We start from the raw sequence: 44,279 nt of genomic DNA, 5'->3' as shown, positions 1-44,279 counted from the left end.
GGGCTACCTCCACTGGCAGTGGTCAGAGATCGAACCCCACATCACCTCCGGCACCATCACCGCACCCATCGGCGGCAGCTACCCCCTCGACGACGCCATCAGCGCACTCAAAGCAATCGACAACCGGCAAGCGACCGGCAAGCTCGTGCTGAAGATCCGCTGACCGACAACCGCAGGCGAAGCCTTGGCCGACATCGGCTGCCAGCACCGCGGGCGACAACAGCCCGTTACCGGATGACTGCAAAGGAGCCGTCATGCCAACCGAGGTCGGCTTAGGAGCGCCCTCCACCCACGCCCACCGGCGGAAGGCGAAGAAGGCGACAGGCGTCGCCGTTTTCGGCACGTTCATCGAGTACTACGACTTCAGCGTCTACGGGTACGTGGCGGCGACGCTGTCGGTGGTGTTCTTCCCGAGTGACGACCCGACCACCGGGTTGCTGAACACGCTGCTGGTCTTCGGCTCGGCCTTCTTCGTCCGTCCGCTCGGCGCGTTGTTCTTCGGGTGGCTCGGTGACCGGAAAGGCCGCCGGTTCGGCCTCATCGCGAGCGTCACCGTCATGGGAGTGGCGGCCACGCTGACCGGCCTCTTGCCCGGCTATGCCCAGCTCGGTGCTTGGGCTCCCGTTCTGCTCGTCGTTTTCCGCATGCTGCAGGGCTTTTCGGCCGGTGGCGAGGTCGGAGGCGCCTCCAGCTACATCCGGGAATGGGCCGAGCCCAGGCGGCGTTCGGTCTACCTCTCGTTCATCCCGGCGACCGCCCAACTCGGCAAGGGCGCGGCAGCCGGGATGGCCGCGATCGTCGCCGGGGCGCTACCCGCGCCCGCGATGGAATCCTGGGGATGGCGGATCCCGTTCCTGCTCGCCTTGCCGCTGGGCGCGCTCTGCCTCTACCTGCGTCTGCGCGTGGAAGACAGCCCGGAATTCGTCGAGAACAGCAGGCGGCGAGGCGCCACCGCCCAGCCGGTCCGCGAGCTGTTCCGCGAGCACCGAAAGCCCCTGGCCAAGGTGTTCGCCATCGCCTTGGTGCAGAACACCGGAACCTACCTCGGCACCGTCTTCGTCGCTGTCTACTTCAGCAACATCCTCGGTTTCTCCAAGGGCGCCGCGTCGACCATCGTCCTGGTCGCCGTCCTGCTCGCCGGAGCGCTCATCCCGGTCGCCGGGCAACTCGCTGCCCGATCCGGCGCCAAACGAATGCTGCGCTGGTCGTACTGCGCCTACATCGTGCTCACCGTTCCTTCGTTCTTCCTGATGAACCAGGGTTCGGTCGCACTCGCGATGGCCGGGCTGGCGCTGGTCATGGTGCCGTACGCGCTCTGCCAGGCCGGCACCTCCGCCAGCATTCCCGAGTTCTTCCCGGTCCAGGTCCGCAACACCGGCGTGGCGTTCGGTCACAGCCTGGGCGCGGCCTTCGGCGGCGGCGGTGCGCCATACCTGGCCGCCTGGCTCATCGGGATCAGCGGAAACACGTTCGTTCCCGCCTTCATCCTGATCCTGGCCGGCGCGCTGGGCTTGGCCGTACTCGCGCTGACCGTCCGCGAAACCTCCGGTAGTTCCGCCCATCTCTACCGGTGACGAAAATCGTTCCCGCCATCCGCGTCCGCAACCCGGTGCACGATCGCGACGGTCTGCCCCAGCCGGGGGGCAACGCCGATCTCGCGAGCATGCCCACAAGGGGCCATTGGGTTCAGACGCGCATCTCCAGAAGGGGGTGGCCGCTTCCCGTGGTGACGAGGAGGTGCGACACCTGGTCCCGGGGAATCGCGGACGCACCGGACAGCCGTGCTTCACCGGTCGGGGTCCGCGACCACGTGGCGGCCTGCTCGGCGCGGCCGTCGCGGGCCACCACCCAGGCCACGAAGTGATCGTCCGGCGGCAGGTTCTCCACGTGCAGCGACACCGCCGTCCCCCACGGACGGCTCTCCAGCTTGCCGTGCCCGTGCGACGTCACGCCCGCCGCAGCCACCAGATCGGCACCCTCCGGCTCCCACGAAACCGCGGCCATACCTCCGAGGGATCCCACACCGAGCAGCACCACGGCCGCGACAGCCAGCAGCCACCTCCGCTTCGGCGGTGGCGCCGCTCGTTCGGTGCGGGCCTTCTCGATCAGCTTCGCCCACTCCGGCTCCGCTGGTTCGGTCGGCTCCGGCGGTGGACCGGCGCGGTGCAACAATCCGGGCAGCCCCGCGTAACCGGACAGCTCTTCCCTGCACTCGGCGCAGCGACCGAGGTGCTCCTCGAAGCGCCGCCGATCTTCCGGGTCCAGACCGCCGAGCACGTATGCACCCAGCAGCTCGCGAACCGCCTCGTGCTCCTCGTTCACCGGACCACCCCCATTTCCTCCAAGATCGTTCGCAACGTTCGCACCGCGTAGTAGGCGCGGGACTTCACCGTGCCCTGCGGAATCCCGAGCTGTTCCGCGGATTCGGCCACGCTGCGCCCCTGGAAGTACAACGCCACGACGACCGCGCGATGCTCGGGCGACAGCCGCTGGAGCGCCTCCCCGACGAGCCAGCCGTCCAGCAGCCGGTCCAGGTCGTCGGCCACCGGCAACGATTCGACGACACCGTCGTCGCGGACCAGGCGCGGGCGGCGCTGATCCGCGCGCCAGCCGTCGATCAGGATGTTCCGCGCGATCGAGAACAGGTACGACCGGGGGTCACCGCGGCCGGGATCGATCGAATCGAGGTTGCGCCACGCCCGCAGCAGCGTCTCCTGCACGACGTCCTCGGCCCGCTGCCGGTCGTCCGTGTACCGCAGGACGAATCCGGTCAGCATGCCTCCGTACTCCTCGTACATCGCACGAAGCAGTCGCTCGTCCGCCGTCATCGCACCCCGTCCTGCCTCGGCCTCATTCTCCCTTACCCGGGTGTACGTCACGAACACCGGCGCAGTTCAACAATCCGGCGAACGGATTTCAGTTGAACCGGCAGGCGGCAGCGGACGTACAGGGGGACAACGCAATCGAACGGAAGGGAACATCATGCCGTTGCGCAGAATCGCGGTCCTCGCCACCGCCGCCTGCACGATGACGATCGCAGCTTGCGGATCGGGCGAGCAGCCCGAATCCCAGCCCCAGGCGCCCAGCGCGCCCGCCGCCGTGGTGGGCATCCGCACCGCACCCACCGGCGACTACCTCGTCGACGCCTCGGGCCGAACCCTGTACCTGTTCACGAAGGACGAGCCCGGCACCTCGCAGTGCGTGGACCAGTGCGTGGCGCAGTGGCCGCCGCTGACCGGAGCTCCGCAGGCCGGACCGGGCGTGGATGCGGCAAAACTCGGCACCGTGAACCGACCCGACGGCGGTCAGCAGATCACCTTCTCCGGGAAGCCGCTGTACTACTTCGCCCAGGACAAGGCGGCCGGGGACATCAAGGGCCAGGACAAGATGCACGTCTGGTACGTCGTCAGCCCCGCCGGTGAAGCGATCAAGACGGCAGCGCCCACGGGCTGACCTGCAGACTCGTCGTCCCCGGCTGCCCGGGGACGACGAGTTCTCCCGCATCAGCGCAGCAGCTGGGAGGCCATCCGCACGTCGTGCTCGGCGACTTCGCGACCGAGCAAGGCCCCGGCCTCGTCGGCGGTCCGCGTGTGCAAGCCGGACCAGACCCGGGCGTCGACGACCTCGGCGGTCAGTTCCGACCACTTCGCATAGGTGCGGAACTCACCCGGAGCCGTCGAACTGCCGATGGTGACCGGCTCGGCCGGCCGCACCCCGGTCAGCGCCGTCAGCACCGCTTCCGCCGCCCCGGCGTAGGTGTTGTGCCCGCTGGGGTAGTCGGGGTGCAGCGGTGTCGTGGCCTCCGGCGTCCAGTTCGGGTCCGGCGTGGTGTTCGGATCGCCGTCACCGTCGTCGGCCGCCCGGATGGCCGTGACCGGACGCCAGCGGGTGTAGGTGTACTTGCTGTCGGAGGTGGCGATCTGCGTGTCCACGAGCGCGACGTTGAAGATCGCCACCATGGCCGCGCGCTTGAACAACGGCTGCCTGGACTGTTCGAGCGCTGCGCGCAGAACCCCGGTGTAGGCGACCTGCGTGGACTGCTCCCAGAACTTCGCCGTCCTGGTCTGCTCTTCGGTGCGCACCGAGCTGCCCGCGACGCCCAGCGCGCGAACTTCGGCCAGGTCGATCCGGTAGCGCTCGGAGCCGAGTTCGGGCGGCGGCCCCAGCCGGAACTGCGCCGGGTCATCGAGCAGGAACGGCTTCGCGTACCGCGCCCCGGCCTGGATCGCGGCCCCGTACGCCGGCGGCGTGGGCTGCCACACGCCCGGGGCCGGTTGCGGGGGCTGGTACGGCATGTTGACCGACGCCGGGTCCAACCCGTCGTTCTCGCGACCGGCGAGCACCAAGTGCGCCTGCTCGCGGCCGACGCGCACGCCCCGATCTTCGGCCGGACCGTCGGGGATTCGCTCCAGGCTTCGGTCCAGAGCGGCGTCCAACTCTGCCTTGCGGCTTGGCACCAAGTCCGACAGCGCAGCGTGCACCGCCGATGCGAGCGCCGCCTGCTCGTACTCGCGTGACTGCCCTGCTCCGAGCTCCGGGCGCACGGCGCGGGCCGCCGCGAGCCAGGAAATCGCCCACATGCGGTTCTTCGTGACCTGCGCCGACGCCGGGATGCCCGCGGCGTTCACGGTGTCGGCGGTCGTGTCATACCACTCCAGCGCCACGTCCGAGGCCGTCTGCCCGGGGGCGAGGGGCGCCGCGGCGGTCGTGCCGACCGCGACCGACATGACGACCACTGCGGCATTGACGCTCTTTCGCGAACCAGGTCCTCGTTTGAACAAACCCTTGCGCATGCACTGCTCCCTGGTCGGTGTTGTGTCCCGATGCCAGGTACGACGGCAGCAGCGCGCAGGTTCACAACCAACCGAAATCGACCGGCCGGCAAACATCGAGGCGGGTGCCGATGAGATTTCGCCCGGACGGCGGCGGCCGCCTCGGCATCCGGCCGAGCCTCGTTGCGCGACTCGCCGCGTTCTTCCCGGTATGAGTTGGTCGTCGTGCAGGAGAAGCTTCGCCGGTTGTTCCGCTTCTGGACTAGTTGCACCTACATCCTTCCTGCACGGCATGCAGCCGACCATCGACGAGCTCGCGAAGTACGACGTGCGGATGGCCGCCGCGGGTCACAACCAGCAGGCGGAGTACCGCCGTGGCGCCTTCAACCGCTCGGTCGAGATCAACAACCAGGGCACCTACGGCATCGACGGCGCCCATCCGGACTACAAGATCCTCGACTTCAAGCCCATCACCGACGACCCGCGCACCCCTCGCAACGAAGACGTCGGCTACGTCATGGGGACGCACCGCCAGTTCGACATCAATGATGATGCCGCGCTCGTCAGCCCCGGACAGGGCAGCGTCCACACCGTCGGCGGGAAGATCCCTGTCGAGCTCTACGCCGAGGACAACGGCCGCACTCCGGCCGCAGCCACCCTCACCATCCGCGACGACCGCGGCAAAACGGTGCGGCAGCAAACCGGGCTGAAGTTCGGCCTCGGCAACAAACGGCCAGGCATCCAGAACTGCTACACGCCGCCCGGTGGCAAGCCGGAGCCTTGTCCGGGCGCGCGGATCTCCTGGACCCGGGTCAGCGACCACGTCGACGATCTGCGGCCGGGAACTTACACGGCGGAGATGACCGCAGTGGACACCAAGGGCCAGGCCTGGCCCACCATCAAGAACACCTTCACGGTGGTGCCGGAAGACGAGCTGGCGAAGCCGAAGAGCGGTCAGGACTGGACCCGTCAGGGGCGCGACGAGGAGGGGCGCTCGGCGAGCGCGGACGATCCGGGCGCCGAGCTCGACCTGCGCTGGGCCGCCAACACCGGTGAGCAGTTCAACCTCGACGGATCGGTGATCGCCGACGGCAGAGTGATCGTCTCCTCCCGGGCGTTCGACTCCCCGTACAGCATGATGCTCGCCTACGACCTCGCGTCCGGCCGCGAAATCTGGCGCACCTACCTGGACGGCGACGCCGAGTCGGCGCCCACCCTGCACGACGGCAAGGTCTACCTGACCACCGCCGTCGGCCGGATCTACGCCCTCGACACCAAGGACGGCCACGTCGTCTGGCAGACGATCGAGAAGGAGGAGCGGCACGGCGACACCGTGCGCCGCTACGGCCGCGCAGGTGGCCCGGTCAGCGTTTTCGACCTGCAGGGCGAGAACCGCACCGTCGCCGTCTACCAGAACTGGAACAAGATCCAGTGCCGCGACGCTCGCAGCGGTGACCTGCTGGGCGGCTTCAACGGAGCGACCAGCTGGGGCCAGTTCCACAGCACGGCGGTCCGCCAGCCCGGTTCCAACACCGCCTACCTGCACACCGACTCCAGCAGCACGCTGGTCGCCATGGACCTCGCCAGCTGCAGCCAGCTCTGGGTCCAGAACACCCAGGGCGGCATCGACAGCCACTCCTCCCCCGCCCTCACCGATCCGGCCGCAGGAGACCCGAAGCTGGTGACGATGACCGCGAGCGGTGCCCGCGGGCACGACCTCAAGACCGGTGCTGTCCTGTGGCAGTCCCCGGTGGGCGGCGCCAGCACCTGCGAACCCGGCCCCGCTCCGCTGACCAGTCCCGCCGTCTGGGGCGACATCGCCTACATCGCGAGCCGCGACGGTGTCATCCGCGCCTACGACACCAGCGCAGCCGAACCCGGCAAGCCGCTGTGGGAAACCCCCGTCGGCTACCTGCCCGGAGAAAGCCCACTCGACGACAAATGGCGAGTCGCAAAGGGGTGCACCGAAGGGCCCGGTTCCCCTGCGATGCACGCCGTGGTGACCGAGGACCGGCTGTACGCGGGCACCTGGGACGGACGTCTGGTCGTCCTGGACCGCACCACCGGCAAGCGGCTGACCGAGTACAACCTCGGCGGCGGCGTGGCTTCGGCGTTGTCCATCAGCGGTGACTGGGTGTTCGCCCTCACCGACGACGGGACGATCCACGCCCTGGCCGCCCGGCGCCCGGCCGGGGACGGCCCCCGCCGCTGACAGGTCAACAGGTACACCCGCCCTGCGGGCTGCCTCCCCGGCCAGGGGAGCAGCCCGCAGGGCACTCCTGATCGGAACATCGCTGTGCACATCCTCGGCCGCGCCTGCTCCAAGGCCGCTCGCATCCTCCTCGCCGGCGCACTCATGACGCCGGCGCTGCTCGGTCTCGCCGGCCTGGCGAACGCGCACCCCTTCGGCACCCCTCCGGTCGCCAGAATCGCCGCTCACGGAAACGCGGTCGATGTCGTCTGGTCAGCCGCGAACGACGACCTGGCCGTGCTCCGCTCGGAAGCCGACGCGGCCAACACATCCGAGGCGCAGTACCTCGGCTCCCACATCCGACTGAGCCAGGACGGCCACCCCTGCCCGCTGGACCACGCGGACACCACGCGCCTCGCCCAGGACGGCGCCCGCCTCCGCTACCTCTGCCAGAATCCGGTGGCCGCGGTCGACGTCACGATCACCGCGCTGAACGACGTCGACCCGAAGTACCGCACGATCTCCGTCACCGAGTCGGGCGGCGGCGGCCTCCACACGGCCGGTGAACCGACCCGTGCAGTCGTGCTCGGCAGCGGCAACCCGGGCGTGGCAGTCGGGCCGCAGGAGCCGTTCAACATCTGGACCACGGACCTCTCCGGACTGCTGGAACACCAAGTCGTGCTGCCCTTGGCGCTCCTCGTCGCAGCCGCACTGGGGGCCTTCCACGCATGCGCCCCAGGACACGGGAAAACGCTCGCCGCAGGCTTCCTCGTCGGCGGCCGGGGAAGGGCACGGGACGCGGTATGGCTGGGCATCATCGTCGCTGTGATGCACACCGCGTCCGTTGCCGCACTAGCCGTCGGGTGGTGGCTCGCCAGCGAGAACGCCCCGGACATCGCCGCGCTGACGGGTTGGCTGCAGCTGATCGCTGCCCTGGTCGTGGTGGGCGTCGGGGTGGGATTGCTCCGGCGCCACTTGAGCAACCGAGACCACACGCACGGCCACGGCCACGGCCACGGCCACGGCCACGGCCACGGCCACTCCCATCCGCTCCCCGGCACATCCCTGCTCACTTGGCGCGGCATCGTGCTGCTCGGCACCTCCGGCGGCCTGCTCCCTTCGCCATCGGCGTTCCTCGTCCTGCTCAGCGGGCTGCTCACCGGCAGGGTCGGCGCCGCGATCCTGATGGTCGCCGCGTTCGGACTCGGCATGGCACTGACCCTGACCGCCGTCGGCCTCGTCGTGCTCCGGGGCCGCGACGAACTGCTGACCCGCGCCGCCAGCTCGCCGAAGTTGCGCGCATGGACCCGGCAGGCACCCATCGTCGCCGCCACGGCCGTCGTACTCGGTGGTGGTCTGGCCTCCGCACTCGCCGCAGGACACATCCTCGCTCCCTAGCGATCGACGAATCGACCGAAACGCGGCCTTGCGGCGATTGCGAGCCGGCCAACGCCCCCACGCCTCGTGGACCGGCTGTGTCCTTTGTGGTGGTTGAAACCGGTGTGGCGGGTTGTGCGCGTTGTGCGGAGGAGGGGCGCGGACACAAGCGACTCCGCTCAAACGGTGTCGGCGGAACAATGACACCTCGTGGCCGGTGCCTCATGGTGGTCTGCAACACGCACGTGGCCGAACGCACATGCAACGTTTGCGACATATGTCTGGAACCGACCTGGCGGCAGTGCTGCCGCATGAACGGAGCTTTCTCAGATGAGTCAGCAACCCACCGAGGAATACCGCCGAGCGCTGAGCAGCCGGCACATCAACATGATCGCCCTCGGCGGTGCGATCGGGGTCGGATTGTTCCTGGGTTCGGGCAAGGCCCTGCACCAGGTCGGCCCCGGCCTCATCGTCATCTACGCGATCGCCGGCTTGATGATCTTCTTCGTGATGCGGGCACTAGGCGAACTTCTGATGTACCGGCCGGTCAGCGGCTCCTTCGCGGAGTACGCCGGGGAGTTCGTCGGACCATGGGCCCGGTTCGCCACCGGCTGGGGCTACTGGCTGGTGTGGATCGTGACCGGCATGGCCGAGATCACCGCCGTCGGCAAGTACTTCCAGTTCTGGTTCCCCCACGTTCCACAATGGATCCCAGCGCTCATCGCGTTGTTCGTCCTCACCGGGGTGAACCTGATCGCGGTGAAGCTCTTCGGCGAGTTCGAATTCTGGTTCGCCCTCATCAAGGTGCTGGCCATCATCGCACTGATCGTGCTGGCCGCGCTGATCCTGGTGTTCGGGTTCAGCAACCTCGGCGACACGGCGGCGGTGAGCAACATCTGGTCGCACGGCGGACTCTTCCCGAACGGCCCGACCGCCGCGCTGCTGTCGTTCCAGATCGTCATGTTCGCCTTCGTCGGCGTCGAGATGGTCGGCCAGACCGCGAGCGAGAGCACGAACCCGCAGAAGGTACTGCCGCGCGCGATCAACTCGGTCATGTGGCGAATCCTGATCTTCTACGTCGGAGCTCTCACCGCGCTGACCGTGCTGGTGCCGTGGGACCAGTTCCCGGCCAGCGGCAGTCCATTCGTCCACGCCTTCAGCTTGATCGGCATCCCGGCCGCGGCCGGCGTGGTGAACTTCGTGGTGACCACCGCGGCACTGTCGTCCTGCAACAGCGGCATCTACTCCACCGGGCGAATGCTGCGCACCTTGTCCCAGGACGGGCAGGCACCGCGAAGCACCGGCCGCCTCAACGCCCGCGCCGTACCATCCCGCGCCATCGCGGTCACATTCGTCGCGATGCTGCTCGGCGTTCTGATCAACTACCTGGCCCCCGAGGAAGCCTTCACCTACATCACCAGCGGTAGCACCGTCGGCGCCATCTTCACCTGGGGCATGATCATCATCGCCCACCTCGGATTCCGCCGGAAGGTCGCCGCCGGCGAGATCCAGGCGGGGAAGTTCCGGATGCCCTTCGCCCCGTACTCCAACTACCTCGTACTCGCCTTCCTCGCGCTGGTCGTGGTGCTGCTGGCGTTCGACCCCGACACCCGGATCGCCCTGTACCTCACACCGGTCCTGGCCGCCGCGGGCACGGTCGGCTACCTCGCGGTGCGCAACCGCCGACCGGCCACCCCGACGAACGCTCCCGCCGAGCGAACCCTGCCCTAACGGCAAATAGCGACTGGTGCGTGCGCTGGCCCCCCGTCCCAGCGCACGCACCAGCGACAACTCCCCCACTTCCGGCGGAGGTTCCGAACAGCCCCGCCCGACATGACCGTCCACTTGAGATGAGAATGAACTTGGAGCCTCTTGCGCCGGATGACACGAGTGCGGGACCGGCTAACGCACCGGCCGTGCAGGGCAAGCGGACGTACCGCGCCGACCTGCGAGTCGATGTCGAGGCGATCCGCCACAACGTCGCCGTGCTGTCCGGGCACGCGCGACGTTCGGGGGCACGAACGATGGCAGTCGTGAAATCCGACGGCTACGGACATGGCGCGGTGACAGTCGCCCGTGCCGCACTGGAATCCGGCGCCGACTGGCTCGGCGTGGCATCCCCGGACGAAGCGCTGCGGTTGCGCGCGGCCGGTATCACTTCGCCGCTGCTGTGCTGGCTATACGCGCACGGCGAGGACTTCACACCGGCGGTAGCGGCCGGCGTGCAGCTATCGGCGTCTTCGATGGCGGACTTGCAGGCTATTGCCGCTGCCGCGCGCCGCACGGGCCGGACGGCCGCGGTACACCTGAAGATCGACACCGGGATGGGCCGGAACGGTTGCCCCGAACACCTGTGGCCCGCACTCGTCGAGGCGGCGGCGAAGGCGCAGTCCGATGGCCTGCTGGAAGTCGTCGCGGTCTGGTCTCACCTGGCGTGCGCCGATGACCCCGTCCACGCTTCGATCGACGCGCAGGTCGAGGCGTTCCGCCGGGCACACGACCTAGCGGTGGGCGCGGGGTTGAACCCCCTGCGACACATCGCGAACTCGGCGGCATTGCTGACCCGCCCCGACCTGCACTTCGACCTGGTTCGCCCGGGGATCGCCATCTACGGGCTGGATCCGGTGCCCGAGCACGGTGACCACGGACTGCGCCCCGCCATGACCTTCCGGTCGTCAGTGGCGCTGACCAAGCGCGTTGCCGGAGGCGAGGGTGTGTCCTACGGGCACACATGGATTGCCGAGCGCCCGTCGAACCTGGCGCTCGTGCCGGTCGGATACGCCGACGGAGTACCGCGTGCACTGTCCGGGCAGATGTCGGTGTGGCTCCGCGGGCGGCGTCGCCCCGTGGTCGGGCGGGTATGCATGGACCAGCTCGTGGTGTTCTGCGGTGACGACACGGTCGCCGAAGGCGATGAAGTGGTGCTGTTCGGACCGGGTGACCGAGGAGAACCCACCGCCGCCGAGTGGGCCGAGCGGCTGGGCACGATCCACTACGAAATCGTCACCGGCATGTACCGGCCCCGAGTTACCCGAACGATCGCGGGCAACTGAATCAGTCGTCAAGCACAATCACCATCGCGCCGAATCGACAACTTTCGTCGGCCGCCGACACGAGCTCGACCACGTCAAGATGCTGTTGGCCTCCTCCCGCCTCGCCACGTTGACGGGGGTCGGAGGCGTGGGCAAGACCCGTTTGGCACTTCGGGTCGCCGCCCACGCACAAAGGTCGTTCCCAGCTGGGGTCTTCCTTGCACAGCTGGCGGATCTCAACGATCCCGGTCTTGTCCCCCAAGTCGTCGCCATCGCAGCCGGTCTCCGGGACCATTCCGATGACCCGGTCGCCGCGCTGTCCGGCTACCTGGCGGACAAGCAAGCCCTTCTCGTCCTGGACAACTGCGAGCACTTGTGTGACGCCTGTGGCTTCCTCATCAGCGAACTTCTCCAGACCTGCCCGCAAGTGCGCGTGCTCACCACGAGCCGGCAGGCCTTGCGCATCGCGGGCGAGCAGGTGTTCGTAGTTCCACCACTGTCGACGGTCGATCCCGACCAGCCAATGACGCCGGACGATCTCGAGCAGTACGAAGCCGCGAAACTGCCTCTCGCTCTGCGATGCGTACGGTGAACGCTGGTACAAGTCGTACGCGCTGGGTCACCACGGCATCGCTCTGTTGCGACAGGGGGATGTGGGCCGTGCCGCCACCGTAGAGCGCGAGAGCCTCCGCCTGCACCGATGCTTCAACCACCACGCCTTCCAGCAGAGACGAGAGCTCGAACTCCTTGCGGATGAACAGCAAACCACCTGAGATCACACCGGTGTCATAACCGAAGAGCACACCGCCGATCGCGGCGATCACCGCAACTCCGCGAACGGCGGTGCCGATCCCGGACGGAATCTCCCACGCCGTCACCCAGTCGGAGACCCAAAGATCACCCTATACCCCTCAACATCGGCCTTTGATGTCGATGTGGGCGAACCGATCTACGGTCTGATCCGGACGGGTTCTCGACGCCCAGAGGAATTGGAGCGCCGAACACATCTCGTTCGACCGACCGCGATTGGCTTCCACCTCCGACATTGGCAAGGAGGACGACGTGCGTTACGGCTTCGCCATCGACCAGCGAACCTGCATCGGCTGCCACGCCTGCACGGTCGCGTGCAAGACCGAGCACGAAGTGCCGGTCGGCAAGTTCCGCACCTGGGTCAAGTACGTCGAGTCCGGCGACTTCCCGGCCACCACCCGGGATTTCGGCGTGATGCGGTGCAACCACTGCACGGACGCGCCTTGCGTGCGGATCTGCCCGACGAAAGCGTTGTTCAAGCGCGACGACGGCATCGTCGACTTCGACCGGGAACGGTGCATCGGGTGCAAGGGCTGCATGCAGGCCTGCCCCTACGACGCGATCTACATCGACGACGACACCCGGACGGCCGCCAAGTGCAACTTCTGCGCCCACCGAGTCGACGAGGGGCTGGAGCCGGCGTGCGTAGTGGTGTGCCCGACCCACTCGATCTGGGTGGGAGACCTCGACGATCCCGGCAGCGGGATCGCCAAGCTGGTCAACGAGAATCCGGTCCAGGTTCGCGCGCCCGAGCAGAACACCGGGCCGAACGTCTTCTACCTCGGCGCCGACCGGGCCGTCCTGGATCCGCTGGCGGCGCCGACCGGCGAATCCTACATCTGGGCGCAGCCCGATGAACACCGCCGCGAGGCGTCGAAAGACCTTCCCGTCGACCCGGTCAGCCGCGCGCGCACCACGCTGAACACGGCGCATCCGCGCCCGTGGGGGTGGCGTGTGACCACCTACCTGTGGACCAAGGCGTTCGGTGCCGGTGCGTTGCTGGTCGCCGTGCTGGCGCGGTTCCTCGGCATCGAACTCGGTCCGCTGGGGACGATCGTCGCACCGGCGCTCGGCGCTGCCGGCGTAGCAGCCACCGGGGTTCTGCTGGTCTGGGACTTGAAGCAGCCCAAGCGTTTCCTGTATCTGCTGCTGAAGCCCAACCCGACGTCGTGGCTGGTCTGGGGCGCGGTGGTGCTGGGCGTGTTCGCCGCCATCGCGACCGCCTGGTTGTGCACCGGTGTGCTGGCCGGGGCCGGGGTGCTCAGCGCGCACGCCGCCGACGTGGTGCTGGCTCCGCTGGCCTGGGCAGCGGTACCGGCGGCGGCGATGACCGCCGGGTACACCGGATTCCTGTTCGGTCAGGCCGAAGGACGCGACCTGTGGCAGTCCCCGCTGCTGTTCTGGCACCTCATCGTGCAGGCCGTAATGGTCGGCGCCGGTGCGCTCCTGCTGCTTTCCGTGTTCGTCGGCCCGTCCGGCGACGCGATCGCGCTCGTCTCCCGCACCCTGGCGATCAGCACCGTGCTGCACGTGGTGATGCTGCTGCTGGAGTACCTGGGCCGACACCCGACCCGCAATTCCCAGGCCGCCGCGCACATGGTGACCCGCGGCCGTTACGCGCGCCTGTTCTGGGGTGGTGGCGTTGCGCCTGCCGGCATCGCCGCGGTAGCGGCCGCAATCGGTTGGCAGGGCACGTCAGTCGCGTTCCCGGTGCTGGCGGGTGTGGTGGTCCAGGGCGCTCTGCTGGCTTACGAGAGCGTGTTCGTGCGCGCCGCCCAAGACGTTCCGCTGTCCTGAAACGGGAGAGGAAACGCCCATGCACAACGAGCAACCGCGCTCCGAACCGGTGCTGCCGGGTGCGCGGAACCACGAACACCTGCGCAACTTCCCGCCGGTGTCCGCCTGGGACGACCACGTTGAATTCGACGCCAAGGCTCATCCGCGGAAGGTGCCCCGCTCGTACGCGCTGGTGCCCACCACCTGCTTCAACTGCGAGAGCGCCTGCGGACTGCTCGCCTACGTCGACAAGGACGATCTGTCCATCAAGAAGCTCGAGGGCAACCCGGCGCACCCTGGCTCACGCGGTCGCAACTGCGCCAAGGGACCGGCGACGATCAACCAGCTCAACGACCCGGAAAGGATCCTGCACCCGCTCAAGCGCACCGGCGACCGCGGCGCCGGGCAGTGGCGGCGGGTCACCTGGGACGAGGCGCTCGACGACATCGCCGCCCGGATCCGGCGGGCCATCGTCGAGAACCGCAACGAAGAGGTGATGTACCACGTCGGGCGACCCGGCGAGGACGGTTTCGCCGAACGATTCCTGAACGCCTGGGGCGTCGACGGGCACAACAGCCACACCAACATCTGCTCGTCCGGCGCGCGCTTCGGCATGACGTTGTGGGCCGGCTACGACCGCCCATCACCGGACTACGCCAACGCCAACGTGATCCTGCTGCTGTCCTCGCACCTGGAAACCGGGCACTACTTCAACCCGCACGCCCAGCGGATCATGGAGGGCAAGCAGGGCGGCGCGAAGCTGATCGTGCTCGATCCGCGGATGTCCAACACCGCCTCGCACGCCGACACCTGGCTGGCGCCGTGGCCGGGCAGCGAGGCCGCCATCCTGCTGGCGATCGCCTCGCACCTGCTGCGCACGCGCCAGATCGACGAGGCCTTCCTACGACGCTGGTTCAACTGGCAGACCTACCTGCGCGAACTGCACCCCGACGCGCCATCGGACTTCGGAACCTTCCTCGACCGCCTGGAGTCCGACTACGCCGCGTACACCTTCGAATTCGCCGCCCAAGAGGCCCGGATCCCGGCCGCCAAGATCGCCGAAGTGGCCGAGACCGTGGCCGCGTGCGGCGGCCGGCTGGCTTCGCACGTCTGGCGTTCGGCGTGCGCCGGCAACCTCGGCGGGTGGCAAGTCGCCCGCGCGCTGTGGTTCGTCCTCGCGCTGACCGGCAGCATCGGCGCGAAGGGCGGCACGAGCCCCAACGGCTGGAACAAGCTCATCCCGCACGGACCGGCGATGCCCGCGCCGCACGACCACTGGAACGAGCTGACCTGGCCCCGCGAATACCCGCTGTCCACCAACGAGATGTCCATCCTGCTGCCGCACTTCCTGGCCGAACGGCGTGGTCGCCTGGAGGTCTACTTCTCCCGCGTCTACAACCCGATCTGGACCAACCCGGACGGCTTCACCTGGATGCAGCAGCTCACCGACCCGGCAAAGGTCGGTCTCCACGTCGCGCTGACCCCCACCTGGTCGGAAACCGCGGAGTTCGCCGACTACGTGCTGCCCATGGGCCACGGCCCGGAACGCCACGACACGCACTCCTACGAGACCCACGCGGGCCGGTGGCTCGGCTTCCGCCAACCGGTGCGCCGGGTCGCGATGGACCGGCTCGGCCGCGACTACACCGACACCCGCGACACCAACCCCGGCGAGGTGTGGGAGGAGAACGAATTCTGGTTCGAGCTGTCCTGGCGCATCGATCCGGACAACGCACTGGGCATCCGCGAGCACTTCGAATCTCCGTACCGCCCGGGCGAGAAGATCACCGTCGACGAGTACTACCGCTGGATGTTCGAGAACCAGGTGCCGGGACTGCCGGAGAAGGCCGCCGAGCAGGGCATGACGCCGCTGGAGTACATGCGGCGCTACGGCGTCGTGGAGATCGACGACAACGTCTACCGCCAGGACGAGCGGGAACTCACCGACGCCGAACTGGAGGGCGCGGAAGCCGATGCGGACGGGGTGTTCCGGCGGCCGGTGACGCTGGATTCCGCGCCACCGGTGGTCGGCGAAGCCGGGTCCGTCGGCGTGCGGCACGACGATGGTTCGGTCACCGCCGGCTGGCTCACCCCGTCGCGCAAGCTCGAGGTGTACTCGACGACGATGCGCGATTGGGGCTGGCCCGAGCACGCCACGCCAGGATACATCCGATCACACGTCGCCCACAGCGAGATCGACATCGCCGCCGGTGAGCTCGTGCTGGTGCCGACCTTCCGGCTGCCGACGCTCATCCACACCCGGTCCGGGAACGCCAAGTACCTGAACGAGATCAGCAACACTCACCCGCTGTGGTTGAACTCCGCCGACGCCAGGCGGCACGGGGTCGACACCGGCGGTCTGGTGCGCATCAGCACCGAGATCGGCTACTTCGTCTGCCGCGTCTGGGTGACCGAAGGGATCCGGCCGGGTGTGTGCGCACTGTCGCACCACATGGGACGGTGGCGGCTGCACCCCGGCGAAGGCAGCCGGTGGGTCGCCGGCATGGTCGAACTGTCCCACCCGGACGGAGAGCACACCTTCATGCTGCGGCACAAGACCGGAATCGCACCGTTCGACTCCGATGACCCGGACTCCGCGCGCATCGACTGGCAGGATCCCGGCGTGCACCAGAACCTCGCATTCGCGGTGCATCCCGACCCGTGGTCGGGCATGCACTGCTGGCTGCAGAAGATCAGGTTGGCCCCGGCGCACGCGGAAGACCGCTACGGCGACGTCTACGTCGACACCCGGCGCTCCCGTGCGGTGTACCGGGAATGGCTCGCCAAGACCCGTGCCCTGCTCGGCCCAGACGGCCAGCGCCGCCCGGAGTTCCTGATGCGGCCGGTACCACCGGTGCGCCGCGCCTTCCGCGTCTGACCCATGGAGGTATGGCGATGTTGTTGAACCACAGGGCAAAACCTCGCACCGACAGCGGGTCGGTGCGCACCGCCGTCGGCGCCGTGGAAGACCCGGAACTGCACCGCGGTCTCGCCGAGCTGGGCATGCTCCGCGACGTCGAGGTGGACCGCAAAGGCCGGGCGCGCATCGAGATCGCCCTGACCACCTCGGCATGTCCGCTGCGCGAGTCGCTCCGCGAAGCCGTCACCAACGCCGCGACCGCTGCCGGCGCCGCCGCAGTCGACGTCGTTTTCAGCACCATGTCGGAGCGGGAACGCATGGAGCTGGCCGGCCACATCCGCGGCGAGAAACCGCGCGGTCTCGCCGAGCGAACCCGGGTCTACGCCGTGGCCAGCGGCAAGGGGGGCGTCGGGAAGTCCAGCGTGACGGCGAACCTCGCGGTCGCCCTGGCTCGGTCCGGACAGCGCGTCGGTGTGCTCGACGCGGATGTGTGGGGCTACTCGATCCCGCACCTGTTCGGCGTGCGGCGCAATCCGATCGCGTTGAACGGGTTCATGCTGCCGGTCGAAGCGCACGGCGTGCGGCTGATGTCGGTCGGATTCTTCGTCGAAGACACCGAACCCGTGGTGTGGCGCGGACCCATGCTGCACAAGGCGCTGGAGCAGTTCCTGGTGGACGTGCACTGGGACGATCTCGACGTGCTGCTGCTCGACCTGCCGCCGGGCACCGGTGACGTGGCGCTTTCGCTCCTGGAATTGGTGCCGCAGGCCGCGCTGCTGGCGGTGACCACGCCGCAGCCCGCAGCGCAGACCGTCGCCGCCCGCGTCGGCCGAATGGCTCGCGACCAGCGGATGCCGATCGCCGGGGTCGTGGAGAACATGTCCTCGCTGGTTTGCGGGTCGTGCGGCGCCGCCACATCGCTGTTCGGCTCCGGCGGCGGTCAACGGCTCGCCGAGGAACTGGACGTGCCGTTGCTGACGCAGGTTCCGCTGGACGCCGCCATGCGCGAGGCGGGCGACGCCGGGATTCCCGTGGTGGCGCGCGATCCCGATGCGCCGTCCGCGGCCGCGGTGGCGAAGCTTGCTGCGGAACTGCCGGTGGTGCGGCGCGGCCTCGCGGGGATTCCGCTGCCGCTGTCAGTCGTGTAAGCGTCGTGTGGCGTGCCGGGACCGCGTCGCCACCCCGACCAAGTCCCGCACCGGTCCGAGCAGCTGATGCCCGGACCGCCACACTGCGCGGATCACCCGCCGCATGTCGATGCCTTCGACCGGGACCGCGACCAGCCGACGCTCCACGAGGTCCCCGGCCACCGCAAGCGAGCTGATCACGGCAGGTGCCACCCCCGCTGCGGCGGCGGAGCGGACGGCGGTCGTCGAGGAGGCCTCCAGCAGCGGCGGGGCCAGCGGTCCGAAGGCGGCGAGCACCCGCTCCAGCGTGTACCGGGTGCCGGAGCCCGGTTCCCGCTGGATCAGCGGGGTCGCCACCAGTTCCGTCGCCGGTACCGGGGTGCGCCGAAGACTCCACGGATGCCTCGGCGCCACCACCACCTCCAGCCGGTCGGCGGCCACGTCCTGGCTGTCCAGTCCCTCCGGCACCGACGGGCCCTCGACGAACCCGAGTTCGACCTCACCGCCGAGCACCAACATGGCCACGTCAGCCGAATTGGCCAGCCGCAACGACACCTTCAGCTCCGGCGCCTGCTCGTGGAGCGCGACCAACCACCCGGGCACCAGGTACTCGGCTGCTGTCATGCTCGCGGCGACACCCAGTTCGTGGGCGCGTTCCGCCCGCAACGCGCTGATCCCCGCGTCCAGTACCGCCGCGGACTCCACGACGTCACGGGCCCAGTCCGCGACGAGCGCGCCGGCCGGGGTCAACCGCGAACCGGAGGTGGAACGCTCCAGCAGCGGCACACCGATCAGTCGCTCCATGTAGCGGATCCGGGAGCTCACCGCAGGCTGCGAGATGCCGTGTTCCTTGGCCGCGCGGTTCAAGCTCCCCAGCCGTGCAACGCTGAGCAGCACTTCGAGTGCACCGATCTCCGGCATCCGGGGCGACAGCTGTGCCACATCGCGAATCCTACGAGTGCCACGTCGTGTTGGGGATCTTTGACCGGTTTAATCGGCCGATCGTGCTGCGCTCCCAAGCGGACCCGCTCCTCGCACGCGACTTCTTCGAGACGATTGTCAAGCGTCCGCAAGAAGTGCGCGGGCTTGCAGGGCAAACCAGAGCTCGGCGATGTCACGTGTGTCGTTCACGTTGTGCCCGGTGATCTCCTCGACCTTCCGGATCCGATAGAGAACGGTTTGCCGGTGCACGTGCAACGCATCCGCGGTCTTCCGCCAGGAGCGCTGGTTGTCGAGGAATGCTTCGAGCGTGTGCAAGAGCTCTGACTGGTGCAGCCGTTCATAGTCGATGAGCGGTCCGAGGACGCGCAAGACCAGGGCGTTCGCATCGTCGATTCCTGCGACGCCCAGCAGCGGAGTGGCGTCGCCGTACCTGAAGGTGTGCGGGGTGACGCCGGCCGCAGCGTGGGCCGACCAACTCGCCTCTCGCGCCGCCTCGGGGATCCGATCGACGGTGACGATCGGGCCGCTGATCCCCACCAGCGCCTCGTCGCCGAGGTTCGCGCGGATCACGGAGTTGACCCGATCGCTGTCGACGCAGAAGACGTAGAGCACGCCTCGCCGATGGACGACGAGCTGCCGCACACCGTTTCGCCACAGCGCAACGTGCATCCCCCGAAGCTCGTCGATGTCACCGGAGGTGATCGCGACGAGGGTGGCCTGTGAGACGTCGAGGCCGAGTGCCTGCAGCTGACGGTGGCCACTGGACGCGTCGATCTGCCCCTCCATCAGCTGCGCCAACAGCTCGGCGCCCAGTCGGCGGTTTTGCTCGATGTTGACCAACGACTGCGAGAGCTCCAGGGCGAGCACCGTGACTGCGTGCTGCATGAGGATCGCGTCGAGCACGCTGCGGCCGGTCGACACCAGGGTGAGCACCGCGCTCGGCTGTGTCGGAATGTCCACCAGTCGCAGCTCGCGTCCGTCCCGCAGGGGGACTGCGAACGCACCAGCGCGCAGGTCGGAAGCGCCTGATGTGGTCTGGCGCAGTGCCTCGGTGACCATCGGGTCGAGGCGTGGGTCCTGTGGGTACCACGGCTGAGCCGACGCGCGGTGGCAGACGCGCACCTCGCAGTCCAGCTGCTGTGACAGGTCCTGGGAGAGCACCGATGACTCCCCACGATGGGTCACCATTCGCTTCATGGCGTGGTAGATCCGCTCGGTCCGGATCAGCCGATCGGACTGCTCGAGCAGATTCGCGGCGGCAACGGCCTGCGAGATGGCCACGAACGGCATGGGGTAGTCCACCGTCAAGACGCTGAACCCCAGCCGCTCACTCTCCTCGGCGAGCTCATCGGTCAGCGGCGGACAGTACATCCGCTCCCCGATTGCCAGGCCGCTTGCCCCGGCGTCCACCAGGCGCTCGATGAGGGCCCGCTGCCGGACTCCGTCGGCCGGGAACGACATGCCGTTGGTCATCAGGAGCTCACCACCGGCCAGCCACTGCCACGGCTCGGGCAGGTCAGACGTGTGCGTCCACGTGACCTCCCGGCCGAGCCCGCCTGCCCCGGAGTGCAGGTGCAGCCGCAGGTGTGGCAGCTCGAGCAGATCCGCCACCGTGATTCCCATGGCCACACGCTACACAGTCGTATGGCAGCTCTTGTGCGTTTGCACGCTCCGCAGCGAGCACCAGGGACGACCGGGCAACGAGCGAACGGAGTGTTCTTGGACCTGCTGCCCGGCCGTCGAGTGCTGGTGGTGGTCGTTTGCGGCGCCTGGACCGGTCAGGCGGAAGTGGCAGCCGACGGGTCAGGCGCGCATCTCGGTCTTGCTCATGAGCGTGATGAGGTCGAAGGCAACCGTCGCGGCGGCCACGCACGTGATCTCGGCGTGGTCGTAGGCCGGAGCCGTCTCGACCACGTCGGCTCCGACCAGGTTGAGACCGTCGAGCCGGCGAAGCAGGTGCAGCAGTTCACGGCTGGAGAGTCCGCCCATCTCCGGTGTACCGGTGCCTGGTGCGAACGCCGGGTCGAGCACGTCGATGTCGATCGAGAGGTAGACCGGGGCGTCCCCCACCCGCCGCCGCACCGCATCGACGGCGCCGTCGATGCCGAGCGTGTCCAGGTCCCCGGCCCGGATGACCCGGAATCCGAACGATGCGTCGTCGACGAGGTCGAGCCGGTCGTAGATGGGCCCGCGGATGCCGACGTGGATCGACTTCTCCTCGGCTAGCAGCCCCTCCTCGAACGCGCGGCGGAACACCGTCCCATGGGTGATCGGGGACTTGAAGTAGGTGTCCCAGGTGTCCAGGTGCGCGTCGAAGTGGATGAGCGCGATCGGGCCGTACTTGTCCCGCGCGGCACGCAGCATCGGCAGCGCGACGGTGTGGTCACCACCGATGGTCACCAGGCGCCGGTCCCGATCCCCGACGACCTCGCGGGCGAACCCCTCGATCTGCTGGACTGCATCGTCGATGGAGTACGGCGTGCACGGGACGTCGCCGGCGTCGACGACCTGGACCCGCTCCAGCGGCGCGGCGTCGAGTTCGACGTGGAATCTCGGCCGCAGGTGCCGCGAGGCCTGCCGGACCCCCATCGGCCCGAACCGGGCGCCCGGCCGGTAGGACGTGCCCCCGTCGAAGGGGACGCCCAGAACGGCGATGTCGTAGTCGGGCACGGCGTCGATGGCCGGGATCCGCGCGAAGGTCCCGAGCCCGGCGAAGCGCGGGACCACGGTGGCTTCGAGGGCACCGATCGGCTGGTGGTCGCTCATCGTTGGGTGGCTCCGATCAAAGGGAGGTGGGTGGATTGACGAAAGACGCCGGACGGACCGTCTCTGGGGTTGATCGGGTTACTCGGGTTGCGGCTGCGCGTCCACGACGCTTGCGACGGCTTCGCCGGCGCCCGCCTTCCGCCGGGCCAGCGCCGTGACGGTGACGTAGTACAGCGGCGAGACGATGAGCAGGCCGGCGATGAAGGAGATGTCGGTGTTGCCGAGAAGCCCGGCGATCGGCCCGGTGTACGCCGTGCCGATGACCATGAAGGGCAGCTGGACCGCGACCCCGATCAGGTAGCAGATCACCGCCGGCCAGTTCACCAGCCCGTATCGACCGCCGTCGCGCCGGAAGAAGTCCTCGACCGCGTAGTCGCCGTGCCGGACCAGGTAGAAGTCAACGAGGTTGACCGCCGTCCAGGGGACCAGGGAGCCGAGCAGCAACGTCAGGAAGTTGTTGTACGTCGCCACGAAGTCATCGCCCGCGGTGAGCGCCACCCCGAGCGCCACCACGACGAACCCGGTGGCGATCAAGGCCCGCTCGCGGCTGCGCGCGGTGAAGCGCGGCGCGAACGTCTGCACGATCGTGATCGTGCACAGGGTGCTGCAGTAGAGGTTCATCGCGTTCGTGGCCGCGACGCCGACGCTGAACACGGCGACGACCAGCACGCTGATCCCTGCGGTGGCCTTGGTCAGGGCGACGACGGGGTCCAGGTCCGGCAGGAGCAACCCGATACCTGCGCCGAGGAACATCGGCAGGATCGAACCGATGCTGCTGCCCCAGTAGCTCATCCAGAATGCCGGCTTCGCGCCGGTCTGCGCCGGCATGTAGCGGGAGTAGTCCGAGACGTACGGCGCGTAGGCGATCTGCCAGACGGCCGAGGCCGACACGATGCTCATGAACCCGGCCAGGCTGGCGCCGCTGGTCTGGAAGAAAGTGACCGGGACCGGGTTGACCACGAACGCCCAGACGAATGCCAGCAGCAGGACCGCGCCCGAGACGAAGGTCATGATCCGCGCATAGGCGTGGATCAGCGCGTATCCCCAGACGGTGGCCGCGAGGCTGGCGGCGGCGATCAGGACGATGCCGCCGCGCTGCCCGAGGTGTGGAATGACGGACGCGAGGGACTCGCCTCCGAACACCAGGATCGAGATGAAGAACCCGAGGTACATGCACACCACGATCAGCACGATCAGCACGGAGCCCCAGGAGCCGAACTGGCCCTTGGTCTGCACCATCTGAGGTACGCCGAGACGCGGGCCCTGCGCGGAGTGCAGTGCCATGAAGACCGCACCGAACAGGTTGCCGATGACGATCGCCAGGGCCGCGGACCACGCCGGCTGGCCGAACAGCGTGGTGGCCAGAGCACCCGTGACGATGGCCAGGACCATGATGTTGGTGCCGAACCAGATCGTGAACATGTCCCGGTTCGTGCCGTGTCGCTGGTCCAGCGGGATGGGCTGGATGGTGGCCGACTCGATGCTCGCCGCGGACTCCCGCCGCCCTGTCAGCTGCTCACTCATGCTCTGTTCTCCCCGGCTACCGGGTCCGGTTGACCATGACGTGCTTGGTGCGCGAGTAGTCGTCGAGCGCGTACGCCGACAGGTCACGCCCGTAACCAGAGGACTTGAAGCCGCCCCACGGCATCTCGGCGGCGAACGCGAGATGGTCATTGACCCAGACCGTGCCGAAGTCCAGCCGACCGGGCAGGTCGGCGGCCCGCCGCGCATTCTCGGTCCAGACCGACGCCGACAGCCCGTACCTCGTGCCGTTTGCCGCCGCGATCATGGCGTCCTCGCAGGTGAACGTCTCGACCGTCACGACCGGGCCGAAGATCTCCTCGCGGGTGCACTCCGCACCGTCGGGGATGTTCACCAGGACGGTCGGGAGGACGAAGAAACCGTCACCGTCCGGTGCTTTGCCGCCAGTCGCGGCTCGCACGCCTTCGGCGTAGGCCCGGTCCAGGAAGCCGACCACCCGGTCGCGATGCGCCTGCGTGACCAGAGGGCCCATCTCGATGTGGTCCCCCTCCGCCGGGTCGCCGACGGCCAGCGCCTCCGCCCGGGACACCAGCCGTGCGACCAGGTCGTCGTACACCGACTCCTCGACGAGGACCCGGCATGCGGCACCACAGTCCTGTCCGGAGTTGCCGAAGCCGGCGAACGCGACGCCGTCGGCCACCGCGTCCAGGTCGGCGTCGGCGAACACCAGGACAGGCGCCTTGCCACCGAGCTCGAGGTGCACGCGCTTGAGCGACTCGGCGGCCGCGCGGGCCACCGCCTGACCACTGCGGACACTGCCGGTGACTGACACGAGGGCGACATCGGGGTGAGTCGCGAGCGCCTCGCCGACGACCGGCCCGTCACCGACGACCACGTTGAGCACGCCGGCAGGCAGCACATCGGCCAGCAGCTCGGCCAGTCGCAGAGCGGTCAGCGGGGTCTGCTCGGACGGCTTCAGCACGCAGGTGTTGCCGGCCGCCAGGATCGGCCCGATCTTCCAGGCCGCAGTGAGCAGCGGGTAGTTCCACGGGGTGATGGCCGCGACGACCCCGACCGGCTCCCGCACGATCATCGAGGTGCGGCCGGCGACGTACTCACCGGCGCTCAAGCTCTGCTGAGCGCGGACCGCCCCGGCCATGAACCGCAGCGTGTCGATCGTGAAGGCGACGTCCTCGCGCGCCAGCGGCATCGGCTTGCCGGCGTTGGCAGACTCCAGCCGCGCTAGTTCCTCGGCGTGCGTCTCGACCACGGCCGCGGCCTCGAGCATCACGTCGGCACGGTCCTTCGGCGTCTTCTGGCGCCATTCGGCGAACGCCGTCCTGGCAGCGGCCACGGCCTGGTCGACGTCGGCCGCCGTGCCGCACAGGACTCGGGCGATCGGCTGTCCCGTCGCGGGGTTGACCACTGGACGGGTCTCGGTTCCGGTGCCCGTCCAGCGAGCGCCGTCGACGAAGTGCGGCAACGCTTCGGGCTCGACATCGACCGGTGCCGGGTCTTCGCCGGTCAGGGGAGCCGCCTCGATCTGGGGTCGCGTCTCGGTCATCGTGGATCCTTCGTTCGTCGGGCTCAAGCGGTCGGAAAACCACGCTCTACGACGTCCACCAACATGTCGACGTATGCGTCGGTGTCGTCGTGGGCCGCGCGCGGCGGTGAGTCGTAGGGGAGGGCGGACTTCACCTGGGGACTCAGGAAGTAGGCTCCGGCAGTGAGCAGGGTGAGGGCTTGGAATTGGTCGGGACGGCGCGCGGCGAGCTCATCTAGTGCCGCCTCGGGCCCCTGGCCTGCGCACGAGGCCACCGCGCCGGCGAACGTTTCGGCCAGGTCCGGCCGGTAGCCCAGGACCTGATCGATCAACGCCTCCGGAACCCCTGCTGCGGTGGCCGACGGCATCGGCCCGGACGCCGGGATGAGTACGTCTGCGAGTGCGGCGAAGGTGCGTCGCTGTTCGGAATCGAGCATCACAGGTCCTCAGCGGGAAGTGGTCTGGTCGTGCCGGTTGTCGGCGAGGTGGCGCATCGCCCGGAGCGCGACCGCCATGATGGTCGCGGTCGGGTTGACGCCCGTCGAGGTGACGAAAACGCTGCCGTCGATGATGAAGAGGTTGGGCACGTCGTGGGCGCGGCCGTACTCGTCCACGACGGAGGTGGCAGGGTCGGTGCCCATGCGGGCGGTGCCGAGGAGGTGCCAGCCGCTGTCGCGGACGACCGGGATGGGGTGGACCGCGGTAGCGCCCGCGGCTAGGTGCGCCTCCGTGGCCCGGTCGACGTGGAACTTGAGCATGCGCTCGGTGTTCTCGCCGATGGTGTAGCGGATCTTCGGCACCGGGATGCCGTCGGAGTCGGTGGCCGCCGGGTCGAGGACGACCTCGTTGTGCTCCTCCGGCAGGTCCTCGGTGGTGATGCCCCACTCGGTGTAGCGCCCGAAGGTGCTCCGCAGCCGGCTGTGGAAGGCCGGTCCGAACGCCTCGCGCCAGTCCTGGCCGGGCTCCCACAACGTGTGGGTGAGCGGGCCACCGGTCGGCATCAGGTTCCACTTCGCCCCTCGGACGAAGCCCCGGTCGGTGTCGGTCTCGTAGAACTGCATCGACTGCAGTGCCTGCCCCGTAGGGCCCAGCCAGGTCTCGAGCTCGTCCTCGTAGGTTCCGTACACCGAGGCGTAGGGGTGGATCATCAACCGCTTGCCCACCAGACCCGAGGAGTTCGCCAGGCCATCGGGGAAGTGCGCGGACGTCGAGTTGAGCAGCAGTCGCGGGGTGCCGATCCCGTTGGCGGCGAGCACGGTCACGCCTGCCGCCTGATGACGCAGGGTGCCGTCGCGATCGAGGTACTCGGCGCCGGTCACCGCACCACGGTTGTCGACCGTGAGCCGCCGCACCCTGGCACCGGTCACCAGGACCGCTCCAGCGGCGATCGCCTCGCGCCAGTGGGTGAAGTCGGTGCTCGCCTTCGCTCCGGTCGGGCACCCGGACTCGCACGCGCCGTACCGCATACAGGCGGGCCGGTTCTTGAACTTCCGCGAAGCGATGGCGTTCGGAGCCGGCCACCAGTGCCAGCCGAGCTTGTCCATCCCCTTCGCCCCGGCGAGGCCGTACTTGCCGATCGGCAGCGGCGGCAGCGGGAACGTGTGCGCATCCGGGTAAGCCGGGTCGCCTTCAAGCCCGGACGCACCGATGTGGTGTGTGACCTCGTCGTAGAACGGGCGCAGGTCCTCGTAGGTGAACGGCCAGTCGTCCGCCACCCCGTCGAGGGTCCGGACCCGGAAGTCGGAGGGCAGCGCCCGCACCCAGTGACCGGAGAACAGGATGGTGCTGCCTCCGACACCGTTGAACATGAGCGGCTCGATCGGACTCTCGGTGACGTCGATCGGGTAGTCACTTGCCGCTTCGCGCATGTTCGGGCTGGGGTTCCACTGCTTCAAGCGGGCCAGTTCCCATTGGGGCTTCCCCCCGGGGAAGTCATCCGGAAGTGCCCAGTCGCCCTGCTCGAGGCAGACCACGCGGAACCCACGCGTGGCCAACTCGAGGGCCGCCACTCCGCCGGAGGCACCGGCACCCACGATGAGGACGTCTGCGTCGCGGTGATCCTGCTGTGCGTTCACCAGTCGATCTCCCGATCAGCTCGGTTTGGTGCGGCACAGAATGCTTGCGCGAGGCTCGGCCACGCTACGGTCCAACCGCCACAACCGAGTCGGCACTACTTGAGCAAATGCACAACCGGAGGAGACCGTCCGTTGGGCCTATCCCTGGAATACGGCGTGCACGGTCCCGGCGAACCAGCGGACGATGAGCTCGTCCCCGCCAGCCTCGACGGTCACGTCGTACCTCCCGGCGCGGGTTGGCCGGGTCCGGGTGACCTTGTCGCGAGGGCCGACCGTCCGGGAGCAAGCGAAGTGACATCACTTGTCGGTGGATTCCGGCGTCACTTGCCCGGCCCTCATCGTGATCAACGCTTGTGAAAGACGACGTCACTCGCTGATCAGACGCTGTCGTGTGCGGTTCGGGCGAGCCGGTAGGACGGACTCGGTGCCGGTTCAGATGATGGTGCCATCGAAGGTGAGCCGGTCGATGATGACGGCGGCGACGGTGTCGTCACCGAAAACCGTTGCCCAGTCGGCGATTTCGACGTTGGCGGTCAAGATCGTGCTGGATTTCGGGTAACGCTGATTGATCACCTGGAACAGGGCGGACGCGCCGTCGCCGGGCAGCGGCAACAACGCGGACGACCGCGCGACGAAGTCGCCCGCAGGACCGGGGTGCCGGTGGCCGGGCATCGAGCAGCGACTCAGCCCCAGGTCAGGAACCGGTAGTGCAGGCCGGTCGACGATTCCTGCCACTCCCCGACGGAGTCCGGCGGCCGCCCCACGTCCGGTGCGTGCGTGTCGCCTTCGAAGGACTCCCGGATCTCGGTGACCACGACCTGGTCCGCGAACGGCAGGGCCGCCCGGTACACCGCCGCGCCACCCATCACCCACACGTCCCCGGACACCGCGGCGAGCGCCTGCGGCAGGTCGGGGAAGGTCTCCACGCCCTCCTGCGGGGTGCGTGACAACACGAGGTTGCGCCTGCCCGGCAGCGGCCGGAACCGCGGCGGCAGCGAGTCCCAGGTGCGGCGGCCCATCAGCACGGTCGCACCCGCGGTCAGGGAGCGGAAGTGCTTCAGGTCCTCCGGCAGGTGCCACGGCAGCGTGCCGTCGCGGCCGATGATGCCGTTGGCCGACTGCGCCCAGATGAGCCCGATCACACCGCCACCGGAGCCTTGATGCCGGGGTGCGGGTCGTAGCCCTCGATCGCGATGTGCTCGTAGGTGTAGTCGAACAGGCTGGCCGCAGGCTTCAGGCTCAGCGTGGGGAACGGCCGCGCCTCGCGTGCGAGCTGCGTGCGGACCTGGTCCTCGTGGTTGTCGTAGATGTGGCAGTCGCCGCCGGTCCAGACGAAGTCACCGACGTCGAGACCCACCTGCTCGGCGATCATGTGCGTCAGCAGCGCGTAGCTCGCGATGTTGAACGGCACGCCGAGGAACAGGTCCGCGCTGCGCTGGTACAGCTGGCAGGACAGCTTGCCGTCGGCGACGTAGAACTGGAAGAACGCGTGGCACGGCGGCAGCGCCATCCGCGGGATGTCGGCGACGTTCCACGCGGACACGACGATCCGCCGGGAGTCGGGGTTCTCGCGCAGCGTGCGCAGCACCTCGCTGAGCTGGTCGACGTGCCCGCCGTCCGGGGTCGGCCACGACCGCCACTGCACACCGTAGACAGGACCGAGATCACCGTCCGGCGCCGCCCACTCGTTCCAGATCGTGACGCCGTTCTCCTGCAACCACGTGACGTTCGCATCGCCGCGCAGGAACCACAGGAGCTCGTACGCGACAGAGCGGAAGTGCACCTTCTTCGTCGTGATCAGCGGGAAGCCATCGGACAGCCGGTAGCGCAGCTGGTGACCGAAGATCGACCGCGTGCCCGTCCCGGTGCGGTCCCCCTTGTGAGCACCCGTGTCGAGAACGTGGCGAAGCAGGTCTTCGTACTGCGTGTCCGGCATACCCGCAAGCCTAGACGAGCAGGTCCAACGGGTTGACGGCAGAAGGAGAGGAACGCGTCCGCCCACCGCAGCGTGACCATGCGGGGTCCGGCTGACGGCCCGGCACGCGTCACACCTGTGACCATTGAGCGTTTTTCATCCTGGTCGGCGCGCAGTCGCGGGTCGCAAAGCTGCACGTCGATGGGGTGCCGCAGGCGCCGCAGGCGCATAGCCCACCTACGACACTTGCACCGCCGCGGGTTCACGGCGCCCACCCCCTCGGGGTTCCCTCGGCGAGGACGGCCCTGACGCCGTGTATTGGACATACATAAGTCAGGGCACCCACAGACCAGGGAGCTTCCGCTACCCGCACCGCCACGCAAATCGAGGTTGGAAAAACCTCATTGTGTCGTGGCGCACGATGAGAACCCGGCAACCTCTGCCGTCCACACAGCGCTCGTGGGCAGCGCGCAGGTAGCGGCAGGATTCCAGAAAGTGATCGCGGCTTTCTAACGGCCGACGTCCGCCAGTCCTTCGTGGACGCGTAGCAGCAATCCTTGGAGCAATTGGCGCTCCTTCGCGTCCAGCGGCTCGAGCACCTGGTCCTGGACGGCTCGTGCCTCGGCGTCCAGGTCCGCCAGGACGGCCCGCCCGGCGGGGGTGAGGGAGACGGAGACCCGCCGCCGGTCCGCCATGTCGCGTGCCCGGTCGACGTACCCGGCGGTGGCCAACTGGTCGACCGCCTTGGCCATGTCGCTCGGGTCCACGCCCAGCCGGACCGCCAGGTCGCGCTGGGCGTGCGGCCCGAAGTCGGCCAGCGCGGCGAGGGCCGCCATGTCCCACAGTCGCAGGCCACGCTCGGCCAGCCGCTCGGCCAGTAGGCCGCGGGCGGTCTTGCCGACCCGGGAGAGCAGGTAGGTGCTGAGATCCAGCAGGGTTGGCGGAGTGGATCGATCGGCGGACATGGGCGCGAGTCTAAGGTGCCCACCTATAGTGGGTTCGGACCCACTAATTTGCCGGCCGTCGACCCGAGGAGCCCTGCCGTGGACGCCCTCTACCCTCGCCTGCTCGTCACCCGCTTCGCCGAGTGCTTCCGCTTCTACGAGGCGATCCTGCCGCCACTGGCCGGCGCAAGCCTCGTCAAGGGCACGCAAGAAGGCCCCTACGCCAACTGGGACGTCAACGACGAGGCCGTCCTGGTGCTGTTCGACCGCGGCGCGATGGCCGCAACCGTTGGCACCGGGGCACTTCCCGCACAACCCGGCCCGGCGCAGGACACCGCAATGCTCGTCTTCCGGGTGGACGATGTGGACAAGCGGCTGGCCCTCTGCCTGGAGCACGGTGGCCGCCTCGTCATCGGCCCGACCGACCGACCGGAGTGGGGCCCGAACCTGCGCAGCGCCCACCTGCGCGACCCCGACGGCCACCTGATCGAGCTGCAGTCCTACTAGTTCGACACCCCGAGCACCTGTTTAGGAAATCGGGACGGAGAACTTGCGTCGATCCTCGGGCAATTTCTCAGCAGTGTTCGACGAGTAGTGAGGCGGGAGCCGCCGGCGTGCCCATCTGGACGTTCCGGCTTCCGCTGCCGACCTGCCGGGCGGCTCCCGCCTCGGGGCTCAGCGGCTTACCAGGGCCAGTTGGTCGGCGACGACCACGCCGTCGTGCAGGACCGTGCGATCGGTGCCGCGGTCCATCACGGCGCTGGTCGGCGTTTCGCCGTCGACCAGCAGCAGGTCAGCGCGGTCGCCGACGGCAAGACCGGGCCGGTCGGCGATCCCGGCGAGCCGTGCGACGTCGTGGCTCATGATCGAGGCCCCACCCATGGTCGCGACCGCGAGCGACATCTCGATCAGGTCGTCGCGGCGGAACTTGTTGGTGAAGGCCAGCTGCCAGGTGCGGTCGAGCATGTCGCAGTTGCCGTAGGGGCTCCAGTAGTCGCGCTGGCCGTCCTCGCCCAGGCCCACCCGGACGCCCGCCTCCGTCAGCGCCTCCAGCGACAGCTGGTCGCGGTCCGCCGGTGCCACGGTGGCCATCGCGATGTCCAGCTCGGCGAAGTCGTCGATGATGCGGCGGCTCACCGATTCGGAGACCGAGCCCAGCTCGTAGGCGTGGGACATCGTGACCTTGCCCTGCATGCCCAGCGCCCGGGTGCGTTCGAGCACGAGATCGGTGGAGAACACCCCGAGATGCCCCGGCTCGTGCAGGTGGATGTCCACCTCCACCTGGTACTTCTCCGCCAGCCCGAACACGACGTCCAAGTGCCCCTTGGGATCCCGGTCGAGGCTGCAGGGGTCGATGCCGCCGATCACGTCGGCGCCGGCCTTCAGCGAGGCCTCCAGGTAGTCGACGGTCCCCTCCTCGCGGAGGATGCCGGCCTGCGGGAACGTCATGATCTGGACGTCGGCCTGACCGGCGAACTTCTCCTTCGCGGCCACCACGGCATCGAACTTCTCCAGCTTGCAGTCCACATCCACCTGGGCGTACGACCGCACCCGCGTGGTGCCGCGGGCGATCATCCGCTCCAGCGTGCCGGCCACCCGCTCCGCGAGGGGGACCTCCGCGGTGCGCCAGTTCTGCCGGTCGTTGAGCATCATCGTCCACACGCCCGGACCGCCCGTGTGCGGCCGGAACGGAAGGCCGATCCGGGTCGAGTCCAGGTGCACGTGCACGTCGCTGAACGACGGCAGCAACAGCCGGCCACGGCCCTCGACCACCTCGCCGGCCGGCTGCGCGGCCGGATCGTGGCGGCGGATCTCCGCAATGCGATCGCCGGCGAGTTCGACATCGCTGCGCTCGCCACCCCACGGGCGGATGTCGCGGATCAACACGGTCGTCACCTTTCTGTTGCGCGGTAAGGATGTTCAGCAGGACGTGGCACCGCTCACCGGGGCGCGGCGGCCAGTGCCTCGCCTGCGGAATCGGTGTGGTGGCAGGCGATGTCGCCGCTCGGCACGCTGTCGGTGCACGACTGCCGTCGTTGCGGGTCCAGCAACGGATACGCCGGGCACCGGGACTGGAACACGCAGCCGCGCGGCGGGTCGGCCGGGCTGGGCAGATCGCCGGACAGCCGGATCCGCCCGCTCCGATCTGCCGCCGGGTCCGGATGCGGGACGGCGGACAGCAGCGCCTGGGTGTAGGGATGCTTCGGAGCGTCGAAAACGCCCGCACTGTCCCCGTATTCCATGATCTTTCCCAGGTACATCACCGCGACGCGGTCGGCGAAGTGCTTGACCACGGACAGGTCATGCGCGACGAAGAGGTACGCCACCCCGGTGTCCCGCTGGATGTCCTCCAGCAGGTTGATCACCTGGGCCTGCACCGAGACGTCCAGCGCGGACACCGGTTCGTCGCAGATGATCAGCTGCGGGTCCAGGGCGAGAGCCCGGGCGATGCCCACGCGCTGCTTCTGGCCGCCCGAGAACTCGTGCGGGAAGCGGTTGTAGTGGTCGGGACGCAGCCCCACCCGGTCCATCAGGTCCCGCACCCTGGCCTTGACGCCGCCGGTCGGCGTGACCCGCTGGGCCAGCAGCGGTGCAGCGATCGCACTGCCCACGGACTGGCGCGGGTTGAGCGAGGACGAGGGGTTCTGGAACACCATCTGCACCCGGCGCCGGTACTCCTGCAGGTCCGACCGGCGGAGTTCGGCGATCTCCTGGCCGTCGAGCCGGATGCTCCCGGACGTGGCGGTCAGCAACCGCATGAGCAGCCGGCCGGTGGTCGACTTGCCGCAACCGGACTCCCCCACCAGCCCGAGGGTTTGCCCGGCGTCGATCGAGAAGCTGACCCCGTCGACGGCTTTGATCACGCCGCCGGCGGACCTGAAGACGCCGGAGCGGATCGGGAAGTGCTTGGTCAGGTCGGTGACCTGCAGCAGCGGCGTCATCGGATCACCTCTCCGGCCGGGGACAGCGTCTCCAGGTGGCACCGCGACGGGTGCCCGTCGGGGCCGACCAGCGTCGGAAGGCGGGTACCACAGGCGTTGTCCGGCACCAGGTGCGCCTTCGGACAGCGGTCCGCGAACAGGCAGCCCTCGGGCAGCGCCAGCAACGACGGCGGGAAGCCTGGAATCGGTGTGAGCCGCTCGGACTCCCCCGCCAGCGATGGCATCGAAGCCAGCAGTCCCTTTGTGTAGGGATGTCGCGGGTCGCTGAAGAGGTCGGCGACCGTCGCCTGCTCCACGTGCACCCCGCCGTACATCACCACGACCTGGTGGCAGACCTCGGCGACCACTCCGAGGTCGTGGGTCACCATGATCACCGAGGTCCCCGTCTCGGCCTGCAGCTCGTTGAGCAGATCGAGGATCTGGGCCTGCACGGTGACGTCCAGCGCGGTGGTGGGCTCGTCGGCGATCAGCAGCTCGGGCTCGCAGACCAGCGCCATGGCGATCATCGCGCGCTGCCGCATGCCGCCGGAGAACTCGTGCGGGTATGCCGAGTACCGGCGCCGCGGGTCGGGAATCCCGACCCGGCCGAGCATGTCGACGGCGACCGCCGCCGCGGCCTTCTTGGACACGGCGTTGTGCACCCGGTAGGCCTCGGCGATCTGCACCCCGACCGGGTAGAACGGGTGCATCGCCGACAGCGGGTCCTGGAAGATCATCGCGATCTTCTTGCCCCGGTAGGCGCGCATCTGGGCCTCGGTGAGCGCGTTGAGGTCCTGTCCGTCCAGAAGGATCTGACCGGTGACCGTGGCCGAGGTGTCCTTGAGCAGCCCCATCAGCGCCTGGGTGGTGACGGTCTTGCCGGAACCGGATTCGCCGACGATGCCGACGGTTTCCCCGCGCGGCAGGCTCAGGTCCATCCCGTTGACCGCGTGCACCACGCCGTCGTCGGTCGGGAAACTCACCCTCAGGTCGCGGATGGCCAGCATGGGCGCGGCTTCAGGCGTGGTCATCAGGCGACCCTCACTCGTGGGTCGATCACCGCGTAGGCGACGTCGACCAGGACGTTGGCGACGATGATGAAGAACGCGGCCATCATGGTGATGGCCATGGTGACCGGCAGGTCGCCGGACTGCGCGGCGTGCACCGCGGTGAATCCGACGCCCGGCACCGAGAAGATCTGCTCGGTGAGCACGGCACCGCCCAGCAGGACGCCGATGTCCATCCCGAGCATGGTGACCACCGGCGTGATTCCGGCCCGCACACCGTGCTTGAACACGACGCGCCGCCGGGGCATGCCCTTCGAGCGCGCGGTGCGCATGAAGTCCTCGCCGAAGGTCTCCAGCATGTTGCTGCGGGTGACCCGGATGTACTGCGCGCTGAACAGCACCGCCAGCGCCACCCAGGGCAGCAGGTAGTTCAGGAACCAGCCGCCCGGACCCGCCGCGCCGAACGGCGAGACGATCTCGTTGGTGGTGAACGGCAGCAGGTCCAGCGTGCTGACGAACATCAGCAGCAACAGCAGACCGGTCACCGGAATGGGCAGGGACACCCCGATCGAGGCGGCGCCGACGATCAACTTGTCGGTGAGCCGGCCCTTGCGCAGCGCCGCCAGCAGACCCAACCCGACGCCGGCGATGGTCCACAGCACGATCGCACCGCTGGCCACCGACACCGTGTACGGCAGGGCCCGCCCGATGATCGTGGTGACGTCCTCGTTGGTCTGAAACGACTTCCCCAGGCACGGCCAGGAGCACAGGGGCCCGGAGCCCGGCGCTCCGACCGTGCGGTCGCCCAGCAGCCCGGACATGTAGGCGAAGTACTGGCTGAGGAACGGTTTGTCCATCCCGAGCGCGACGCGGGCCTCGGCGATGCGTTGCGGAGTGCACTCCTGCCCGCACGCCGCCGCGGCCGGGTCCGCCGGACCGAGCTGGAACAAGCTGAACGTCACGAAGCTGATGACGAACAGCAGCACGATCATCGCGACGAACCGCCGCAACACGAACCTGGTCATGGGCGCAACCTGCCAGCTCGGGATGGACTCACCGTTCTACCTCTCTCGTACCGCGACCGTCACCGCTCGACGCCGACGATCGACAGGTCGATGGCGCCGAAGAAGTAGCCCACCTGCGCGTTGCGGACCTTGGAACCGACCACGCTGTTGGTGAACGTGCGCACCAGCGGAACCAGCGGGTAGGACTGCATGGCCTGGTCGAACAGGGTCGCCCACTTCTTCCCGAGTTCCTCGCTCGACCCGTTGGCGCCACGAAGCTGGTACATCTCGCCGGAGATCTTCGGGTCGTAGTACCGCGGGATGTTGGAGAAGCCGTAGGTCTTGCCGTCCACGCTCGGCCCCACGTTCGGGTCGATGGTGGTGCGCACCGAACCGCTGTCCGCGCCACCGCACCAGCCGCTGCGCGCGATGTCCGGCATCTGGTCACTGGCCAGCACCGTGTAGTAGTTGGCGGCCGGGATCGGACGCAGCTGCACGTCGATGCCGAGCGCCTTGAGGTCCTGCTGCAGCACGGTGCCGACGTTCTTGTACCGGGTGTTGGTGTCCGCGTAGCCGTACACCAAGGTCTTGGGGAAGTCCTTGCCTTCCAACAGCTTCTTGGCCTCGTCCAGCTTCGCCTTGCCTCCCGGGTCCAGGTCGGTGTGCTGCTCGACGTACCCGCGCTGAGCCGGGTTGATGTACGACTGGGCCACCTTGCCGAACCGTGCGCCGCCGTACTGCAACTGGATCGCGTTCCGGTCGATGGACAGCGCGATCGCCTTGCGCACCTGAGGATCCTTGATCGTCTCGGTGTTGAAGTCGAGCACGTCCGTGCAACCCAGCAACCCTGCCGCGGTGCGCTCCTTGATCTTGGGCTCGTTGAGCTTGGCCGCGTCGGACGCCTGCAGGCCACCGTTGCTGTCCAAGGTGATCGCCGTCGGATCCGAGTCGGCGATCAGCTGCTGGCTGATGGTGGCCTGCGCGGTGGACAGGGTGAAGGTGAACGTGTCCGGCAGGGCGGGCCGGTTCGGATCGGTGGCCGGATCCCACTGCTCGTTGCGGACCAGCTTCATCGACCGGCCGCGGTCGTACGACTCGATCTTGTACGGGCCCGACGAGACCGGGTGGGCGGTGTAGTCGAGCTTGCTGTCCTTGGCCTGCGGCACCGGCGCCGTGTTCGACCGCGAAACCAGGGCGGGGAACTCGGCGAACGGCTGCTTGAGGTGGAAGACGACGGTGCTGTCGTCCGGGGTGTCGATCGCCTTGAAGTCGCCGCCGGTGTACGGACCCTTGTACCCGTCGTCGGCCAGGGCGGAGTTCAGCTCCTGCGGCGCCTGGGTGTAGACGTCGCGGGCGTAGGTGCGCTCGACTCCGTACTTGATGTCCTTGCTGGTGATCGGCGTGCCGTCCTCGAACTTCAACCGTTTCTTCAGGGTGTAGGTCCAGGTGAGGCCGTCGGCGGAGGGCGTGCCCAGGTCGGTGGCCAGGTCCGGCACGATGGTGGGCGGCTGGCCGGCCGTCTCCTTGGCCATGGTCAGCGTGCGGTAGTACAGCTGCCCCACGTTGGCGGTCTGCACGTAGTTGCTGTTTCCGGGGTCCAGCGTCTGGAAGTCCGAGGACATCAGGACGTTGATGTTCCCGCCCTTGGTGGTGTAGCCCTCCCCGATCTTCACCGGCGTGAAGGCGTCGGCCGTCGATCCTGAGCCGGACCCCGGGGCGGGCTTCTCACCGCCGCACGCGGTCAGGGCCAGCCCGGTGGTCACCGTCAGGGCGAGCGCCATCGTGGTGCTTCGTTTCACTGCGTCTCCTCACGGATGGGAAAGGAAGGGGTGGATCAGCTTCGGGAAGACTTGGGGTCCAACGCATCCCGGACCGCGTCGCCGAGCAGGTTGAACGCCAGCACGGTGATCACCAGCGCGCCGGCCGGGACGGCCAGGAACCACGGGTCGGACAGGTACCAGTTCCCCGCCTGGGCCGCGTTGAGCATCTGACCCCACGACGGCGTGGGGTCCTTGACCCCGACGCCGAGGAACGAAAGGGCCGCCTCCGCGGTGATGTTGGTGGGGATCATCATGGTCGCGTAGACCAGCACGACCCCCATGACGTTCGGGATGATCTGCCGGAAGATGATGCTCCGATGAGAGGCCCCGTACGCCTGCGCGGCCTCGACGAATTCCTGCTCCCGGATCGAGAGCACTTGGCCGCGCACGACTCTGGCCAGGTACGCCCAGCCGAAGAAGCCGAGAATGATCACCAACGAGGCGATCGGCACCAGGCTGCCCGAGTCGAGGGCGGTGCCCTGCAGCCGGGACTGCATGATCGGGGTCAGCGACAGCACCAACAGCAGGTGCGGGAACGCCAGGAACAGATCCATCACGCGGCTGATCACCATGTCGACCTTGCCGCCGAAATATCCGGCGGCAGCGCCGAGCACGGTGCCCAGCACCACGGACACCACTGTGGACAGTAGCGCGATGGTCAGAGAAATCCTTGCGCCGTAGGCCATTCGCGCGAAGATGTCGCGTCCGAGCCCCGGCTCCAGCCCGAGCCAGTGCTCACCGGACGGGTAGCGGTAGTACGACAGCGGCAAACCCGGCGCGTAGAAGTCGTCCAAGAAGTCCGGCCCGATCCGGGTGGTGAACGGATCCGAGCCCTCGATGGCCACCAGCACCGGAGCCAGGGCCGCGAACAGCACCATCAGGACCACCACGACCAGCGAGGCGATGGCGATCCGGCTGCGCCGGATCCGGAGCCACGCCGTGCCCAGCAGCGACCGCGCGGTGGCGATCTCCGCAGCCGGCCCACGCTCGGCCTTCACAGCCGCGGATTCCGGCGAAGGCAGGGTGGGCACCCGTCCATCAGCGTGCTCCGACGCGCTGGCGCGGCGCGTTCGACTCGGCGACTCATGCGGATCCGGCACGTCGATCCTTCGGTGCTCAGAGGTGCGGGGTGAAGCGACGGTACATCAAGGGCGGCGGTCTGTATACCAAATGTTTGACCCGCCCGAGTGCGCCGACATCGGGCCCACCCCGCCGACCGGGCGACCGGAAGTACCGATATTCCGACAACGAACTGATTTTGGCTCGTCACAGGATCGCGCGATCCAGTCCCGGCTAGCTATTCGACCGGAAGCCCCGACCACTCACTCATGCCGGTTGGTATACCCAAAGACAGCGCCATGAAGACCACGGCGGATGCGGCGGTGCGCGGTGGACCGGCCCGCCCGGTACGACGTCACCAGTCAGCCGCCGATGAATGCCCCGTGCAGCTCGTCGACGTCTCGGCGAACGACCAGAGATCGCACACGATCGCGGTCGAACAACCCCGTTGACGGGATCCTCACCGCACAGCACCCGGACGACGCCTGAAACGACGAAAACGCCCATTCCGGCGTTGGCCCGGTCGGCGATTACCGCGACGCGCGGGGCAACGGTCAGATTGGACGCACTCAGAGCAGGGCTGCCGCGCGGCGGTTCAACGGCGTACACATCGACGCGACATCGGCGACATGCCCACCGTGGAGCGAAGTCGCGAGCGCGAATTTTACCGACCAGTTACCCGCGGGCGGCGTTCACCAGGTACGAGCCGATCTTGGCGCGAACCAGTTCCGCAGCGCCGAGCAGCGGGCCGTCGCCGCTTATGGACAGATGGAGCGAGAGCACGTCGCTGTTCGCCGGGCACGGGCGCCGAATTCGACCCCCGTGCCCGGCGAACACCTCGCCCGGAAGATATGAAACAAGAAGATTCCACAATGGATCTTCGTTCGGCAACGGCCGTTGTTCGCCGGCCGCTGCGGGCGAGCCTCACCGCCGGTGACGACGATGCCGCCCGCGTGCGCTGTAGGGCAGGGGCTGGCCAGGGGAACATCGCATCCCCTGACCAGCCAGCGCACTCAGCTCGACGCCTCGCGCAGTGCCTTGCGGCGCCCGTGCTGCCCGACCGACTTGTCCTTCAGGTCGATGCCCTTCGTCTCCGGCAACGTCAGCACGACGAAGCCGGTGATCAGGCCAAGCGCAATGCTGTACCAGGTGAACGCACTGCTGATGCCTTGGCTGGCGAAGAACGTCTGCAGGTAGGGGGCGGTGCCGCCGAACAGCGCCACGGCGATCGAGTACGGCACGGCCAGCCCGATCGCCCGGATCCGCGTCGGGAAGATCTCCGCGTAGACGGCAGGCCCGACGGAGGTCGACATCGCCAGGAAGATCAGCGCGATCGACATCGCGAAGAACAACGACCACGCCGACTGGTTGAGCATCGCGTTCAGCGGGAAGCTCAGGATCGAGAGACCGACGACCGCGGTCAGCAGGATCGGCTTTCGGCCGATCCGGTCCGAGAGCGCGCCGAACAGCGGGACGACTGCCAGGAAGACGATCTGCGCCCCGACGCCGGCCCACAACGCCTGGGCAGGCGGCACCTTGATCACGTTGATGGCGTACGCGGGGGCCGAGATCGCCCACACGTAGTAGAGAACGGTCGCACCCACGGTCATGCCGATGACCTGGAAGAGCAGCTTCGGGTGTTCCCTGACGGTCCGCCAGATGGCGCCCTTCTTGGTGTGGAGGTGATCTTCGTCCTCGTTGCCGGTGGGGTCGTCGTGGATGGCTTCCTCGACGAAGGCCTCGGTCTCGTGCATGCGCAACCGCATGAACAGTGCGTAGAGCCCGAACACACCACCGATGATGAACGGAATCCGCCAGCCGTAGGCGTTCATCGACTCGGCAGTCACCATCGTGGAGAGCACGGCGGCGAGCAGGGTGCCGGCGAGCTGCCCGATGGTGCCGGAGAAGTAGATGAGGCTGGACCACAGCCCGCGCCGCTCCTTGGGTGCGGTCTCGGCGATGTAGGTTTGCGCAGAAGGCAGTTCACCGCCGTGCGCGAGTCCTTGGGCGAGGCGAGCGAGGACCAGGATGAGGGACGCGCCGACGCCGATGGTGGCGTAGTTCGGCGAGATGCCGATCAGCAGGCTGCCGCCCGCGGAGAGCGCGACGCACAGCGACATGGAGAGCTTGCGGCCCATCTTGTCGGCGATCCAGCCGAACAATGCGCCGCCGAAAGGACGCGCGAGGAACCCGACCGCGAACACGACGAGCGTCTTGAGCACGTCGGAGACGGGGTCGTCGCCGTGGAAGAACTGCGAGGCGAAGAACGGGGTGAACGTGGTGTAGACGCCCCAGTCGAACCACTCCATCGCATTGCCGGAGCCGATGCCGAAGAGCGTGCGGGCCTTGCTCTGGTCAGCGGAAGTCCGGATGTGGCCGCTGGATCGGGGTGTGCCGCTCACGACGCCACCTCCTCGGCGAACACGTCCAGCCTGCGGGAGGCGAGGCCGGCGTAGATGGCGGCCGCGTCGGAGAGCACGGCCGGATCGAAGTCCGCGCGTGGCGAGTGGTTCATCGGGGCGGCATCCGGGTCGAGCCCCGGCGGGGTGGCGCCGATACCGAGGAACGCGCCGGGGACGGCGGCGATGACCCGGGAGAAGTCCTCCGACCCTGACACCGGATGGGGCATCTCCTGGTAGCGCTCCTCGCCGAGGGCGTTGCGCACCACGTCGGCGCCGAAGTCGACCTCGGCAGCTGTGTTGACGGTAGTCGGGTATTCGGGCTTGAAACGGTACTCGACGTCGACGCCGTGCGATGCGGCGACGCCCTCCAGCGTGCGCTGGATCGAGGAGGCGAGCAGGTCCTCGTTGACCTCGCTGTAGCAGCGAACGGTCGCTTCGAACGTCGCGGTGTCCGGTATGACGTTGCGTTTCGTGCCGCCGGAGAACTTCCCGACGGTGATCACGACGGGGTCGAAGATGTCGAAGGTGCGGGTCACCATCGTCTGCAGTGCGGTGACCATCGCCGCAGCCGCGACGATCGGATCCTTCGCCCGGTGCGGAGCCGACCCGTGGCCACCGGCTCCGCGGACGGTGACGAAGAGCCCGTGCGACGCGGACATGACCGTCCCGGCCTTGCTGGTGAAAAGCCCTGACGGCAGCTGGCTGGAGAACACGTGCATGCCGAACGCGGCGTCGACGCGCTTGCCGGCAGCGTCGAGGACGCCTTCCTCGATCATGACACCCGCGCCGTCGAAGCCTTCCTCGCCGGGCTGGAACATGAACACCACGTCGCCCTTGAGCGTGTCGCGATGCTGGCTCAGCAGCTTCGCGGCGCCGACGAGCGAGGTGGTGTGCAGGTCGTGCCCGCATGCGTGCATCGCGCCGTTCGTCGCGGCGAAGTCCAGCCCGGTCTCCTCGTCGACCGGCAGCGCGTCCATGTCGCCGCGGATCAGCACGGTCTTCGGGTCCGCTGCCTCCCGCCGCCCACCGCGGAGCACTGCGGTGACCGATGTCGTCCTCGTGCCCGTCGTGATCTCCAAGGGGAGTCCCTCAAGCGCGGAGAGCACCGCCTCCTGGGTACGTGGGAGCTCTAGCCCGATCTCCGGATGATGGTGCAGACGCTTGCGCAACTCGACTAGGTCACCCTGCATCGCCGTGGCATCTTCAAGGAAGGTCATACCCCACTCCTTGCCTGCTCCCGAACGTCGGCGCGTCGGTTTTATCTGAACTTGTGCGGACTGCAATGGCGCCAGCGGTTCCGATCCATCAGAGCCGGACTTCTGGGGGGCCGCGACAGCCCGACCGGACGGTATGGGATGCGGCCACCAGTGTCCAGACCCAAACCCGAGGCCAGAAACAGACTCAGAAGATCATTCCGACAAAACGGCGATCGCAGTGGTAGTTACGACGGGCCCGATGCCGAAGCCGTCACCGAACGGACCGGCTTGTCGGCACGCCAGGTCGCGGAAACCACACCGGCGCCGAGCAGCGGAGCGATCAACAAGGACGAAAATCGAGACGGCACCCATGGGGACGATCACTGGAGATCCACTGCCAGGGCACGAAAAAGTCCACTGACCTGCACTGTCGTGCCATGTCGACGGGCTCTCCCACGGCCGGTCGGACAGGATGTGAACCTGCGGCCCCTTGACCCCGGTCATGTCCATAAGAGACACTTCCCAGCGAAAACCCAGCAACCGCACGAAAAACCGGTGCTGCTCGCTGCCACCCAGCACAACGCGGTTCAGACCAACACGCTCAACAGCCCGAGCCGATCAAATCGAATCGGGGAGCCGCTAGCTGTGCGAGGTGGGAACAGGTTCCCATGCTGAAAAGTTCAGATGGCGCGCCACCAGGGTTGGGCTTCTACAGACGTGTTGTTGCCGAGGGTCAGCCGGAACGGGTTCGGGCCGATCACCGCCCAGGCGTACTTCGCCTGCTCCGCCGGGAAATCGGGGCTCGTGACCAGCTCGAACAGGTCATCGAAGACGTCCGAGAACAGCTCGCTCAGGAACTCACCGAGCCTGTCGTACGCCCCGGCGCGCAGGTGCTCGGCCAGCGCGTCCAGGTCGACCGAGTCGAGCATCTGGGCAGCGAACGGGTCATCGTTGCGGATGTGCCCGGCTGCTTTCAGGCAGCGTTCGCGCAGCTTCTCGGGTACCTCGACGACCGACGGCAGCATGCTGAACGCCGCCATCAGGTCACCCGCGTCCTGGCGGGGAAGACCTTGCGCCTTGCCGAGGCAGTACGGTACGAACTGCGGGAATGCCATGATGCGGGCGGCCTGAACCAAATTCATCCAGAATTCGGTCCGCAGCTCGCCGTCGCGGCCGGCCTCGCCGGCCCAATGCCCGATGAAGTGCAGGGTGTCCAGCCAGATCGCGCCGTACTCGTCGGCCAGCTCGTCTGCCTGTCCACTGTCGTGGAGCAACGCCTCCGGTACGAGATCCTTCGCCGCTGTGAGGTACTGCACCACGGTCCCGGCCGGAAATGTCAACCCAGCGGTCAACCAACCTGGATACATCCCGAGCCACATCCCGCGCCCCTCTCGCACACCGGTCCACCGAGCGGTGAGACGTGCCGCCTCAACCCCCGGTTCCCGGTCACCATTTCACGTCGAAGCGTTCAGCCGGCGCGCCACCGGGGTTGGGGTGGGACAGGGGCTCAGCCTCCTGAGCCATCACGAGCAGCCAGCATGAAAGCCATCCCTGCCCCGCCTGCACACCTCGGTCTTTCCGGACGGCCGGGTGCACACCTGGAAGGCAGGGCGGCATGACCACTTCGGATTCGCGCGTGTGGTCAGCGCAGCACGATCGGGAAGCCGTCGGTGCGAACCGAACCGCCAGCAGCACGAGTACGTCCTCGAATCCGGCCTGCAGTGCGCGAAACGATCACCACTGCAGTCCATGACGCGGGCACCGTCTTCAGCGTCCCGTCCATATCGGCTTGCGCTTCTCCGCGAACGCTGATCTACGAGGTGCAATGCCGCTACTGCCGCGGTATCGACCGGCTGGACCTGGAACTGGTGCGCTCCTGCTATCACCCGGGTGCCGTGGATCACCACGTGAGTTTCGACGGCGACCGGGACCAGTTCATCGCCTGGCTGGACGTCGAGCTGCGCAAGGCAGCAGGTTCGATCCGCGCCAGCTGGATGGCGTGACGATCGCCTCGCAGGTCGGGGACGGCGCGGCGGTGTCGGCCGTGATCAACCGGGAGCTGCAGAAGGCGGGCCTGGATTTGTCGCGCATCAAGTTCCAGCAAATGGCCACCGCCGACGTGTACACGGCCCTGGCCAACGGGGCGGTCGACGCCGGCTGGCTGGCTGACCCGCTCTGGCTCGACGCGGCGGCCTCCCCGGCCTTCCCGGCCACGTTCGCCTTCGGCTTCGACCCCGAGGAGATACAGGGTGCCGTCGTTTACGGCCCCACCCTGCTCCGCGAGCATCGCGCGGTCGGCGAGGCATTCCTGCGCGCCTACTACACCACCGTGCGCGAGCATGTGAACGGCAACTACCACGACAACCCGGAGATCCTGGGCATCCTTGCGGACGCGGCCGAAGTCTCACCGGAGGAACTGCGACGCCTCCCCCCGCTGCAGTTCTCCGCCCTGCTCAATGGCCGATTCACCCAATCCTTCCAGGAACTGCAACGGGTGTACGGGATCAAAGACGGGATTCTGCAGTACGACCAGCCCCTGCCCGACAGCCGGTTGCTGGACATGGGGTTCAGCGACAAGGCATTGCACCGCTAGCAACGAAACCGGCGGGCGGTGGCTCCGATCCGGTGCCACCACCCCGCATCGTCAGGACTCCGGCTCGAACAGCGCGGCGATCGCCTGCAGGTGCCGCCGCATCCGGTACTGCGCCAGCGGTGCGTCGCCGGCGACGATGGCCGCAACGATGGCGCGATGCGCGTCGTGCGACACGAGCGCGGCGTCATGGTGGCCCTCGTCTTCCTTTTCCGCCGCATCCCACTCCCGCTGAACAATGTCCTGATCGAGCTGCGCCAACACTTCCACAAACAGAGTTATCGCGGGATTTCCGGCCAGTTCGGCACCTGACTCCGCCACGCGAGCACTAATGATCTTTTGGTATTTGGGTGATCTTGGTTCATAGGCGGAGTCCGGTGTGGTCGAGAAAGGAGAAGCACAGTTGGTAGCTGTTGCCTATGCGGTCCAGGCCGGTGCCCGCGGCGGTATGTGCTTCGTCGATGTGCTCGGGGCAGAGGTTGGCCAGCTCGGTTGTTTTGATGTTGCCCCAGACTTGTTCGACTGGGTTGAGCTCGGGTGCGTAGGCGGGCAGCCGCTCGACGCGCAGCCAGTGTCGTTGGGTGGCCAGCCAGGCTTTCATGTCTTTCGAACGGTGGGCGGACAGTCCATCCCAGATCAAGGTTGCCGGATCTCCACCCAGGTGGTCG

General features: G+C 68.2%; 39 protein-coding genes. 14 read left to right on the top strand and 25 right to left on the bottom strand.

The features are described from left to right. Window positions 1-28: 28 nt before the first annotated feature. The gene (locus tag BLW84_RS50575) at window positions 29-163 is read left to right on the top strand and encodes a zinc-binding dehydrogenase (RefSeq protein WP_425441823.1); all 135 of its coding nucleotides are present in this window, start codon (window positions 29-31) and stop codon (window positions 161-163) included. A gap of 91 nt (window positions 164-254) precedes the next feature. Continuing rightward, the gene (locus tag BLW84_RS40990) at window positions 255-1,574 is read left to right on the top strand and encodes an MFS transporter (RefSeq protein WP_093277275.1); all 1,320 of its coding nucleotides are present in this window, start codon (window positions 255-257) and stop codon (window positions 1,572-1,574) included. A gap of 112 nt (window positions 1,575-1,686) precedes the next feature. On the opposite strand, the gene BLW84_RS40985 is transcribed toward BLW84_RS40990, so the two are convergent. Both BLW84_RS40985 and BLW84_RS40980 read right to left on the bottom strand, forming a co-directional pair. Further along, a complete protein-coding gene (locus tag BLW84_RS40985) occupies window positions 1,687-2,322 on the bottom strand; it encodes a zf-HC2 domain-containing protein (protein WP_093277274.1) in 636 nt (211 codons plus the stop codon). Continuing rightward, the gene (locus BLW84_RS40980; protein WP_093277273.1) at window positions 2,319-2,828 is read right to left on the bottom strand and encodes a sigma-70 family RNA polymerase sigma factor; all 510 of its coding nucleotides are present in this window, start codon (window positions 2,826-2,828) and stop codon (window positions 2,319-2,321) included. The genes BLW84_RS40985 and BLW84_RS40980 overlap by 4 nt, the downstream gene beginning before the upstream one ends. A gap of 154 nt (window positions 2,829-2,982) precedes the next feature. Between BLW84_RS40980 and BLW84_RS40975 the strand changes: the two genes are divergently transcribed. Next, on the top strand, window positions 2,983-3,453 hold the full coding sequence (locus BLW84_RS40975) for a COG4315 family predicted lipoprotein (protein WP_177226980.1): 471 nt from the start codon (window positions 2,983-2,985) through the stop codon (window positions 3,451-3,453). Between the two features lie 50 nt (window positions 3,454-3,503). Here BLW84_RS40975 and BLW84_RS40970 read toward each other — a convergent pair whose 3' ends face one another. After that, window positions 3,504-4,793, bottom strand: coding sequence for a vanadium-dependent haloperoxidase (locus BLW84_RS40970; protein WP_245761739.1), 1,290 nt, complete (start codon window positions 4,791-4,793; stop codon window positions 3,504-3,506). 271 nt (window positions 4,794-5,064) lie between these two features. Here BLW84_RS40970 and BLW84_RS40965 point away from each other — a divergent pair, with 271 nt between their 5' ends. The 8 genes from BLW84_RS40965 to BLW84_RS40930 all read left to right on the top strand — a co-directional run bounded on the left by BLW84_RS40965 (window position 5,065) and on the right by BLW84_RS40930 (window position 17,966). After that, window positions 5,065-6,984 (top strand): outer membrane protein assembly factor BamB family protein, encoded by a 1,920-nt coding sequence (locus BLW84_RS40965; RefSeq protein ID WP_218157677.1) that lies wholly within the window; start codon window positions 5,065-5,067, stop codon window positions 6,982-6,984. Window positions 6,985-7,068: 84 nt separating this feature from the next. After that, window positions 7,069-8,361: a HoxN/HupN/NixA family nickel/cobalt transporter gene (locus tag BLW84_RS40960; RefSeq protein WP_218157676.1), complete on the top strand. Its 1,293-nt coding sequence runs from the start codon at window positions 7,069-7,071 to the stop codon at window positions 8,359-8,361. A 309-nt stretch (window positions 8,362-8,670) separates the two neighbouring features. Then, complete coding sequence (locus BLW84_RS40955; protein ID WP_093277264.1) at window positions 8,671-10,071, top strand: amino acid permease; 1,401 nt, start codon at window positions 8,671-8,673, stop codon at window positions 10,069-10,071. 185 nt (window positions 10,072-10,256) lie between these two features. Then, the gene (alr, locus tag BLW84_RS40950) at window positions 10,257-11,393 is read left to right on the top strand and encodes an alanine racemase (protein ID WP_245761738.1); all 1,137 of its coding nucleotides are present in this window, start codon (window positions 10,257-10,259) and stop codon (window positions 11,391-11,393) included. Between the two features lie 79 nt (window positions 11,394-11,472). Continuing rightward, window positions 11,473-11,964 (top strand): ATP-binding protein, encoded by a 492-nt coding sequence (locus BLW84_RS40945; RefSeq protein WP_093277259.1) that lies wholly within the window; start codon window positions 11,473-11,475, stop codon window positions 11,962-11,964. Between the two features lie 470 nt (window positions 11,965-12,434). Further along, the gene (gene nrfD / locus BLW84_RS40940) at window positions 12,435-13,979 is read left to right on the top strand and encodes an NrfD/PsrC family molybdoenzyme membrane anchor subunit (RefSeq protein ID WP_093277293.1); all 1,545 of its coding nucleotides are present in this window, start codon (window positions 12,435-12,437) and stop codon (window positions 13,977-13,979) included. Between the two features lie 19 nt (window positions 13,980-13,998). Beyond that, on the top strand, window positions 13,999-16,836 hold the full coding sequence (locus BLW84_RS40935; protein WP_093277257.1) for a molybdopterin-dependent oxidoreductase: 2,838 nt from the start codon (window positions 13,999-14,001) through the stop codon (window positions 16,834-16,836). Window positions 16,837-16,853: 17 nt separating this feature from the next. Further along, entirely contained in the window at window positions 16,854-17,966 is a 1,113-nt protein-coding gene (locus tag BLW84_RS40930) for an Mrp/NBP35 family ATP-binding protein (RefSeq protein ID WP_218157675.1), read from the top strand. Here BLW84_RS40930 and BLW84_RS40925 read toward each other — a convergent pair. The 11 genes from BLW84_RS40925 to BLW84_RS40875 form a co-directional block, all read right to left on the bottom strand. Then, window positions 17,955-18,887 (bottom strand): LysR family transcriptional regulator, encoded by a 933-nt coding sequence (locus BLW84_RS40925; RefSeq protein ID WP_342743226.1) that lies wholly within the window; start codon window positions 18,885-18,887, stop codon window positions 17,955-17,957. The genes BLW84_RS40930 and BLW84_RS40925 overlap by 12 nt on opposite strands. A 117-nt stretch (window positions 18,888-19,004) precedes the next feature. After that, on the bottom strand, window positions 19,005-20,510 hold the full coding sequence (locus BLW84_RS40920; RefSeq protein WP_093277254.1) for a PucR family transcriptional regulator: 1,506 nt from the start codon (window positions 20,508-20,510) through the stop codon (window positions 19,005-19,007). Window positions 20,511-20,690: 180 nt separating this feature from the next. Then, window positions 20,691-21,653: an agmatinase gene (speB, locus tag BLW84_RS40915; protein WP_093277251.1), complete on the bottom strand. Its 963-nt coding sequence runs from the start codon at window positions 21,651-21,653 to the stop codon at window positions 20,691-20,693. Between the two features lie 78 nt (window positions 21,654-21,731). Next, window positions 21,732-23,177 (bottom strand): purine-cytosine permease family protein, encoded by a 1,446-nt coding sequence (locus BLW84_RS40910; RefSeq protein ID WP_093277248.1) that lies wholly within the window; start codon window positions 23,175-23,177, stop codon window positions 21,732-21,734. Between the two features lie 16 nt (window positions 23,178-23,193). Beyond that, on the bottom strand, window positions 23,194-24,699 hold the full coding sequence (locus tag BLW84_RS40905) for an aminobutyraldehyde dehydrogenase (RefSeq protein WP_093277245.1): 1,506 nt from the start codon (window positions 24,697-24,699) through the stop codon (window positions 23,194-23,196). Between the two features lie 23 nt (window positions 24,700-24,722). Continuing rightward, window positions 24,723-25,115, bottom strand: a complete 393-nt coding sequence (locus tag BLW84_RS40900) for a gluconate 2-dehydrogenase subunit 3 family protein (protein WP_177226977.1) — start codon at window positions 25,113-25,115, stop codon at window positions 24,723-24,725. Between the two features lie 9 nt (window positions 25,116-25,124). Further along, entirely contained in the window at window positions 25,125-26,753 is a 1,629-nt protein-coding gene (locus BLW84_RS40895) for a GMC family oxidoreductase (RefSeq protein ID WP_245761737.1), read from the bottom strand. Between the two features lie 432 nt (window positions 26,754-27,185). Beyond that, entirely contained in the window at window positions 27,186-27,425 is a 240-nt protein-coding gene (locus BLW84_RS40890) for an ATP-binding protein (RefSeq protein ID WP_245761736.1), read from the bottom strand. 11 nt (window positions 27,426-27,436) lie between these two features. Next, window positions 27,437-27,895, bottom strand: coding sequence for a dihydrofolate reductase (locus BLW84_RS40885; RefSeq protein ID WP_093277240.1), 459 nt, complete (start codon window positions 27,893-27,895; stop codon window positions 27,437-27,439). Next, window positions 27,892-28,689 (bottom strand): thymidylate synthase, encoded by a 798-nt coding sequence (locus BLW84_RS40880; RefSeq protein WP_093277237.1) that lies wholly within the window; start codon window positions 28,687-28,689, stop codon window positions 27,892-27,894. Before BLW84_RS40880 ends, BLW84_RS40885 begins: the two co-directional genes overlap by 4 nt. 488 nt (window positions 28,690-29,177) lie before the next feature. Further along, complete coding sequence (locus tag BLW84_RS40875; protein ID WP_093277234.1) at window positions 29,178-29,633, bottom strand: MarR family winged helix-turn-helix transcriptional regulator; 456 nt, start codon at window positions 29,631-29,633, stop codon at window positions 29,178-29,180. A gap of 78 nt (window positions 29,634-29,711) precedes the next feature. Here BLW84_RS40875 and BLW84_RS40870 point away from each other — a divergent pair, with 78 nt between their 5' ends. Continuing rightward, complete coding sequence (locus tag BLW84_RS40870; RefSeq protein ID WP_093277231.1) at window positions 29,712-30,119, top strand: VOC family protein; 408 nt, start codon at window positions 29,712-29,714, stop codon at window positions 30,117-30,119. Between the two features lie 168 nt (window positions 30,120-30,287). Here the strand turns inward: BLW84_RS40870 and BLW84_RS40865 are convergent, their stop codons facing one another. From BLW84_RS40865 to BLW84_RS40825, 9 genes are all read right to left on the bottom strand, one after another. Then, window positions 30,288-31,499, bottom strand: coding sequence for an amidohydrolase family protein (locus BLW84_RS40865; RefSeq protein ID WP_093277282.1), 1,212 nt, complete (start codon window positions 31,497-31,499; stop codon window positions 30,288-30,290). Between the two features lie 53 nt (window positions 31,500-31,552). After that, a complete protein-coding gene (locus tag BLW84_RS40860) occupies window positions 31,553-32,554 on the bottom strand; it encodes an ABC transporter ATP-binding protein (RefSeq protein ID WP_093277229.1) in 1,002 nt (333 codons plus the stop codon). Further along, entirely contained in the window at window positions 32,551-33,564 is a 1,014-nt protein-coding gene (locus BLW84_RS40855; RefSeq protein ID WP_093277226.1) for an ABC transporter ATP-binding protein, read from the bottom strand. Before BLW84_RS40855 ends, BLW84_RS40860 begins: the two co-directional genes overlap by 4 nt. Continuing rightward, window positions 33,564-34,565 carry an ABC transporter permease gene (locus BLW84_RS40850; protein ID WP_093277224.1) on the bottom strand — a complete coding sequence of 334 codons (1,002 nt, stop codon included), beginning with the start codon at window positions 34,563-34,565 and terminating at the stop codon, window positions 33,564-33,566. Before BLW84_RS40850 ends, BLW84_RS40855 begins: the two co-directional genes overlap by 1 nt. A 59-nt stretch (window positions 34,566-34,624) precedes the next feature. After that, window positions 34,625-36,343, bottom strand: a complete 1,719-nt coding sequence (locus tag BLW84_RS40845; RefSeq protein ID WP_093277221.1) for an ABC transporter substrate-binding protein — start codon at window positions 36,341-36,343, stop codon at window positions 34,625-34,627. Window positions 36,344-36,378: 35 nt separating this feature from the next. Then, window positions 36,379-37,395 carry an ABC transporter permease gene (locus BLW84_RS40840; RefSeq protein ID WP_245761735.1) on the bottom strand — a complete coding sequence of 339 codons (1,017 nt, stop codon included), beginning with the start codon at window positions 37,393-37,395 and terminating at the stop codon, window positions 36,379-36,381. A 1,041-nt stretch (window positions 37,396-38,436) separates the two neighbouring features. Continuing rightward, window positions 38,437-39,825, bottom strand: coding sequence for an MFS transporter (locus BLW84_RS40835; protein WP_342743225.1), 1,389 nt, complete (start codon window positions 39,823-39,825; stop codon window positions 38,437-38,439). Next, the gene (locus BLW84_RS40830) at window positions 39,822-41,042 is read right to left on the bottom strand and encodes a M20 metallopeptidase family protein (RefSeq protein ID WP_093277216.1); all 1,221 of its coding nucleotides are present in this window, start codon (window positions 41,040-41,042) and stop codon (window positions 39,822-39,824) included. Before BLW84_RS40830 ends, BLW84_RS40835 begins: the two co-directional genes overlap by 4 nt. 659 nt (window positions 41,043-41,701) lie before the next feature. Beyond that, complete coding sequence (locus tag BLW84_RS40825; RefSeq protein ID WP_143061285.1) at window positions 41,702-42,373, bottom strand: hypothetical protein; 672 nt, start codon at window positions 42,371-42,373, stop codon at window positions 41,702-41,704. A 369-nt stretch (window positions 42,374-42,742) separates the two neighbouring features. Here BLW84_RS40825 and BLW84_RS48085 point away from each other — a divergent pair, with 369 nt between their 5' ends. Further along, window positions 42,743-43,024: a nuclear transport factor 2 family protein gene (locus BLW84_RS48085; protein ID WP_177226976.1), complete on the top strand. Its 282-nt coding sequence runs from the start codon at window positions 42,743-42,745 to the stop codon at window positions 43,022-43,024. Beyond that, a complete protein-coding gene (locus tag BLW84_RS40815) occupies window positions 43,021-43,614 on the top strand; it encodes a substrate-binding domain-containing protein (protein ID WP_093277211.1) in 594 nt (197 codons plus the stop codon). Before BLW84_RS48085 ends, BLW84_RS40815 begins: the two co-directional genes overlap by 4 nt. Before the next feature lie 51 nt (window positions 43,615-43,665). On the opposite strand, the gene BLW84_RS40810 is transcribed toward BLW84_RS40815, so the two are convergent. Together BLW84_RS40810 and BLW84_RS40805 are read right to left on the bottom strand one after the other, a co-directional pair. Further along, window positions 43,666-43,932, bottom strand: a complete 267-nt coding sequence (locus BLW84_RS40810; protein WP_245761734.1) for an FCD domain-containing protein — start codon at window positions 43,930-43,932, stop codon at window positions 43,666-43,668. 40 nt (window positions 43,933-43,972) lie between these two features. Beyond that, window positions 43,973-44,279 (bottom strand): transposase (locus tag BLW84_RS40805; RefSeq protein ID WP_143061284.1); only part of this gene is annotated, 307 nt, incomplete at its 5' end.

The sequence above is a fragment of the Saccharopolyspora shandongensis genome, assembly GCF_900106995.1.
Classification (GTDB): domain Bacteria; phylum Actinomycetota; class Actinomycetes; order Mycobacteriales; family Pseudonocardiaceae; genus Saccharopolyspora; species Saccharopolyspora shandongensis.
The sequence above is the reverse complement of the archived record's forward strand: the minus strand, read 5'-3'. Positions and strand labels throughout refer to the sequence as shown.

What these genes read in the sequence shown, in the direction of transcription:
- BLW84_RS40990 (WP_093277275.1), top strand. Translation starts at nt 255, where the DNA reads ATGCCAACCGAGGTCGGCTTAGGAGCGCCCTCCACCCACGCCCACCGG.
- BLW84_RS40980 (WP_093277273.1), bottom strand. Translation starts at nt 2,828, where the DNA reads ATGACGGCGGACGAGCGACTGCTTCGTGCGATGTACGAGGAGTACGGA.
- BLW84_RS40975 (WP_177226980.1), top strand. Translation starts at nt 2,983, where the DNA reads ATGCCGTTGCGCAGAATCGCGGTCCTCGCCACCGCCGCCTGCACGATG.
- BLW84_RS40970 (WP_245761739.1), bottom strand. Translation starts at nt 4,793, where the DNA reads ATGCGCAAGGGTTTGTTCAAACGAGGACCTGGTTCGCGAAAGAGCGTC.
- BLW84_RS40965 (WP_218157677.1), top strand. Translation starts at nt 5,065, where the DNA reads ATGCAGCCGACCATCGACGAGCTCGCGAAGTACGACGTGCGGATGGCC.
- BLW84_RS40955 (WP_093277264.1), top strand. Translation starts at nt 8,671, where the DNA reads ATGAGTCAGCAACCCACCGAGGAATACCGCCGAGCGCTGAGCAGCCGG.
- BLW84_RS40945 (WP_093277259.1), top strand. Translation starts at nt 11,473, where the DNA reads ATGCTGTTGGCCTCCTCCCGCCTCGCCACGTTGACGGGGGTCGGAGGC.
- BLW84_RS40935 (WP_093277257.1), top strand. Translation starts at nt 13,999, where the DNA reads ATGCACAACGAGCAACCGCGCTCCGAACCGGTGCTGCCGGGTGCGCGG.
- BLW84_RS40930 (WP_218157675.1), top strand. Translation starts at nt 16,854, where the DNA reads ATGTTGTTGAACCACAGGGCAAAACCTCGCACCGACAGCGGGTCGGTG.
- BLW84_RS40920 (WP_093277254.1), bottom strand. Translation starts at nt 20,510, where the DNA reads ATGGGAATCACGGTGGCGGATCTGCTCGAGCTGCCACACCTGCGGCTG.
- speB (WP_093277251.1), bottom strand. Translation starts at nt 21,653, where the DNA reads ATGAGCGACCACCAGCCGATCGGTGCCCTCGAAGCCACCGTGGTCCCG.
- BLW84_RS40910 (WP_093277248.1), bottom strand. Translation starts at nt 23,177, where the DNA reads ATGAGTGAGCAGCTGACAGGGCGGCGGGAGTCCGCGGCGAGCATCGAG.
- BLW84_RS40905 (WP_093277245.1), bottom strand. Translation starts at nt 24,699, where the DNA reads ATGACCGAGACGCGACCCCAGATCGAGGCGGCTCCCCTGACCGGCGAA.
- BLW84_RS40900 (WP_177226977.1), bottom strand. Translation starts at nt 25,115, where the DNA reads ATGCTCGATTCCGAACAGCGACGCACCTTCGCCGCACTCGCAGACGTA.
- BLW84_RS40890 (WP_245761736.1), bottom strand. Translation starts at nt 27,425, where the DNA reads ATGCCCGGCCACCGGCACCCCGGTCCTGCGGGCGACTTCGTCGCGCGG.
- BLW84_RS40880 (WP_093277237.1), bottom strand. Translation starts at nt 28,689, where the DNA reads ATGCCGGACACGCAGTACGAAGACCTGCTTCGCCACGTTCTCGACACG.
- BLW84_RS40875 (WP_093277234.1), bottom strand. Translation starts at nt 29,633, where the DNA reads ATGTCCGCCGATCGATCCACTCCGCCAACCCTGCTGGATCTCAGCACC.
- BLW84_RS40860 (WP_093277229.1), bottom strand. Translation starts at nt 32,554, where the DNA reads ATGACGCCGCTGCTGCAGGTCACCGACCTGACCAAGCACTTCCCGATC.
- BLW84_RS40855 (WP_093277226.1), bottom strand. Translation starts at nt 33,564, where the DNA reads ATGACCACGCCTGAAGCCGCGCCCATGCTGGCCATCCGCGACCTGAGG.
- BLW84_RS40850 (WP_093277224.1), bottom strand. Translation starts at nt 34,565, where the DNA reads ATGACCAGGTTCGTGTTGCGGCGGTTCGTCGCGATGATCGTGCTGCTG.
- BLW84_RS40830 (WP_093277216.1), bottom strand. Translation starts at nt 41,042, where the DNA reads ATGACCTTCCTTGAAGATGCCACGGCGATGCAGGGTGACCTAGTCGAG.